The sequence below is a fragment of the Aequoribacter fuscus genome, assembly GCF_009910365.1.
GTDB classification, from domain to species: Bacteria; Pseudomonadota; Gammaproteobacteria; order Pseudomonadales; family Halieaceae; genus Aequoribacter; species Aequoribacter fuscus.
In genome coordinates, this window is sequence record NZ_CP036423.1 from 346,030 (window position 1) to 402,170 (window position 56,141).

Sequence of the window (56,141 nt, forward strand, 5' to 3'; positions counted from 1 at the left end):
CTTATCCACTCGGCGCGAGATAAAGCAATAGCCGATGGTTTAGTGGGCGAGCGCGAAAAGTTCACCGCACTATTTTCCACTGAAGATCAGCGCGAGGGCGTTAACGCCTTTTTAGAAAAGCGCGAGCCCGTATGGAAGAACGCGTGATGGCAGTGATCGTTGCGGAACATGAATGTGCACAAGGGCTATTGGGGCACTTAACGCTCGACGTGCCGAAGACGCTGAACTCGTTAACGCTTGATATGGTCGATGCACTGCAAGCCGCGTTGGATGACTGGCGCGACCGAGATGACATCGCGGCCATTCTGATTGATGGCGCTGGCGAAAAAGCGTTTTGTGCGGGTGGAGATGTTCAAGCTTTGCGCGAGTCTTCTATGGGCACCCCCGGTGGCCCCTGTGAGTACGCAGAGACTTTTTTTACGCGTGAATATCGCATGAACTATACCCTGCATACCTACCCTAAACCCATTATTTGCTGGGGTAGTGGTATCGTGATGGGCGGCGGCTTGGGCATTCTTGCCGGCTGTAGCTTGCGTATTGTGACCGAAACAACCCGCATTGCTATGCCAGAAGTCACCATTGCCTTGTTCCCCGATGTTGGCGGTAGTTGGTTCTTAAATCATATGCCGGGGCGTACGGGCTTATTCTTGGGTATCACTGGTGCATCCATTAATGCGGGCGATGCCTTGTACACAGGGCTGGCCAATCGTTTTATGAGTAGTGGTCAATACCAAACCTTAATTGGAGACCTGACGGCCGTTAAGTGGTCTACGGATGCCCAACAAAACGGTGATTATGCGCGTTCGGTCGTTGCTGCATTAGCGGGTTGCGCGGATGCTGAACCACCAGAATCAGCAGTGGCAACGCACCGAGCCCTGATCGATGATTTGTGCGACGCCGATCAGATCCTAACGGTATTCGACCGCATTAAAGCGCATGTTGATTCCGATGATCGCTGGTTAGCAAAAGCGGCTCAAGGCTTGGCGCACGGTTCGCCCTTAGCAGCTTTGTGGATTGCGCGCCAGCTGCACGAAACGCGTCACGCGTCTCTGGCTGAAGTGTTCCAAGCCGAAATTCAGCTGGGTACCAATATTATGCGCCACCCCGAATTTGCGGAGGGTGTCAGAGCTTTATTGGTCGATAAGGATCGTCAGCCCAAGTGGCAATTTAAAACGCCCGAAGAGGTCCCCGCGGCCTTGCTGGACTCATTTTTTCAAGCGCCATGGGAGCAAAACCCCTTGGCTGATTTAGCGTAGTAGGAAACAAGTATGGCGAGTGTTGCGTTTATTGGTCTGGGTAATATGGGCGGTCCTATGGCTGCCAACCTGATTAAAGCCGGACATCAGGTGTGTGTTTTTGATTTGTCAGATGCTGCGTGCCAGGCCTTAGAGGCCCAAGGAGCGGCGCGAGCGAACTCAGCCTTAGACGCAGCGAAAGGGGTGGATTATGTGATTAGCATGTTGCCTGCGGGCAAGCATGTTGCAGCGGTCTACTTGGGCGAGGGCGGCTTGCTCGCCAATATCGACCCATCTACCGTAGCGTTAGATTGTTCCACCATTGATGCCGTCACGGCGCGTCAGGTGGGTGAGGCCGCTGCCGAGCTGGGTATCGGCTTTATGGATACCCCAGTGTCGGGTGGTGTGGCTGCGGCGGCAGCTGGAACTTTAGCCTTTATGTGTGGCGGCCCAGAGGCGGTATTCCCCAAAGCCAAGGCCATTCTTGAGGGCATGGGTAGTAAAATTTTCCATGCCGGTCCTGCCGGTGCAGGCCAAGTGGCTAAAGGCTGCAATAACATGCTGTTGGCGGTGCATATGATTGGTACTTGCGAGGCTCTAGAGATGGGGGCCCGAAATGGTCTAGACCCCAAAGTACTGTCTGAAATCATGTTGGCGAGTTCGGGCCGAAACTGGTCTCTTGAAGTCTACAACCCGTATCCTGATGTCATGCCGACTGCGCCTGCAAGTAATGGCTACAAGCCCGGTTTTATGGTGGACTTGATGGTTAAAGATTTGGGCCTTGCGGCTCAAATTGCCGAACAATCGGGTGTCGATAACCTCATGGGTAAGCTGGCGCAGTCTTTATACGAGCAGCATCAAGCTCAGGGTAATGGCACTCGCGACTTTTCCAGTATTCTCGAACGCTTACATCAAGATTAACGCCCTCGCTACCAGTGCCGTGGTATGTTAACTCGCCGCGGCGCTCATATCTTCACGTTACGGCATTTTAGCGCTAAGACACATCATTTTGTCGCTTGGTGTTTACCGTTGGTCGTGCGCAAGCTAGGTTATGGTTTGTGCTGGCGCTATGCTTGCGCTTAACAACTTACAGGAGAGCGTTGTGCGTAATTTATTGGCTGTGGCGATGGTGCTAAGTTTAACCGCGTGTTTTGACGTCGAGCAACGTTTGGTCGTGGCGGGAGATACGGCGACTTATGACGCTTTGGTGGTGGTCAAGTCGGACACTTTAGAAACCCTTGAGGATTGGAGCGAAGACGATCATTGCGATATTCAAGTCGATGAGTTGGATAACGAGTTACCCGACGGAGTGGAAAAGCGCGTAACGCAGCGTGTCGATGAAGCAGGGTTACATTGCGGTGTTACCTACGAAGGGCCAATAAGCGCTATGCGTCAACTGACCTTAACTAAGACCGGTGAAGGTAAGAGTCAATTATTTGCGATGCGCGAATTGAGTCCCGATTATTTTCGGATTGAGTCTCGTTATGATGACCAAGTTGAGGTTGATGATGGCGCCATGGCTCGAGTCGCACGAAATCTGCTGGCGCGCATGTTCAACGATACTCACTTATCTTGGTACCTCGAGGCCCCCGCGATTATTGCCAGCAATGGCGAAATTGCCGAGGATGGTAAAAGCGTGCGCTGGAAAACATCTCTAAGCGACATCATTAAAGGCGATGCCGAACGCGTGTTTTACGTCGAGTTTTCAACGCACCCGACGGGCGCAATCGAAATTTAACCGACAAGCATCCTATGATTCCTCATTCCGACGCGGCCGAGCGCAATAAACACGCCATTTTAGACGTACTAAAGGGTTATCTTACGCCCGGCGCACAAGTCCTGGAGATCGGCTGCGGCACGGGGCAGCATGCCGAGTATTTTGCGCGTAGCTTGCCAGATGTTACTTGGATACCCTCCGATAGACCTGAGTCGTTACCCTTGTCGGAAGAGCGTTTGCAGCAGGCTCAATTGCCCAACCTTGTGTTGCCTGTTAGAGCCATTGATGTGTCGCGTTTGCAGTGGCCTGTGGGTCCTGTAAGCGCCGTTTTTACCGCCAACACTTTGCATATTATGTCGTGGGATGAAGTCGAGTCCTTATTTTTTCGGGTGTCGCGAGTCTTGCTCAGGGGCGGCATGTTCTTGACCTACGGCCCATTTAATGAGGCGGGTGCCTTTACAAGCGCCAGTAACGAAGCCTTTGACCAGAGCCTGCGTGCGCGCAAACCAAGTATGGGTATTCGCGATGTCGATGACCTGCAGGCGCTGGCACAGTCCTGCGGCCTAGTACTTCAGGCAAAGCACAACATGCCTGCGAATAACCAAATCCTGGTGTGGGTGCACGCCGACTAGCGCCTTATGCATCCCACAGCAGTTTGGCTATCATCGCGATTAGCGTTAAATTCAGCGTCCAATAAATAAAGCGCTCGCCGCGAGCGACCGAGATTTTGACCCCAAAGTACGCACCGACCATATTTCCAATGGCCAAAGCGCCGCCCAGTAGCCAAACGATTTGACCTTGCGAGGCAAAGACCCATAGCGCCACGATCGAGAAAAAAGCGACGATAAAGACCTTGTGCATATTGGTCTCGACCAAGGATAAGCCCATAACGCGCGACAGGATGGGCATGATCAAAAAGCCAACGCCAATTTGAATAAAGCCTCCCCAAACACCTGTCAGGGCCATGAGTAGGTGCCCGGCAATTAAGCGAGGTTTGGAAATGTCGCCGCGTTCTTGTACTTGCTCGTTGGTTTTCCAAGAGCTTTGAAACTGCATGATGATCATGACGCCAATCATGACCCCAGCTAAGACTTGATTAAACAGTTCGCCTTCAAGTTTTACGCCGGCATAGGCACCTGCAAGCGCTCCGGGAAGCGTCGCCAGCGATAGCGTAAAGCTGAGTTTGAATGCGCTAAAACCGCGGTTGCGAAACGCCCATATTGCGGTCAGGTTTTGCAGCAAAATACCAATCCGATTGGTGCCATTTGCGACGGGGCCAGGCAGTCCTAAAAAAACCAATGCAGGCACTGTGAGAAGCGAACCGCCCCCTGCGATCACGTTTAAAAAGCCCGAGGCTGCGCCCAAAAAGGCGAGTAGGGCCAGAGCTTCAGGGCTGGATGTCATAGCAGGATCTCTTCGCTGAGTGTTCGCATAGTGACGAACTCTTCTGCGGCTGTTGGATGGATGCCAATTGTGGCATCAAATTGAGCCTTGGTAGCGCCCATGTTGATGGCTATTCCTAAACCTTGCATGATTTCGCCTGCGTCAGGTCCCACCATGTGCGCACCCAGCACTCGGTCGGTGTCGCCGTCGACAATCAATTTCATAAAACTGCGCTGCTCACGCCCGCTAATGGTATGTTTCATGGGTTTGAAGTCACTGCGGTAGATCTTTAAGTGGGCGTATTGTTCGCAGGCCTGTTCTTGCGTCAGTCCGCAGGTGCCCACTTGGGGTTGGCTAAATACCGCAGTTGCGACGTTTTGATAATCAGGCGCATTACCACCTTGGCCGAACTGTTGGTGCGCAAAAGCCATGCCTTCCGCTAGTGCTACTGGCGTAAGCTCCGGCCCACCAATAATATCGCCCAAAGCATAGATGGTGGGGACAGCTGTTTGGAAGTTCTCGTTAACGGCAATGGTGCCATCTTCGTTTAGGGTAACGCCCGCTTCTAAAGCGCCCAAGCCGTCTAGATTGGGCCGCCGGCCAATGGCGTACAAAACCGCGTCAAAATGTGCCTCGGTGCCATCGTTAAAGTGCGCCAAGATGCCATCGCCCGCTTGCTCTAGCTGAGTGACATCCGTATTCATGCGCAGATCAACGCCAGTCATTCTGACTTCATTCAGTAAGTGGCGCCGAATGTCGAGGTCAAAGCCGCGCATGAACAGTTCGCCGCGATATACCTGCGTTACCCTAGATCCTAGGCCGTTAAATACCCCTGAAAACTCAGTCGCTATATAGCCGCCACCAATGGTCAATAAGCGTTTGGGGAAACTCGGGAGGTCGAAGATTTCGTTCGAGGTAATCGCGAGCTCGGCGCCGGGGATGTCGGCGACAACGGGCCAGCCGCCTGTCGCGATAAGAATTCGGTCGGAAGTGAGCACTTGCTCACCGACTTCTACCGTGGTGGCCGAGGTGATTTTACCGCGCCCATCGATGACGGTAGCGCCCGAGTTATTGAGCATCTTGCGATAGATGCCATTGAGACGCCCAATTTCTTTGACCTTTGCTTGGGTAAGCGTTGGCCAGTCGAACTCAGGTGCATCTTTAAAGCGCCAACCAAAACCCTCGGCATCTTCCACTGCCGCGCCAAACTCCGAGGCGTAAACGTAAAGCTTTTTCGGGACGCAGCCCACGTTGACGCAGGTGCCGCCCATGTAGCGGTCTTCAATGATGGCGACTTTAGCCCCCAGGCTGGCGGCGATACGCGCTGCTCTTACACCCCCTGAGCCTGCTCCAATGACGATGAGGTCGTAGTTTGAACCCATTTTCACACCTTTTTGACGAAAGTGCGTTATTGTAGCAGTGAACGGATTGTGTCCATACTGCTAAGATCGACGCTTACCGAAGAAGGAAGACCTATGAAAAAATCAGTCGTCATAAGCGCACTCGTAGTCGTTTTATTATTGTTGGGTATTAATGCCGCACCTATGATGCTGGGCATCGCAACGGGCTACACCGCAAAACAGTTGTGCTCGACACATTTTGTGTCTGAATTACCCGATCAATTCATTTGGGACACAGACGTCTACCCAAGAATGGAGCTGATGGGCCCTTTGCGCCCCTTTTTATCATACGAGGTAGACGAGCCCGGTCGCGCTGTTAGCTCGTCACTGCTCGGTTTTACCTCGACGGCGCGCTATTTAGGAGCCACGGGTTGCACCTTAAATGCTCCGGAGACGGCCGATTATGTAGTGCCCAGACCCAATGTTGCAGTGCAACCCGATGTAGGTATTCCCGATTATTTAATCGATTTATTTGATGAAGCATTTTCAGAGCCCTCTGGCGAAGGTCGCAACACGCTGGCGGTATTGGTGATGCATAAAGGCGAGTTGATTGCCGAACGCTATGCTGGTCCGGTAACGAACGCGACGCCTATGCAGGCCTGGTCAATGAACAAAAGCCTTGTGGCCACCTGGGTAGGTATGCAAGTAAAACAAGGAGCTTTGGCTACCGACTTGCCCATAAAAGCGACGCTGCGAGCGAGCTATCCAAATCGCCCGGAGCTTTACGAAAACTTGTCTGACGATTTGTTGCTTGAGAACTTTATGGCGATGTCCACAGGCTTAGATTTTAAAGAACATTACACGCCCGGGGATGATGTCACCAAAATGCTGTATCGCGCTGACGTTGCGTGGGAAGTGCCTGTGATGCAGGGGCACATGGACAAGCCTGGGAATTTATTTCGATACTCCAGTGGCGATACCAATGTCGTGTCTTACTTTTGGCAGCAAACGCTCACCGAGCCTTATTGGCAATGGATTGATGCGCGCTTTAGTCAGCCCTTGGGTTTAGACGATCTTACCGCCGAGCCCGATGTATCGGGGGTGCAAATTGGCTCTTCATACCTGTACATGACGCCACGGGACTGGTTAAAAGTAGGTGAGTTTTGGCGCCAATCGCTGGCGGGTAATCAAGCACTCTTGCCCGAAGGTTGGATGAATTATGTGACTACACCTAAGCCATCTAGTGTCCGCAAGGACTACGGTTTAGGCTTCTGGTTAAACAATGACGGCGTTGCTTTCCCAGATGCGCCCGAGAGCTTGTTTTATGCCGGTGGTAACAGCGGTCAGTTCGTGGTTGTGTTGCCCGATCAGGAGCTGGTGGTCGTGCGTTTGGGGTTGAGCCGAGTTCACGAAGGTATGAACGCTCTATTAGCGGGTTTGGTCGAGCGATTAGGTGATTCAGACTAAGCGTCACACTGGGTTATACTGCTGTGACCACGAATAAGGAGTCATAATGAGCGACCAAGTATTGGTAGATATTCAAGATGGCGTGGCCACACTTACCTTGAATCGAGCCTCGGCGTTTAACGCCATTAGTTTGGATTTGGCCAAGGCTCTGAACGACGCCGCGGAGCAAGTCGCAGCAGACAGCGCTGTGCGCGTTGTTGTGTTGACCGGTGCAGGCGATAAAGCCTTTTGCGCCGGTGGCGATGTGCCATCGTTTGCTGTGTCTAAGCAGGCGGATAAAGACCTTGCGGAAATTACCCTCTATTTGCACACCGCAATTTCGCGCTTAGCCCATATGTCCAAGCCGTGGATCGCCAAAGTGAATGGCGTGGCGGCGGGCGCGGGACTTAGCTTAGTGGCAGCGGCTGATCTAGCGATTGCGAAGGATACCTGCAAGTTTACCAGTGCTTATACCGGCATAGGTCTGTCACCGGATGGAAGCTCATCGTGGTTTTTGCCGCGGGTTGTTGGCGTGCGCCGGGCGACCGAATTGTATTTGACTAATCGCACCTTGAATGCCGAAGAAGCTTTAGATTGGGGTTTGTTGACACGTGTCGTGAGCGCCGACAATCTAGATGACGAAGCGAACAAATTGGCAGCGCAGCTTGCATCGGGACCTACGCTCGCTTATGGCAAAGTAAAAAAATTAATGCTTTACACCCAAACCGATTCGCTGGAATCTCAGATGCAGCGTGAGACCCGCTACATTGCAGAATGTGCGATGACGGAAGATGCTCAAGCGGGCTTTCAGGCCTTTGTGAATAAACAAAAACCGGAGTTTCATGGACGATAAACCCAAAGCGCTTCGCGTACCGCGTGTTTTTCGGCAAAAACTGCGTGATCGCGCGGTCGACAAAGTTCGCCAAGACATGATTCATGCGGGGCGCACCGAAGCCGATTACAGCGACGCAGACCTCGAGTTTCTCATAGCCGAAAAAGAGCGGGAAATTTGGTCGAGTATCGGCTGGCGCGGTTTTGGGGTCGTCGCCCTGCTGTTGGGCATTAATATCGGTATTTGATATGTCCCTGTTTAAAGTCGCGAAATACTCGACCTTGTTGTTTTTTATGAAGCGTCATAAAAAACAGCTGCACCGACTTGGGTCGACGGTTTTGCTTTTGTCGGTGTCGTACTTTTTGCTCGGCGACCTGCAGGACTACTTTGCTCAGACCCATCCCGATTTGGCCATTTACATGCTGGTGGCAAAAAGTGCTTTGCTGTACGGTGCGGCGGGCATACTCATTTGGCAATGGCGTCCTAAGTCCGACAGTAGCCCCTCAAGTGGTAGGGCGAAATCTGAGGTGCCCGCAGTGTCTGATCGCCAAAACGTGTCTCAGAGTAAATCACGTTCTCGGCTTGATGCCTTTAAAGATTTAGACCAGCACGAGCAGCTGCAGACGCGCTATCAAGCTGTCATGAAGAGCAAATCTAAAAAATAGACGCTAGTTTGGCTGACGAGTCTGCAAGTAAGCGATGATGTTCAAAAGACCTTCGTCATCGACGAGGTTAGCCATACTCTGCATTTGCGCTCCGAGTTGGTCGGCCTGATGGCTGCCCCGGCGTTTGTCTTGGAACGCTCGCATTTGCGCTAGTAGGTACCAGTCGTCAGCGCCCGCTAACGCCGGTGCATGCAACACATTCTTACCTTCACCATCGCGGCCATGGCAGCCGGCGCACAAGTTCCGGTAGGTGGTCGCGCCTTGCTCGGCGTCGCCACCTAAGGTCCTAGTCTTGGGTGCGATGGGCAGAGAATTGATATAGACGGCTAAATTGCGTTTTTCAGCAATGTTGTCCCAACCCTCAACAGATGCAGCCATGATTGCCGCTGGCGTGCCGGGTTCGCCCGAGCGCACACCCGTCGCGTAATTTTGCAGCTGGCGCACTATGTACACGGGCTGTAAGTGACTCAGCGCTGGCGCATTGAGTGCGGCGTTACCCTCTGCTTGCGATCCATGGCACGCGCTGCACTCTGCATAGCGCGCTTTGCCGGCTTCGATATCGACTTCAGCTTGAGCCAACGTTGCGCTGATGGTCAGCATAAAAACAAGTAGGGCTTTCACGGGCGCCTCGTGTTGAATTTGTGGAGGCGCAAGTATAGTCGATCTTCAGAAAAAAGTGCTGGTCGACAAGTGGTCGAGTTCGTATTAGTCTTAGCTCTTACGTGTTGTGGCGATATGCATGGTATCAATAAAAACAAAATGGATGTACGGCTCGGGCGGGGCGGTGTATGCAGCTAAAGAAGCCGCTTACACCATGTTTGTGCTGCTGTTCTACACGCAAGTACTGGGCTTGTCCGGGACCTTAACCGGTCTTGTTATTTCGGTAAGCCTGCTATTTGACGCCGTTTCAGACCCCTTGGTCGGTGCTTGGTCAGACCGTTGGCGGTCTCGTTTGGGGCGTCGCCGTCCTTTTATGATCGCTAGTATACTGCCTGCTGGTCTGGGTTTTATTGGCCTGTTTACGCCCCCTGAAGTTGTCAGTGACAGTCAGTACCCCCTTGCCGCATGGCTGCTGTTTTGGTCCTTGTGGGTGCGCATAGCGGTTACTTTTTTTGCCATTCCGCATTTGGCCCAATCGACCGACATCACCCAGGATTACCACGAGCGCTCTAAAGTAATTGGCGCGCGTATGGCGGTTATGTTTTTCGTGTCTGTGATTTTGCCAGCAGTCGCTTTGACGACAATTTTTGCGGAACGAGGCGGCGCGGATGGCCGTTTTGTGAGCGATCGATATTTTTATTACGGCGTCATGAGCTGCGTCTTGGTATGGCTTACCGGTTCGGTCTCTAGTTGTTTGAATGCACCGATACCCGCGGTTTCTGCGCATTCGCACTCGATGCTGAAGGCTTTTGCGAAAACATTTTCGAATCGTAATTTTCGCTTTCTATTGGGTTATGACGTCTTTGCAACAGTTTCTTACGGCGTCATCGTCAGCTTGAATATGTTGGCTTGGATTTATTTTTGGGAGTTTTCTGCTTTCGAGATCTCGTTAATTTTGGCAGGTCCCAGTTTGGTCGCCATTGGTGCGGTTATGGCGACCTTAAGCGCATGGTTGCACCGTTTCGAGAAGCCGCAAATTTTGCGTTTTGCGCTGGGCATGATGATGGTAAACGGAGTGTGGCTGTATCCGCCTCGTCTATTGGGCTGGTGGCCTGAAAATGGCGAGCCACTGATCCTATGGATTAATTTATTGTTCATGTTTGTATTTATGTACTTCTTCTTGTTACGCGCGATCATGTCGCAATCGATAGCCGCTGACATTGCCGACGAACACGATTACCGCACGGGGCACAGGCAAGAAGGCAGTTTTTTTGCAGCACTGAACTTCTCGACCAAAATGGCCTCGGTATTGGGACCAGCTTATGGTGGTGCCGTATTGGATTTTATTGGCTTAAGTCGCGAGATGCCGCCAGGTTCGGTCCCAGAGGCTGTGCTCAATGCCTTGGCTGCTTGGTACATGGCTGGCGCAGGAGCACCTCTGGTCGTCGCGTTTTTATTGACCTTTGGCATGCTGCTGACGCGGACCGACATTACCCGCATGCAAGGTGCGGTGGCCCAGCGTTCTACCAGCGATAACCAAAGCGGACCTTGAGGCTTTGGTCAATTTCATCCACCCCTTCTACAGCACCCGAGTCGTACTCAAGGCTGTACTCGGCAGCCGCCTGGATGTTCATCATTAAAGGAATTTTTAAGCCGATGCGGGTGTCCAAAACCACATCCGACAAGCTGTCTAGGTCCCAGATGCCTTTGTGATTGAAGTACAGTTCGGTATCGTCGCCAAAAACATCGCTACCAATATTTACTGTCCAGTTCGCACCGGGGTAGGTTTTATCTTCAGCGTTGATATAGTTTTCTTGAACATAGGTTAAACCCAGTTCGGCCGACAGTTTGAACCGATTGGTATCGTAAAATTGCCGCCCGAAATAGGGGCCCAAGTAAAAACGCATATCGAGGTCAGCAAACAGATCTTGCTTTAACGAGCTGTTGACACCCAAGTAAGAGGTGCCCCCCATAAAACGGTCGTATTTGCTGGTAATTAACCAGTTTTCGGCATTCTTCATGCCTTCTGATTCATCCAGTTCACCTTCAGCAGTAACGCTGAAACGGTCATCATCGCCCGTCCATTTGCCTTCAATTCGGTAGTCCAGCTGGTCGGTGTCTGAGTTTCCGCGCTGTTGCACCAGCGCTAAAGAGGCTCCGCCCTCATGCTTGTAGCCTTCTCCAATTTGCCAAGGCTCTGGGTTAAGCGCAACGATATCGGTCAAGGCGACCTGTGCTTCCGCTGATGTTCCCAAGGTTCGTAAGATAGGCGTTTGATCGCTCAGAGCAATTACGACATTTTCTAACACCGTGCCGTTGCTTAACTTAACAACGACCGGGTTGTAGGTCCGCATTTCGGTAATTTGAGACGAGTCAATCGCGAGTTTACCGGCGAAATTGGTCGCGATGTGAACCTTGCCATCTTTGATGTTGTTGACCGTGCCGTAAATGATCGATCCGTTATTTAAGGTGATAGTATCAACGGGGGGCGTTTCGTCGTTCTGGGCTGCAGCAAAAGTGGTGTAAAAGCCGGCCCAGCAGGCGATAAACAAGATAGCAAATGGCATGGTCTTTCCTGTTAATTTTTGCGAACAAGCGCGCCTGCGCTATACGGTCGCGCAGGGTAGCGTGCTCAGCTCAAAAATCAAGCAAATCAGGTTTTAATTTTTTGTGACCTTAATGATTCGACCATTTTCGCCGTCGGTAACGACGTACAGCGCGCCCTCGGGACTCACGCGGATGTCACGGATGCGATCACGAATCTCAGGGAATGCGGCCTGCTCTGAGTCGATCCTCCCATTCTTGAGCGTAAGGCGCCTTACTTCGCGATTGACCAGAGCTCCTACAAATAAATTGCCTTGCCATTCCGGAAACATATCGCCTCGGTAAATTGCAAAGCCCGAGGGACCGATGCTGGGTGTCCAATGATGAATGGGTTGCTGGGTTCCCGAATATTCGGTGTAGGGCGATACGCGTGCGCCGCTGTAATTGACGCCGTACGTAGCGAGAGGCCAGCCGTAGTTATTCCCGCGTTCGATGCGGTTGATTTCATCGCCACCTTTTGGACCGTGCTCGTGTAGGTACAGGGCGCCGTCGGCGCTATCGATGGCTAAGCCTTGAGGGTTTCGATGGCCGTAAGTCCAGATGCGTTCGCTGAGCTCGCCTCTAAACGGATTATCGTCAGGTAGGGAACCGTCGAGGTTAATGCGGACTACTTTGCCAAGCTCTGAGCGTTTGTCTTGGGCTGACTCGCGATAGTCAAAGCCGTCGCCTGTTGTGATGAACAAGGTCTCGTTCTGGCCGAATACCATACGCCCCCCGTAGTGCTGCGGCGTGTCTTTTAGGGTTTTGGCCCAAAAAATATCGCGGCCATTTTTGAGCTCAGTGCCGACGAGATCAGCCGCATAAACCGCCGTACCGTTGGCCTCTGGTTTGCCTTTTGCGTACGACAAATAAACCCGCGTTCCAGTATTTGTTGTTTGGGTTAAGACATCGAAAAACCCACCTTGCCCCGCGAAGTAGGTTGTGGGTACGCCTGTAATCGTTGTGACAGTGCCATCTTTGGCTACGCGCAGCAATTGGCCCGGGCGCTCGGTGACTAAATGATCGCCGTTGGGTAAGAATGCCACGCTCCAAGGATGGTCCAGACCACTGGCCACCTCGGTCAGCTGGTAGTCTGCGAAGACAGGTGCTGAGAGGAATGCAAGAACGCAGACCATCTGCTTTAGACATCGACGAATAGACATAGCTGACTTCCTATCTTTATTGTTGCGTGTCAGTATAGTGCAAAAAATTAGCGAAGGTGAGAAGCCTATGTGGCGTTATGTTAAGGCGTATTTTGCTGCGGTGATCATGATTTACCTGTTAGGTTCGATTGCGATTACGCAGATGAACTTAGCCAGTCTGCAAGAGTTAGGGGCCAGCGTGCCTTGGGCGGTCCGGCTGAATACCACCTGGTTGGATCTGCAGGGCTTGCTCATGCCCTATCTCGTGCTCGTGAGTATTGCTGCCCTGCTTGCGTTTTTGGTGACCGGTCAGATCTCGCGTTTTTTCCCAGTCTATAGAGTTTGGCTCTACGCCTTGGCCGGTTTTGTGGCACTTCTGGCGATGCACTTAATTTTAAAGTCGGTGCTGGGCTTGTGGGGTGTTGCTGGGGCGCGGCCCATGCTGGGCTTGTTGCTGCAAGGCCTTGCGGGTGCCTTGGGAGGCTGGGCCTACGCCTACTGGAGTCGCAGGCCCTCGACCATTTTTATCGATTAGTTTAAAAGCGCCGCCCACTGTGGCCTGAGTCATTTGGGCTTGCTAGTCACTGCGCAGTAAAATTTTGCCGAAGTGATTTCCCTGCGCCATGGCGTTTTGCGCCTTTTCTGCCTCCGCCAAAGGGTAAATGGAGTCAATAACGGGCAATAAGTTGCCTTGACTTAATGCAGCGCCAAAATGTTCAGAGATTACTCTCGTCATACGTGCCTTAGCGTCAAACGATTGTGGCCGTAAAGTAGAAGCCAATAAACTCAGACGCTTTATTAAAACCAGACCAAAATGGATTTCAGCGACAAAGCCATTTTGGTAGGCAATGTTAACGATTCGCCCCTCAACAGCCGCGCAGTTTATGTGTTTCTGGATGTAATCTCCGCCCACCATGTCAAAAATCACATCGACACCGCCGCCTTCGGTGTAGTCTTTTACGATTACTTCAAAGTCCTGTTCGCGGTAATCGATGACCAAGTCTACGCCCATCTCTTTAAGACGCTGGCACTTGTGGGCACCTCCCGCGGTCGCAATCACCTTTGCGCCCCACAGTTTGGCCATTTGCACCGCCATGCTACCTATGCCGCTTGACCCGCCTTGAACAAGAAGTGTTTCGCCAGGCTTTAACTGGGCTCGCTCGAACACGTTGTGCCAAGCCGTCAATAATGCTTCGGGTAAACCCGCAGCGGCATCGAGTTCGATGTTGTCGGGCACATGCAGGCATTGATCTTCGCGAACGGCACAGTAGTTGGCATAGCCTCCACCGTGAACCAAGGCGCACACTCGGTCTCCTACCTGCCATTGAGTGACGTCAGGTCCGGTTGCGGCCACTACGCCGGCGACTTCGAGTCCCAAAATTGGCGACGCATCGGCAGGTGCTGGGTACAAACCTTGCCGCTGCAAGAGATCGGCACGATTAATACCGGCTGCAGTGACCTTGATTAAAACATCTCGGGCCTCGGGAGATTCTAAGATGGATTCGTCCAAATATAAGGATTTACTGTCTGGATTGACTGAGATGTGCTTAAACTTAGCGGGCAATTGCATGTAAATGTCCTAATATTGAGCCAGTGTAATATGCATAGGGTCCTATGACGACAGTGTGCCATTTAAGCACACCAATTCGTCCATTAGCACTGGAAAAAAAGGTGCCGACAATGAATACTAGATTATGTTTGAGCCGTAAACACACAATATTAACGAGGAGGTTCACATGACACCGAGCGAGCTTGAAGCTCAGGTAATCAGCCCTTTAGCTGCATTTTACCAGCGAGTAGAGCAACAGCCCGATCAAGTCGCCTATATTCAGCCCTATGCGGGCGGTGTTACGAAACAGTGGCGTTGGGCAGAGGTTGCGGATGAAGCCGAGCGAGTGGCGAGTTATCTGCGTGCTCAAGGCTTGCAGCGCGGTGATCGTGTCATTCTTTTCTCGAAAAATTGTGCCCATTGGATCATGGCCGACCTGGCGATATGGATGGCGGGCGGCGTGACGGTGCCGCTGTATCCTAACCTCGCGGCAGAAACCATTCGCCAAATTATTGACCACAGTGGTGCTAACTACGCCTTTGTGGGCAAGCTCGATAACTTTGAGTCCATGGCGCCGGGCCTGCCTGACACTATGCCTGTAGTCCGTTTCCCCGATGCACCGGAAGTGAGTGGTGCAATAAGTTGGGAGACAATTTTGACCAGCTCGGAACCGCTTGCAGAGCGAACCGACCCCGACCTGGATGAACTGGCAACCATTGTCTATACCTCGGGAACAACGGGCATGCCCAAAGGTGTGATGCACAGTTTCAGAACAGTGGGTAACACTGGCATCTTGTCGGGCCTGTTGTACGATGCCAATGCCAACGATCGCTGCTTGTCTTACTTGCCTCTCGCGCACGTGGCCGAGCGAGCGGCACTTGAAACCGCGCAACTGTACAGTGGGTTTACGGTTTACTTTGCGTATTCACTGGATACCTTTGCCGAAGATTTACAGCGCGCGCGGCCGACCCTGTTTTTTGCGGTCCCTCGTATCTGGATGAAGTTTCAGCAGGGTGTGTTGGCTAAAGTGGGCGAGTCCAAGCTTAACTTTCTGAAACGCTTGCCTATCATTGGCAAAATAATTCGACGTAAGTTACTTCAGGGTTTGGGGCTTGATCAAACCCGGGTGGCCCTCAGTGGTGCTTCGCCTTTAAGCATTAGGTTGATTGAATGGTACCGTGACTTGGGGCTTGAAATTCAAGAAGGTTACGGCATGACCGAGAACTTTGCCTACTCGCACAGCACACCGGTGGGTGAATCTTTGCCGGGGGCCGTCGGTAGAGCTAATCCGGCGGTCGAGTGTGTGATTAGTGACATTGGTGAGGTTTTGGTGCGGTCACCCACAACCATGGTGGGCTACTACAAAGCACCCGAAATTACCGCGGAAACGCTGACTGAAGACGGTTTTCTGCGAACCGGAGACCAAGGCCGGATCGATGAGGATGGCCGTTTGCATATTACCGGACGGGTTAAGGAGCTCTTTAAAACCAGTAAAGGCAAGTATGTCGCGCCTGCACCTATCGAGAACCGCTTGCTGGCTAATTCTTTGATCGAGCAGGTTTGTGTGACGGGCGCCAATTTACCCCAGCCCATCGCCGTGCTAAACTTGAATGACGTAGCACAGGCTGAAATCGTCGATGCTGAGTCAGCTAAACACATTGCTGATGAGCTTACGGCGCATTTGGCAGCCGTTAACCAAACACTGGATCCTCACGAACGTATGAGTTGCTTGGTTGCGGTGCCCGAACGCTGGACGCCCGAAAACGGCTTTACTACGCCGACGCTTAAAATCAAACGCAATGTCATTGACGACACCTACGCCGAGCATTACGAGGCGTGGTCGACACAAGGCATTAAAGTCATTTTTAAATAACAATAAGGAATCAAAATGCTGTCTATTCGTTTCAAACACGCTTTATTAATGGGACTCATGAAAAGCCTAGCGGGTTTGGGTCCGGGTATGTCCCACTTAGCATTTACAGGGCCGGGTTCCAGTCGGCAGCTGTGTCGCTATGTGCTGGATCAAGGTTATACCAAGATATTAGTGGCCAGCGACAAAATCCTGCGTGAACTTGGTGTCACCGAGGCTGCGGTTAAAGAGTTGTTAGATGCCGGTGTCGAGGTCGCGTATTTTGATGACATCGAGCCTAATCCAACCTTTGAACAGGTTGATGCTGGTAAGCATGTGCTCAAAGCTGCTGGCAGCCAAGTCATTATCGCGGTGGGCGGAGGCTCGGTCATCGACTGCGCTAAGATTATGTCAGGTGCCGCCACCAGCGACGAAGACCCGAAAAACTGGGTGGGTTTTGGCAAGGTTAAGCACGAGACCATTCCGCTTTACGCCATTCCAACGACGGCGGGTACCGGCTCTGAGGCCACCGCTGGCGCGGTGATTACCAACGTTCAAGATCACGCTAAAGTCGTAATTAGTGGCGCATCCTTGTTACCAAAAGCGGCAGCGGTTGACCCTGCGCTGCAGCAAGGCTTGCCCCCCGCGATTACGGCTGCAACGGGTATGGACGCGCTGACTCACGCGATCGAAGCTTACATTTGCACCTGGGATCGCGGCACCCGCAAAGAGCAAGCACGTGTTGCGATAAAAACGATTTTTCAGGCTTTGCCTAAAATTTACGCAGATGCGTCTGACCATGATGCGCGCGCGGCCATGGCGATGGCGGCTTACCACGCAGGCTTGGCCATTAACCAAGTGAATGTCGGTAACGTGCACGCTATTGCGCACCAGTTTGGAGCCTACTACGGAGTACCGCACGGATTAGCCAATGCCGTGGTGTTACCCTACGTGCTCGAGTTCAGTAAGGGGCCTGCCGAGGCGGCGCTGGCCGAGCTGGCGGATTTAGTCGGGGTGGGCGGCGATGCTCCTACCCAGGGCGCTAAAGCTCAGGCCTTTATCGATGCGGTTAAAGCGCTGAATACCACCCTGGACATCGGTACCACCCTAGATGCCATCAAACGCGAGGACCACGCCGCGATTGCGCAAGCCGCCGTGCTTGAGGCTGTATCGTATCCGGTGCCGCGTTTGATGATGCCAGCCGATGTGTTAGGCATGCTCGATGCGATGACGGTTTAATCTAAATCGTTATGTAATAGTAAAAAAGGGGCGCTTTGAACACGCCCCTTTTTTATTGCACGCGTTAATGGGGTTAGAGCGTAGTAATCCACTCATTGATCAATTCAATTTGGCGCACGGCCTCGGGGTCAGCGCCGGGTGCGGTAGCAAAACCGTGCTCTGAATTCGAAAAATGCTGGTAACTTGTTGTAATACCTGCGCGGATTAAAGCCTCTTTAAAGGCGATGCCTTCGTCGCGTAAAGGATCATTCTCGGCGGTCGACAAAAAGGTTTTTGGCATTGCGCTAAGGTCACTATAGGTCCCGGGCAAAGCGGTTTTGGCCTTCGACTCGGCTGTCGCTAGGTCGGAAAATTTCTCGCCTAAATACGTATTCCAAAAGTAGTGCATCAGCGTTTTGCTGAGTGCATAGCCTTTTCCTTTGTCGATATAACTTTGATAACCCGACAAGTAGTATTCAGTGACGGGGTAAATCAGTACTTGGCCTGCGAGGCTTGCACGCGCGACCTCGGGCAGATTGAGTGACACGGCCGCGGCGAGGTTACCTCCGGCGCTGTCGCCAGCAACAATCAGTTGGGTGCTGGCATCGGTGAGCACATCCAGCTGCTCAGCGGCCCAAATCGTGGCGTCTAGAGCATCTTCAAACGCAGCCGGGAAACGATGCTCGGGTGCCAAGCGATAGTCGATGGCAAGAACCGCACACCCTGTTATTTGGTTGAGCTTGGCGCACAGTGCATCGTGGGTTTCTAGATCACCTATAACCCAGCCGCCGCCGTGAAAGAACACGATAAGCGGTTTGCCTTCATCGCAGGCCGAATAGTGCCTGGCGGGAATTTTACGGTTGTCGTCGCGACTGGGGATGTTGACAGGATGGGTGCGTTGCGTGTGGGCTTCGGGGTTGGCTTTACGATTTACACTGAGGTAATAGCGCCTAAGAATCCAAGCAAGTAGTTTTTGTATCATTATTTTAGTTTCTTGTTGTTAATAGGCCCTAACTATCGGACAGTTTTACGACAGTCGCAAGTGTGTCGGCGCAATTTGCAAGTTTTGTGCTTAGACTGGGCCTTCACTTGAAACGAGAGGATTTTCACTATGCTCCCCAATAAGCCAGTTCAAGAGCTTGACGATGAGCTCGACTTTTCTCTTGCCAAGGGTATTACGGTTGCCTTCGTTTACAGCGAGCACCAGGTTATTTTGAACCTTGCGACATTTTCATCGCGAGAGCAAATCTGGGTGGATGATGAAAAGGTTGTCGACGAGAAGGTGTTTGCACTGCGAAGCGAGCATGTTCTGAATGTGGGCGATGAGCAAATGAACTTGTCTATCTCCATGGAGCGTTTTATGACAAAAATCATGATTCGCGCATTTGTGGCGGGGCATCTTGTTTACGAAACGGACGCGTTGTCGCGCGCGAATAAAAAATCACTCAGCTGGAAAGCTGTAGTGGGTCTTGCCGCTGTGGGCGCAGCAGTGGGCTATGCGACGGCGTCTTGGTTGGTGTAGGGGGCGATATGTTGATTGACAAAGACAGTATTAAAAATGCCCGTCAAACCCGCGGTTGGACCCAACAACAGCTTGCGGACATTTGCGATATCAATATTCGAACGATTCAGCGTCTGGAAAAAACTGGGGTGGCGTCAATGGAAACGACTAAAGCCTTAGCCAGCGTGCTGGAGGCAACCGTGGCGGAATTGTTGGTCGACAATCGAGCCAAAACAACAGCGGCGACTGAATCTGAAAGTTCAGAGATATTGCCCTATGTTGCTGTGACGTTTTTGGTGGCGTTCTCACTGGGTTATTGGCTGGGATGAAGCAAGAGATAACATTCATTTTGGACTACAGCAGATGAATCAGAAAACCTTAAACGTTCTTATTATCACGATATCCTGCATCATGCTCGGCGTCTTTGCGCTCGGTGAGTTGCGTTGGAGTGATCATTGGTGGGTGCTAGCCGCCTGGGTCTTGCCGCTTTTGGGTGGCTGGCCAACAATGGCTAAGCGCAGGCAGTCGCAAAATGCGGAGTAAAACAGTTGCCGCGTATTACTTAGCGCCCCGCTTGGAAAACTCAACGTACTGCGGTTGATCTATAAGGACCTGAGCTTCGACCGTCGCGCGTAAGTGCGCCTGCAGGGCGAGGTTGTCTAGGTCGATAAGCCCTCCACGGATATGCTCGCAAAGTTTAGCGTTGAGGTCTTCTTGCGGTTCACAGTCACCCAAAAGAGCCTGCAGGCGGTTATTGGCTTGGTTCGCCGCGGTGGCATTAAAACGGGCACTGCGGGCTAATATGCCCGCGGCATTGGCCGCGACTTGTACGAGAAACTTGTCTTTGCCATTCAACAGTGGTGCGACGTTGTCTTTGAGGTGAGCTTGCAAGGCCTCAGCAAGCTCGGCATCGGTGGGTAGCAGAGCTTGATTCTGTTCGTCAGGGATGATTTCGAAACCCTGTGGCAGCAACAAGTTCACGCAATCGAGCTGGCCTTCGGAGGCGCGTCGACCAATAATAGGGCGCTCGAGTGAGGTATTGACACCGGTCTTGTAGGTGTTGCCCATGCTTAAGCAGCACACTGACCACCAAAATGAGCCAAATACCATCCAATAGTGAATGTCATCGGCGCTAATGTTGCGGCCGCTGTTGGCGTTGTAGGCTGTCAGTAAATCGTCCAAGTCGCCAAAGCCGCCAACGACGAACTCGTTACAGCCAAAGCGCCAGGAATTGACGCATAGCCAAGCAAGGTCTTTGGCGGGGTCGGCGATAGAGGCGAGCTCCCAATCCAATACGGCGCTGATGCCTATCGTTGGGTCGACCATGAGGTTCCCGCTGCGAAAGTCACCGTGGTTCAGCACGTAATCGTGTTGCTTGGGCGCGTTTTCTAAGAGGTAACGCGCAGTGTAATCCAGCATAGGTTGCTGCACATTTAACGACAAGTACTGGTTGTAGGTCTGCTGAACAAAATCCACGCTCGCCATTTTCTGCAAGCTGCCTGCCTGCAAAAAAGGTTGTGTGTCCATTGAGTGTATCAAGGCTAACTGCTCACCGCATTGGCGAGCGAGCTCAGGGCGAATACTCGCGAACTCTGGAGCTCTGGCGATTTTATGTCCAAGGGTCTCGCCGTCTAACCATTGCATCAAAAACCCTATGCCAAGGTCGTCTTCTGCGCTTATGAGGGCCACTATCTGGGGCGCTTTAACGCCTACACGATGTGCTGCTTGAATCAGCTCGGCCTCGACCATGAGGCCCACGCCGCCGAGATCCAGTGCTTGCTCTGATTCGCTGTCTTTGGCACGGCGTAAACAATAGGCAGTCTGAATGCTATTGTGCTCCACATCGATTCGCCAAGTTTCCTGGCTTGCGCCACCGGTCAGTAACAACGCGTTCTCGACCTTAACCCCTTGGCCGAGATGTTTTTCGATGAAGGATTGCAGCCTCGTCATCACGCTTATTTCACTCCTTTCGGCGCCTTTTGGTTCATAAAGCCAAACAGATAGCCCGCGACGCGGCGCATTTGAATTTCTTCGGCGCCCTCGGTGATGCGGTAGCGGCGGTGATGCCGATAGATGTGTTCGAAAGGCTTGTGGCGTGAGTAGCCCAAACCGCCATGAACCTGCATCGCGCGATCGGCCGCTTCGCAGCACAAGCGATTAGACCAAAAGTTGCACATCGATACCTTGTCCGAGGCGGCAAACGCGCCCTCGGTATCCATGATCCAAGCGGTTTTGTGTATCAGCGCTCGCAACATCTCGATTTGCGTTTGCAGCTCAACCAGCGGGAACTGTATGCCCTGGTTGGTCGCTAGCGGTTTGCCAAAAGGTTTGCGCTCTTTCGCGTACTGCACCGCTTCGGCAACGCAATACTGAGCAGCGCCGAGGCTTGATGCCGCCTGGCGAATACGGTTTTCGTTGAAGAAGTGCTGAATCACTTGGAGGCCTCGGCCTTCACCTCCGAAAATGGCACTCTCAGGAACCACCACCTCAGTAAAACTTACGGTACCGTGGTCTGATGGCATGTTGAAGGTCCACAAAAATTCTTCGATTTTGACGCCAGGTGCTTTCATGGGTACGAGAAAGGCGGTAATGCCCTGCGCATCCCCAGCTTTGCCAGAGGTGCGAGCCATGACCATATCGTACTCAGCCACATGAATGCCGGTGTTCCAAGTTTTTACGCCGTTAATCACGAAGTCATTGCCCCGGCGTATGGCCGTGGTTTCCATATGGGTAGCATCCGACCCGTGGTTGGGTTCAGTAATGCCAAACGCAAATCCTTTATTGCCCGTGGCAAGGCCATCGATCCAATGGGCTTTTTGTTCGGGCGTGCCGTATTCAAGCATCAGCAGCAAGCCGATATTGTTACCCACCACAGAATGCTCATTTTGCAGGTCGTTGTGTAAGCCTAAACCTTTGGCCGCTAAGTGCTCGCGGATAATTGCCATACCAAGATTGTTACCATTACGTCCTCCAAACTCGCTTGGGAAGGGGTAACGGTATACGCCGGCGGCATCGGCGCGGCGGCGAGCCTCTGCTAACAAAGCCTCCCATTCTTCTCGGGGCACACCACCCTCATCCCAATTGGTGCGGGCGTGTTCGCGACGGTGATCAAAAAAGCGGATGTTGTCATCGGCTTGCTCAAGGGGTTTGATCTCGGCTTCGATGAAAGCTTCGACTTCATTTAAAAAGGCTTGTAGTTCTTCCGGTATGCTAAAGTTCATAGGCATTTCCTACTGTCTGTTTCGGGTCTACCGCGCTCTGGTTGGGGCTCACTATCGAGCTCTTGTTGTCCTTAGGGCAGGCGGATTTGGCGACTTTCGGGTAACGCTTGGTACCAATATACGCCGTCTTCGTCCAAAAAGCGTTTGATGCGGCGCCGATCCTTTAAGCAGTTTAAGTGCGCAATGCTTTCGCCCGTCGCCATCATGATCATATCGTCGCCAATGACGCGCTGGAATAAGACCTCAAAGCAGTCAATCGCACGTTTAGGCTCGCTCAAATGTTCGTACAGCGCATCGAGGTCTCGCTCATGACCGTCGATTAATTGGGTTAAGCGTTTGTGCAGACCGTAAAAGGGGTTGCCGTGAGCCGGCAGCACCAGCAGGTCCTCGGGCAAGAGCTCTCTTATCCTGGCGTTAGACAGTAGCCATTCACGCAGTGGGTTGCCCTCGGGTTCGGTCGGGAACACGCTGACGTTGGAGGTAATTCTGGGTAGTACTTGGTCCCCCGATATTAAGCATTTGAGCGCGGGGCAATACAGTGAAATATGCTCAGGTGAATGGCCTTTACCCACAACCATTTGCCAGTAGTTACCATTAATTTCTAGATGGTCGCCATCAACGAGTCGGCGATACGAGTCTGGCAGCGGGTACACGACAGAGCCAAAGCCGCCAAAACGTTCACGGTAACTGCTAATCTGCTCGTCATTGAATCCAGCGCGATGATAAAAACGAATGCCGGCCTCAGGCGCTGCGCGCCCGGTGTCAGATACCAGCATGCGGCACATCGTGTAATCGGTACGCGACATCCACAGTTCGCAATCAAAGCGTTCGGTTAACCAGCCCGCAAGACCGACGTGGTCGGGGTGTAAGTGGGTGGCTATGACTCGGGTAATGGGTTTATTTTGCAATACGGTAGTGAAGAGTTCTTCCCATTGTTGGCGCGCTGATGACATGTTCATACAGGTATCGACAATGGTCCAGCCATCCTTGTCTTCCAGAAGCCATAAGTTAATGTGGTTAAGGGCCATGGGAAGCTCAAAACGCAGCCAGTGAACGCCGGGTGCGACCTCGCGAATCCAGCCATTGGCATCAGGTGCTGTGCGCCCGAACGGATAGCTTAAGCCTTGATAATGAACATTTTCTGTATCACTCATGTGATTTAACCTCTGTTGCACCCGTGACAAACAACGGGTTTATGCTACTGTTAGCATCTTGTTTACTCTAATGTGCTCATTGCCAAGTAACCTGAGCGCTTTATTCCCAACGGCTTCTTGAAGGATCCGCGGTGGCACGATGATAGATCAAGCGACAATTTCAGCCGTAGTCGTCGGCATCATTGTTCTTAGCATTATCGCTATGGCGGGTGCGGCGCATACCATCGGCCTCATTGTGTTTAAACGTAACGAACGCTCGCGGGGATGGCAATTCCTTTTTGCCGCGACGCTTTTGTTCATCGGTGCCTACATCGCGTTTGGCCTTGATCTGTATTGGCGAGGATTCAGTGTACACGACATTCTGTCTTCTCTGATCATGTTGGGCGGAAGTTTTTTTGGTCTGTTGTTGAGTCGACATTCGCTTGAATCAATCGATGGTTTGATTTCGTTCGGTAAGGTGGCCAACTACAATGCCTTGCACGACGACTTAACCGGTCTGCCCAATCGCGTTGCCTTTCGATCAGAGATGAGCCAAATCTTGGCCCATGCTCGAGATGAATCGCATCACTTTGCGGTGTTGGTGGCGGATCTCAATGGGTTCAAGGGGGTCAACGATACCTTGGGCCATTTTGTCGGTGATGGCGTGCTAGAAGAGCTGTCGCGACGGTTCAAGACAGTGTTACGCAGCGATGATTTTGTCGCGCGCTGGGGTGGTGACGAGTTTGCCTTTATATTGCCTTTAACTGATCGTATTGGTGCCGAAGAGGTTGCCGAAAAACTGATTTCAACCACCGACGATTACTTTTGCGTTGAAGAGCACGAGATTAGCATCGGCATTAGCATGGGGCTAGCGATGTTCCCTCTGCACGCCGATGACGGTGGCGAGCTTTTGCGCATGGCAGATACCGCGCTCTACGCGGCCAAAGCCAAGGCAGGGTCGAACGTTGCACTGTATGACCCCGCCAGTGATGACAACGCGACCCAGCGGTTAATGATGAACAAAAATCTACAGCTGGCACTGGCTCGTGATGAGCTCGAGTTGTTCTATCAGCCCATTATCAATATGCAAACCCAGCGCGTTACCAGTGTCGAAGCACTGTTGCGTTGGCACCATCCCGATCTAGGTCTACTGAACCCAGACGAATTTATGCGTTTGGCGGAGATGAGCGGACTCATTCGTCAAGTGACCCGCTGGACCATGGATCAAGCAGCTCGACAATTGCGCTTATGGCGTATGCGTGGACTCAACTTGGATGTCAGCATCAATTTGTCGATTTCGGACATACAAGATTTGAACGTTACGGCGCAACTGCGCAATGTGCTGGACAGACTGAACTTAGAGCCGGGTGCTTTAACCTTAGAAGTCACTGAAACCAGCATGATGACTGACCCCAATAAAGCACTCGAGAGCTTGCAGCGCCTAGATAAGATGGGTGCGATGATAGCGATTGACGACTTTGGTACCGGGTTTGCTTCGCTTTCATATTTGCGTCGAATACCCGCCAGAGCCGTTAAAATCGACAAGGCGTTTATCCAGCGTTTGTCAGATGAGGCCGACGACCGAATTATTGTGGAGTCGACCATTGCAATGGCGCATGCGCTGGATAAGGTAGTGGTCGCTGAGGGCGTTGAGGAGGCTTCAACTCTGCAGACCCTTCAAGAACTCGGCTGCGATTATGCGCAAGGCTTCTATATTGCCACACCGATGTCGATCGGTGATTTCGAGGAGTGGCTAGCTAATCCCGATAAGCCCTGGGGCGTAGGGCTACAAGCTTGAGATAAGTATCCTACCTCCTCGTTTAACTTGCCAGCAAAGACTGCCCCGGTATCGATTGGAGTAGCGTTTTGGTGTACGTCTGTTGGGGGTTGTTAAACAGAGCGTCGCCACTACCTTGCTCTACAATTTTGCCGTGGTATAACACAATAATTCGGTCCGCAATGTGCCTGACCACCGCGAGGTCATGCGATACGAATAGCATTGTGAGCCCATACTGTTGCCCCAATTCCAGCATCAAATCCAGAATTTGCGCTTGGATGGTCACATCCAATGCAGATACTGGCTCGTCTGCCACAATAAAGTCGGGTTTCGTCGCAAGCGCTCGACCAATAGCGATACGCTGCCTTTGGCCGCCAGAGAATTCGTGCGGATATTTGCGTATGAAGGCGCGAGCTAGGCCGACGTCATCCATGAGCTTCAACACGGCTTGCTCTACCGTCTTGCGAGATTCAATGCTGTGCAGAAGCAGCGGCTCGGCCAGCGTATCGTAAACACTCATGCGTGGGTTGAGTGAGGCATACGGATCTTGAAAGATCATCTGCATGCGCCGACGCATACTTTTTAGCCCGTCTTTGTCTAGGGCAGTCACATCGGTTCCTGCAAAATTGACGGTGCCCTCGGTTATAGGCAGTAGCCTGAGTATTGAGCGGCCAATCGTGGATTTACCCGAGCCCGATTCACCCACTAGCCCGAGAATTTCGCCTTTGTTAATTTGAAAGCTGACGTCATCGACCGCCTTAACTGTCTGTGAGGGGGTTTCGAAATACGTTTTTAAATTTTTGATCTCCACCAAAGGCTCAAGCACTTGACTGCTACCTTGCTTGGTACTGCTGGGGATTGCTGCTAACAGTTTCTGTGTATAGGGATGTTGCGCATGCTTGAAGATGGCTTCTCGATCCCCGCGTTCGACCAGGTGGCCCTTCTCCATTACGATAATTTGGTCGGCAATGTCAGCGACCACCGCGAGATCGTGGCTAATAAAAATCACGCCAATATCGCGCTTGGTTTGAAGTTCGGCAATGAGCTTGAGAATCTGCGCTTGAATGGTTACGTCTAAGGCCGTCGTTGGTTCGTCAGCAATGAGTAACTTGGGTTCATTAATTAGCGCCATCGCAATCATTACTCGCTGGCGCATACCGCCCGAAAACTCATGGGGATAATTGTTGATGGTGGTATCGGGGTCGCGAATACCCACCTCGACTAAGAGCTCTTTGGCGCGGTTCAGGGCGTCTTTTTTGCTCAAATCTTTGTGGTAGACCAGAGGCTCGATCAGCTGATCACCAATGGTCATAAAGGGATTGAGGCAGGTCATTGGGTCTTGGAAAATCATAGCGATGTCCCGACCCCGTATGGCTCGGAGTTCGGACTCAGACATTTGCAGTAAATCTTGTCCTTCGAAAAGCGCTTGACCCGATTCAACACTGGCCGGAGGTTGCGGCAAGAGCCCTAGTAAGCTGTAACAGGCCACCGATTTGCCCGAGCCTGATTCGCCAATGATAGCAGTGATTTGGCCTTTTTCGACGGCAAAGCTGATGTCGTTAACGGCGATGGTATGACCATTACGGGTATTAAAATCGACTCGCAGATTAGACACGGATAATAAACTCATGGGTGCTCCTTAATCTGCAGAACGACGCACGTCGAGCGCATCACGCAAGCCGTCGCCCAAAAAATTGAGTGCGAATAGGGTCAGTGTGAGCGCCATGCCTGGAAAGATCAGTAGCCACGGATATTCTTCCATGGTTTCCGCACCGTACGATATCAGCAGGCCCCATGAGGTTTTGGGTGGCTGAATGCCCAAGCCTAAAAAGCTCAAAAAGGCTTCTAACAGCATAACGCTTGGTATCGTCAGGGTGGTGTACACGATGATAGGGCCCAGCGCATTGGGAATTAAATGGCGACGAATAATCGTAGCAGGCGCTAAACCCAAGGAGATTGCCGCCTCCACAAACTCTTGCTTGCGTAAGGTTTGTACCTGACCACGCATGATACGAGCCATGGTCAACCACTCAACGGCGCCAATGGCCAAAAATAGCAGGAGCAAGTTGCGACCGAAGACAACCATCAGTAACACGATGAAAATCATGAAGGGTAGGGCATAAAGGATATCCACAATACGCATCATGACTGCGTCAACGCGGCCACCGACGTAGCCGGCAATAGCGCCCCAAGTCACCCCGATCAACAAGGCTACCGCGGTAGCCACAAACCCAACGGCCAGCGAGATACGGCCGCCGTACATGATCTGGGTCAGTAGATCTCTTCCAAAGATATCGGTACCAAGCCAATGCGCTGCAGAGGGTGGCGTTGCGCCTAAGTCCAAATTCTGTGCATCGTAGGCGTAGGGCGCTATCCAGGGGGTCAACAGCGCAATGAGCACGAAGCTGCTAAGAAGCCCAAGCCCAAACAGTGCCAGCTTATTCTTCTTGAGTCGACGCCATGCGTCTTCCCACAAGGATGTGCCTTTTTCGGCTTGTAGAGTCATGTCGGTCATAAATTATTCGCTTAATTGCGCGCGTAGCCGAGGGTTGAGCCACGCCGCTACCACGTCGGACAGTAAGTTAAACAGAACAATCAGTGTGGATAAAAATACAGTTGTTCCCAAGATCATGGTGTAGTCACGGTTGAAGGCCGCTTGCACGTAGAAGCGGCCGAGCCCTGGAATTTGAAAAATGGTTTCCACCACGAAGGAGCCCGCTAATAAGCCCGCAAATGCGGGGCCCAAAAACGCGACGACAGGCAGCATGCCACCTCGAAGCCCGTGCTTTATGACTACCTGCCACTCGGGTAGCCCTTTTGCTCGCGCGGTGCGGATGTAGTCTTGGCTGAGGACTTCCAGCATACCGGCGCGTGATAGACGAGCCACATAGGCAGCATAGGCGGCGCCTAGAGTAATGCTGGGCATCAGTTTGTCGCCAGGGATGTCGCCCCAGCCCGATACGGGGAGCCAGTCGAGCTCTATGCCGAACAGTAGTACGAGCAAGGGCCCCAATAAGAATGTGGGCATACAGATACCAATCATCGCCAGAGACATCGGGATGTAGTCTTGCAGAGTATTGGGACGCAGTGCCGCCAATATGCCCGAAAGGCCACCGATGATGAGTGCAATTAGCAGAGCGTAAGCACCCAGCTCTGCGGTTACCGGCAGACCTGATTCGATGAGTTCGTTAATGCTGCGTCCGGGGTATTTAAATGAGGGGCCGAGATCACCTTGCATTAAATCACCCAGGTAAGCGAAATACTGCTCGTGTAAGGGAAGATCAAGCCGGTACTGGCGCTCGAGCGCAGCTTTAACTTCTGGGATGACCGCTTTTTCTGCATCAAAAGGCCCACCAGGCGCCGCGCGGACCAAGAAAAAGGTCGCCGTAATGACAACAAAAATAACGGGGACGGCTTGCAGCAATCGACCGAAAATAAAACGCCACATGATTATTCTGCCTTGAGGGTTTCGTTTGGATCGAGCCAAACGTAGCGAATGTTAAGTGAGTCCATTAAGTTAGAGGGCATGCCTTTGACGCTTGGGTGTATTAAATGTTTGCTGGTGTAGGTGTAAATGGGAATGATGGGCATTTCCTCCATCAGCATGGTTTCGGCTTGGCGAAACAGGGCATATCGCTCTTCGCGCGTTGCTGCCTTTGGCGCTTCGCGCAAGATAATTTCGTTGTATTTCGGGTCGCTGTAACCCGTATTGTTATTTCCGCCTTCGGTGATAAATAGATCCAAGAAGTTGTTGGCATCGACGTAGTCGCCAATCCAGCCTCGGCGCGCGACTTGGAAGTTCATTTGGTTGACCGAGTCGAGATAAACCTTCCATTCTTGATTGGCAAGCGATACATCAATATTCAGGACGTCTTTCCACATTTGTTGGATAGCAACAGCGACTTTGCGATGGTTTTCGCTGGTGTTGTAGGTAAGTTCTAACCCCGGCCAGTTTTCGCCATTGGGGTAGCCCGCTTCAGCTAAGAGTTGACGCGCTTGCTCTGGGTCATAGCCAAAGGTCTTGGGCGGGAAGTAGCCCAGCGTATCTGGGGGTGTAATGGAGTATGCGGGGACATAGGCGTTTTGTAGCACCGTGCTGACGAGCGTATCGCGATCTACGGCCATAGAGAGCGCTTTGCGAACGCGCACATCGTTCATGGGTGCCTTTTGGGTGTTCAGCAAGTAGTAGTAAGTGCCCAAATAGGGGGCCTGCACAAAGGGCGAGTTGTCCATGCCCTTGTAAACGGGGATTTTGTCCAAGGGGACTTCGTTGGTGTAGTGCAGTTGACCGGCTCGGAACATACGCTCTTCGCTGGTGAGGTTCTCGGTAGGATAGAACATCACCGCATTGAGTTTAACGTTTTCGGCATTCCAGTAGAGTGGATTCTTCTCGACGCGGATGTAGCGGTTTAATTTCCATTCGGTTAAAACAAAGGGGCCGTTACTCACCATGTTGCCGACCCGCGTCCACGGGGTAAAGCGGTCGGTCGCGCCACCAAATTTGCTGACGGTGTCAGGATGTACCGCAAAGGTCGAGTAGTGGTCCATAAGCTGTATGAAGTAGGGGGTGGGTGCGTTCAGAGTCACCACCAGCGTCTGATCGTCTGCAGCTTGCACGCCCAATTGCTCGGCGTCATCGAGTTTGCCCGTTGCGTAAGCCTCGGCGTTCAGCAGGGGATATAGCATATAGGCATATTGGTTGCCCATGTTGGGATCAAGCGCACGGCGCCACGACCAGACGTAATCATGAGCCGTTACTGGGTCGCCATTCGACCAGCGCGCGTTAGGGTTGATGTGGAAAGTGATTTGTTTGCCGTCATCACTAATATCCCAGCTTTGGGCAACACCGGGCTCTGGCTCGAGGGTGTAAGGGTTTTTGACGGCGAGACCCTCAAACAGCGTTCGAATAATTTTGTTTTCAGGCACGCCCGTAACGACATGTGGATCGAGGCCTTGGGGTTCAGAGCCATTCCCGTAATGAAGCACACCTTCGCGGTTGCCTTGTTCTACTTTGGACTCACCGCCCATACACGCCGTAAGGCTAATTAAGCAAACTGCAACGAGTGCTCGAATCATCGACTGTACCACTGAGGCTTTCCTCTTTTTTGTGTCTTAGACTGCTTGCACGAATCGTACCGTAATGTTGCTCTGGGTGCGAAGCCTAATCTGTCACAAATTGGGATTTGACTGAACGGCTTTGGGTATTTGTTGGTCGACCCACACCAGCTGATTCAGCTGATATCCAAGCGCTTCGGCATCGTCTAGAAAGGCTTGTTTTACTTGGGCGCTCACGTCGGGGGTGCGGGATAATAACCACAAATACTCTTTGGTATTGCCCGTGACGAAGGCGTAGCGATAGTCAGGATCCAGCTTGAACACGACATAAGACGCATAAAAGGGACCAAAAAAGGAAACTTTCAGGTGCGCGGTGTCAGGCGAACCAACAAAATAGGCTTTGCCCTCGGCTTTTTGCCAACGCTGCTCAGCTGCGGAGTAACCTTGGTTGATAACATTTATGCCGCCGTCATCGCGGGCCGTGTAGGTCGCGGTTACGCTGTGCAGCCCCTTTTCAAAGCGATTTTCAATACGGGCAACTTCGTACCACTGGCCGAGGTAACGGCTCTGGTCAAAATTATTAATCGCAATAACACCCTCGGGCACTCCCGTACAGGCGCTAAGCCAGAGGCATAAAATTAACAGGCCAAAGTTTCGCATGCGTTTGATCCTAGTAATTGTGCCCTAAGCTCTGGGCGGCTGGTATTGGGCGATAGCCAGATATTCAAAAAATGCTGACCGAACGTCGGGTCGTCCAACCCTCCTAACGTTTGGCCGTTATAGTAAAACGTATTTGACCCTCCGGGTAAAACGATAAAGGTTAATGAATCCCCTTTTTTGACGTCAGGCAGCAAGGATTCAAGTGGCTTTAAGTAGGGCTCGTAGGTTTCAGGTGAGAGCCCCAGAGACTCCCATTCTCTCACCGTTTGTGTCACTAAAGCGGAACCTTTGATATCGCGAAGGTAATGGATTTCAAGCGCCACCGGTTCTTGGTAGCCTTCGTATTGGCCCGAGGGTGTCTTCAACCGCGAGTCGTATACATCGAAAAAAAGGACGGATAAGCGCGCCCGCCCGACCTCAAGCCAAGTGTTCGGGTCAACTTTTTCAGAGTTTGGAAAAGCAAAAAGCGGTGTACACCATAACAGGCTAAGTGTGAACACTAACGTGAGCGAGATCTTCATTATACAGTTGCCTTGCAAGCGTAAAAAACAAAGGAAGTAAGCAGGCCCAGATCACTGCCAACAGTAGCAGCGTGGGGATCAGTTCATAGCCAAATTCTACCGCACCAAAGCGATGCCCGGCAAAATAGCTGCTAGGGCCCCCGATCGCTCCAAATAAGGCGGCCAACAGCAGATGCCGATTTAAAAATTTGAGGCTGCGTACCAGGGTTGTGCTAAATCCAAGCCATAAAAGCACCAGCCACAGTGGTACAAAAGCATGGTTCGAAAACACAAATATTTCACTGCGCGTTAGAACGATATCAACCAATAGGCCAATGGTGGCGACTCTTGCCGCAAGCAAGCTGGTTTTTCCTAAATCTGGTGTGGCTAGGACAAGAATCACAAGCGCCGCGATGGTGAAGGGCAGCGCAGCGTCCTGACCGATACAGGCGAGGGCCCAAAAACCATTGAACGCTAAGGCGTTACCTACAGTGGTATTGTTCAGTTGAATCAAGCGCGCTCGCCAATAGGGCATCATTAAGTACTCAAATATTTGTGAGCTATACGAGTTGGGCAGCTAAGCGGATGAAATTTATTGGTTATGCCGGACTGTTGATTTCACTGCGCAGCGCCGTGATAACTTGCGCTAGCGATTCAGCTTGGTCGACAATGTGATTTTAATGTTAGTGTTGGAGGCTCCATGAAAGCCCTAAAAATCAGCTTTTTTACACTGCTTATGGTCGCTCTAGGCTTGATTGGTATGAGCGTTATATACGCTCCTCAAGGCTTCCCTGAGGGTTCGACGACCGATCAAAGGGCTGCTTTGACTTACTATTCGGTTGGCAGTGAAGCCATTTCGCTGCGCGACGATTCAAGGGGCACCCAAGTGAATAAAGAGGTGCCGGCGAAAGCGGGGCGCGAATTTTCGGGTTTGGTGTTTTTTCCTGACCTGGAATCCCCGCCAAAACAACAATTTCCCCTGGTGATTTATAGTCACGGATTTTCGTCTTCTCATAAAGGTGGTGAATACTTAGGGCGTTATCTGGCAGGCCTCGGTTTTGTGGTTGCCATGGTGGATTTTCCTTTGACTAACATGTACGCCGAAGGGGGGCCCTTTGTCAGAGATGTTGTGAATCAACCGGCAGACGTCTCGTTCTTGATTGATGTGCTACTGGATCGATCGCAGCGACAGAATGATACGTTGAGCGGACTTATCGATTCTGACCGGATCGGGGTGATGGGGGTATCGCTGGGAGGTTTTACCTCAACCCTATTGGCCTACCACCCTACGATGGGAGACCCAAGAGTCGACGCGGCGATTTCGATCGCAGGCCCCAGTTCGCTGTTTACCGATCGGTTTTTCACCTCGCGGTCGCTACCCTTCATGATGATAGCCGGTACCTTCGATGTGCTAGTGCCCTATCAAACCAATGCGGCGCCTATCCAAACGAAGTCGCCTGATGCCTGGCTAGTGAGTATCGAGGGTGGCGCACATACGGCCTTTTCAGGTCCCACCGCCGCATTTCGATTCTTGAATAACGTTGATGTGATTGGCTGTTGGGCTGTGCTACGCAATACCCAGGGTGATTTAGACGAGCCCTGGTACGATTTGCTGGGTGACGAGAGCATCGGTATCGACCAACAAGACCAACCGGTTTTGTGCGAGGATCCCGTGCCGAATGATGCGATGAACGTGGTTCAGCAGCAGTGGATTACCCAAGTTGCGGTGGGCGCCTTTTTTGAAATGACGCTGTCACGTGACGCTCGGAAACAAGGTGTTGCCAGGGAATTTTTGGCAAATACCTTTGCAAGTGAAATTGCTGAGGTGCAGGTAAGCACCCCAGCAGCTCACACTATTTCTGCCCTAAGTGGTGGAGGGTAAAGGCAAAAATATCAACGTACTGATCAATGATTTTCGATGTTGGCGTTCCTGCCCCGTGGCCGGCATCGGTTTCAATGCGAATCAGTACAGGCGCGTCGCCGGCTTGCTTATCTTGCAGGTGCGCCGCAAATTTGAATGAGTGTGCGGGTACCACTCGATCGTCGTGATCGGCCGTTGTCACGAGTGTCGCTGGGTAGTGCACACCCGCTCTGACATTGTGAACTGGCGAGTAACCGAGAAGGTACTGAAACATCTCGGCAGAGTCGTTTGCGGTACCGTAGTCGTAGGCCCAGCCCGCTCCGGCTGTGAATGTGTGGTAACGCAACATATCCATGACGCCTACAGCGGGAAGTGCAACTGCGGCAAAGTCGGGTTGTTGGGTCATGACTGCGCCGACCAATAAACCGCCGTTTGAACCGCCCCGAATCGCCAATCTGCTGTGGCTTGTATATCCTTGCTCGACCAAATAATTACCCGCGGCGATGAAATCATCAAAGACGTTCTGCTTTTGCATTTTGGTGCCCGCGAGGTGCCACGCCTTGCCATATTCGCCACCCCCACGCATATTCGCCACGGCGTAGATGCCGCCTTCTTCCAGCCAAGCGGCAATGGTGGATGAAAAGCTGGGCGTAAGACTAATATTAAATCCCCCGTAGCCGTAGAGCATGGCCGGGTTTTCCCCATTCAAAGCCAGCCCCGTTTTGTGGGTAATAATCATCGGCACGCGGGTGCCATCTTTTGAGGTGTAAAATACTTGCTTTGACTCGTAGTCGCCGCTAGCAAATTGGGCTTTCGATGCGCGATACACTGCGGTCTCGCCCGAATTGGGATCAAGGCTGTAAAGGGTCGATGGCGTTTTATAGTTGGTGAATGTGTAATACAGCGTATCGGCGCCTACCTTACCCGATAGACCGGAAGCTGTTCCCGGGCCGGGTAGGTCGATCGTGCGTACTTTTTCGCCTGCGGTGTCGTACTGCGTGATATGGGATATCGCATCCACCATGTAGTGCGCGAAGAAATAGCCGCCACCCGTGCTTAGGTCTAATACATTGGCGGTTTCAGGTATTACGTCACTCCAGGCATCAGGCGTTGGACTGCTGAGAGTCGCTCGCGCAAGTTTTGTGTTGGGGGCGTCTAGATTCGTTTGAAAAAACAGCGTATCGCCCTCGGTGTGTACCAGCGAGGTATCCGACCCCTCGTGATCCAATATCGTGATGAGCGCCTGAGTCTCAGCACTGAGGTCTTGAAGGTAAAGCTCGTTACCCGAGGTTGTGTTAGCCGCATAAATGGCTAAGTAGCGATTGTCTTCGCTGACACTGCCTGAAACGTAGCGATATTTTTGATCTGCGTCGGCCCCAAATACCAAGATGTCCTGCGAGGTGGGTGTGCCAATTGCGTGATAGTAGAGTTTGTGGTGGTCAGTTTTAGCCGATAGCTCGCTGCCATCCGGCTGGTCGTAACGGCTAAAGTAAACTCCCTCGTTGCCGCGCCAGCTGATACCACTGAATTTGACGTTGCGAATGACCTCGTCAACGGGTTCCCTGGTTGCGGTATCAATAATATGAATGGTGCGCCAATCGCTACCGCCTTCGGATAGCTGATACGCCGCCATAGAGCCGTCGTCTGAAAAGCGCAGTGAAGACATTGATACCGTGCCGTCGTCGCTGAAGGTATTAGGGTCTAAAAAGATTTCTTCTTCCGTCGATCCGTTCTTGATTCGATATACTACCGATTGGTTTTGTAGTCCGTCATTGCGGTAAAAGTAGGTGTAGTCGCCTTCGATAAAAGGTGCGCTTTCTCGCTCGTAATCCATCAGGCGAGTCAAGCGGTCGCGCAGGCGGTCCCGACCTGGCAGTTGCTGCAAGTAAGCTTGGGTCACTTGGTTCTGAGCTTTGACCCAGGCGCCAGTTTCTTCGCTGCGGTCGTCCTCAAGCCAGCGATAGGGGTCGATAACCTCTGTGCCAAAGTACACATCGCTGACGGGCTTTTTCTGCGTTATCGGGTAGTCCTGCAAGCTGATCGAATTAGCTTGGTTGGTTGTTGCAACGGGATCTGAGCAGGCCGAAATTAAAGCGCTAGTCAAAACGGTTGCGGCGAGTAATTTTGAGGATTTTGTCATTTTACTACGTCCTTTTGATAGACGATGTTCACAGGGTAAATTGGCGCCTTAATTTGCTTTGGATTGAGGCCTGCGACGTCGTTTGCATGATCTCTAAGCGCACTCAGTCGCGTCGTAGGATCGGGGTGCGTACTTAAAAATTCGGGCGGACGTTTGTCGCTAAGATCTCCCATTTTGCGCCACAGGGTAACGGCAGCTTGTGGGTCGTATCCTGCCAGTGTCGCCAGTTCGAGGCCTATCGTATCTGCTTCTGATTCGGCCGTGCGGCTGTTGGGGAGTTGTAGTGCCAGAACGGCCGCCAGCTGTGCCCCTTGGTTAGCCGCGCTATTACCATCGCTCGCTGCGTTGACAGCACTTAAGCCAATCTGCATGGCGACGGCACGAGACATTTGCTCGGCGGTATGGTTGGCGAGTGCGTGGGCAATTTCGTGGCCCATGATTTGAGCGAACTCATCGTCGGTGAGTTTAAGCTGTTCGAATAAGCCGGTATAAACCGCCATTCGGCCACCCGCCATACACCAGGCATTGACCATTTCGGGGTCGTCAATCAAGGCGACGCTCCAGTCCCACGTGCGGCTTGAGGGATAGTGATCGTGTGCGGTACTCACTAGACGCCCTGTAATACGCTGTACTCGATCGGCTAGGCGGTGATCCGACGAAAGCTGCTCCTTGCTCTCGAGTTGCTTCAGAGTATCGGCGTAAGCTTTTTGCGATTGCACAATCGCCGCTTGAGGCGAGATGATCATAAACTGCGAACGACCTGTTGGACTGGTGGAGCAAGCGCCTAAGAGCAGCGCTGAGACAATAACCAAAAAACGCATGGCCACAATTCCTGTACTAACCGGGCTCGGATTCTGCACCCGCGGTAACGCGCAGTAAACCTTTAAATATTCGCGATGGTGAGCTCTCACCCATGATGACGCGGTAGACGTCGGATACGATTGGCATTTCGATATCTTTTTGGGCTGCGATTTCGAGCACCACGGGGGCGCTTTTTAAGCCTTCGGCTACCATGAACATGCTATCGGTGATTTCTTGCACTGTCTTGCCCTTGGCTAATTGCATTCCGACGGTGCGATTACGGCTTTGATCGCTGGTACAGGTCGCAATCATGTCGCCCATACCCGCTAAGCCCGCGAAGGTCTCTGTTTGCCCGCCAAGAGCGACACCGAGACGGGTAATTTCCGCTAGGCCTCGAGTGATCAGAGCGGAACGCGTGTTGTCGCCAGCCCCCAGACCATCGCCCATCCCCACCGCAATCGCGATGACATTTTTCAGTACACCACCCAGCTCGCAACCAATCACGTCAGGGTTGGTATAACATCGGAACAAGCCGCTACTGAAAACGTTTTGAAGCGAACGCATGATGATAGGGTCTTCCATGGCCAGAACGCTGGCGGCCGCCTGTCCGGCCATGATTTCGCGCGCGAGATTCGGGCCGGTTAACACGCCAGCAGGGTGCCCGGGTAAAACTTCATGGATGATTTCCGTCATGCGTTTTTGGGTGCCGTGCTCTAAGCCTTTGGTCAGGCTCACTACGGGTACCCAAGCGCGAATGCAACCGGCCACTTCGTTTAAGACGCTTCTGAAATGCTGCGACGGAACGGCCATAACGACCACGTCGGCGTTTTGCACTACCGCGTGGATATCGCTGTCTGCTGTAAGTTTGGGTGATAAGTTAGCCCCTGGTAAATAGGTGCTATTGGTATGAAAGTGATTAATCTCTGTCACAGTTTGGGGGTTGCGAGCCCAGAGGGTAGCGTGGGTGTTGCGCGACACTAAGTGGGCAACAGTTGTCCCCCAAGATCCACCTCCAAGAACGGCTACATTCAAATCCATACGTTTACTCTTATTGTAGTGTCTGCGTCAGCGCCATTGCTTTAATGGCCTCCAAGCGGCGAAGGATATCACGGATCTGTATCGCTAAGGTGCGCCGTTGCTCGCCAGTTTCTGAGCTTGTATGTTGGTGCAGGCCCTTGTGCTCTAACAGTTGATAGCCATTTTGGAATAATAGCTTCGCAATCGAAGATTCACTGCTGATTCGGCGCTGTAAATAGGCCTGCCTGCCTAGCTTCAGCGCCTGTTCGGTAAAGGCTTTGCTGTCGAGGTCTTGTTCATTGAGTTGGCATGCCAAGTCGGCGACAACGCTGTAAGCTTCGGTAAAGATCAACAGCGTTTGATGTGCGACCAAAGGTTTGATGGCGCGCAGTATGTCATCGCCTTGGATGTGGGCACGCTCTAGTTGATTGAGAGCATCTGGAAAATGGCGATTTAATTCGTCTTCGATTTCGGCGCGGAACAGCTCGGTCGGAGAATAAAAGAATTCAAACTTGAAGGTGTCGCGTAACGATTCGACTTCGTGCCAAAAAGCGGTCACCGCATCGGTACCGCTCAGTTCGCGAATTTTCATGATCGCCAGTTCGATAATGGCTTGATGCACAAAAAAGTGAATGATGCTGTTGCGGTAGTAGCTGGCGATAGGGTGTTGATTTTGCTCGATACCGTACACGGTTTCTGGTCCCGCGTCGTAGCGCGTGATAATTCGCTCTGAAATCATTAGTCCCAGCACACCCTCTAGATTAGAGCTGATGTCTTTTTGTAGATCGTCTGACATAAAGATCTGGCGCTGGTGAGCCCAAGTCACAAGCGTTTCGAGTTCTTTCACAACCTCGGCTTCTGTGAGGGCCCGTGGGGCGACACCCAAAAGGCATAGAGAAATCAAGGCGGGGAAGGTTATGGGGGTAACCTTGTTCGCCTCTACGGCAACTTCAAATGCGATTTTGGCGAGTGCCAGTTTGTCGTCCGGATCTGGCGCACTTTCTAGGACGACGGGTTTGCCGACGTTCATATACACTCGACCCATGGGCCTAGCGAGGCTTTTCACATAGCCGATAAACCACATCAGGGACTCCGCTTTTTTTACGCGGCCTGCTTGCTCAGTCGCGTACTCTTCCACGTCGCGTATTAGATCGTAGCTGATTGATACAGGTGTGATGTGAATATTTTTGGCATCGGTCGCGTGACACGCTTCAAGAACGTACTTTAAAAGACCATAGCGCGGCGGCATGAGTTTACCAACGCGTGAGCGAGTCCCCTCGAAAGACCAGTTCATGGGGAAGCGTTTTTCCATCAAGTAACCGATGTACTGGCGCAACACCATTTTGTAAACCGGGTTATCTTGGAAGCTGCGACGAATAAAAATCCCACCGGCACGGCGTAACAAGAAGCCCAGGCCAGCAAAGCTTAAGTTTGCACCTCCAAACATATGTGGCATTGGGAAATCGTTTTCGTACAGCACCTTTGGCACCACCATACCATCTAAGTAGGTTTTATGAGTCCACAGCAAAATAGAGGGGTGGTCGCGTACTTGGGCGCGTAAGGTTTCGATTTCGGTTTGGCTCACAACGACATCATCTTCGTAGGCGAGACCCAAACAGTACTGATTAAATTTGGCGTAAAAATCTAACCAGAAGGTTGAAGGGTTGGAAATCATCTCCTTCATATAGGTTTCGGCTTCCCGGGCCGTACTGCTGATAGAGCGCCCCGTTTCGGCGGCGACTTCGCGCAAGGATTGTTTAAAACGACGGCGATTGCGCAGATTGGCGGCGATAAAACGGGGTACCTTATAGCGTCCACCTTGCTGCTTTCGTTCAGCAATATCTAAAACTAGGGCGGCTTGCCGTGCAACGAATTCAGCGAATGCTGCCTGCGCGTCGGGGTCGTGGTCGGCAAGTTTAATAAAGCGTTCGCGCAAGTTGGCGACTGTATCGGGCTGCCCAGTTAAAAACGTCGCACGTTGTGGTTTGTTGCGCAGGATGCGCTTACCTCTGGCGGCTCTTGGGCGTCGCGGGTCGCCAAATACCAGGTCGCGCAATCTGGGACCCGAGGCAATGGCTTTAGCCGAAGGCCGCCATGCGATTCGAATGGGCACGACAAGCGTATCGTCGGATTGTGCTTGTATACTGTCGGCGATCTCTGTTTTTACAACCAGTTGTTTATCCATCAAGACCAGTGCGCAATATTCTGGCGTTCGGCCTTGTGTGTTGTGATAACTAAGCCACTCTAACAGTTGCCTGCGCTCGAAGCGGTTGCGTGCATCCATGATAAAAAAGACTGGGCCATTGTGTGCACTGGGCCATGGATTCGTTTCTGCCGCTTGTTGGGTCAATGCCATAGTATGCCGCTAGTGATTGGACTCGTTACGTGTTTTTACACCTCTTGCGCTGGATTTGGCAAGTGAGTTTCGCGTTTTGGTGGCACGCGGTTTGCGCGCTTTGCTCTGTGTGGCGGGCGTATTGTTCTTGGCCGCTGAAGGCTCGGCTTGACCCAGTGCTTCCAGATACAATTGACGCACATCGTTCACGTGCTGGTCTATGTCTTCGAGGCGCCAATGTTTTGTCTCAATGGGCTCGAGCACTTCTACTCTGACTTTGCCAGGTCTGAACACAAAATCGCCTTTGGGGGCGATATCACTCGCGTTGTGGATCACAATGGGTACGATCGGAACACCCGCTTGCATGGCTAAGTGAAACGCGCCTTTTTTGAAGGCACCCAATTTGCGAGTCGTCGAGCGCGTGCCCTCTGGTGCCAAAACCACCGATTTGCCCTCATTTTGCATCACATCCACCAAGGGTTTCATGGCAGCAATAGCCGACTCGGCATTTTTGCGGTCGATCATAACCACGCCCCCCCACTCCATCACTTTGCCGATGATGGGGAGCTTTTTAATCTCTTGCTTGCCCACCCCGGCCATGTCTTGCCGCACCAGTTTGGCCGCGATAATCACGTCGGTCTTGCTTTGGTGGTTAAAAATAAATACCGCGGGCCGCTGCTTCCAGATGTTTGCCTCGCCTTTAACATCAAGCTCTAGACCAACCAGGGCGCTCGCTGTTTCCGCGAACAGCGCGTACGAGAAATTTCGGCTCTGGCGCATAGAGCCTGTCAAAGCAAATACGGGAATGCCGGCGGCAAAGGCAGACACGACGCTGGTTGTGGCCGCCAGTGAACGAATAAATTGGCTGAGCGTTGGGGTGCCTCTGCTGTCAAATGATGCTTGAGCCCAATGATTCTCGCGCGCCATTTCGCGCAGAGCTCTGGAGGGGTTCAGTGCCACCGGGTGTCCACTGGCAATTAATAGTTCACTGTCGTCGGTGCTGTCTGAGTAAAAAAATGTGTTGGCTAAACGGCCTTTGGTTTGCTTTAACAGTTTTTTGGCCGCGTCAACTTTGCCTGTGCCGAAGCAGGGGGGGCCATCAATGTCGCCGGTGAAAGTATCATTGTTTACGGCGAGCTCAGTGCAGTAAATGTGATCGATGCCGAGATCTCGTGCAGCGGGCTCAACTTGAAAACGGGTCGCTGACGAGACAAGAGCAATGGTGTGCCCGGCCGCCTTGTGGGCATCGATAAGTTGGCGTGCTTCAGGGTACACCAAACGACCAATGTGTTTGTCGTACACGGTTTGGGCGAAGGTGTCGTAGTCTGTTTTGGAGTAGCCGGCCATGAACTGAGCGGTCAGAGCGATGAGGCTGGCGAAGTCAATATTACCGAAACCAAACTGGGTCATCGCCTGCAGGGTGCTCATCAGATCTTTGATGTCTAAATCGCCTTTCATCACCTGAGCGCGAAGAAAATGAAAAGCGGAATACCCATAGATAATCGTGCCGTCAAAATCAAATAAGGCCGCAGTTTTTGGTCCTTTTGGAGCGGCCTCAATGGCGCCGATAAGTTCATTGATCTTCGACATGTCGCAATCCTCGTGCTGAGATGCTAAGACTAGAGCGAATTGTGCCAATTGTCACATGAGCATTTAGCAAGTTTTACCGTTCCCAAGCCTTAGGCGAAGAGCTCGTCAAAGTGATGTATGGCTTGGTGCAGTGTATCCGTTTTGATGGTGTGTCTCGAATCGGGCTGCTTTAAGGTAATGAGGTATTCGATTCCAAACTGCTTGGCCGCGCTCAAGACGGTTTCGTTATCATCGATGAGTACTGTCCGTTTAGGATTAATAGGATGGGCACTTGCGAAACTGTGCCAGAACGCTTGCGATTCTTTTGGTGCTTGAAACTGATGTGAGGTCACTAGGTGATCGAAATAGGGCCTGAGATCAATGTTCGAAAGTTTGGAATCGAGCACGACTTGATGTGCATTCGTCACCAGAAAAATCTGTTTATCTTGCGCCTTTAAGAAGTCTAAAAACTCGAAAACCTGAGGCCTTGCACTCGATTGGTGAGCTGTGTTGCGCACATGCTCATGCACATCAAAGCCTAGGGTCTTACTCCAGTGGTCAATGCAGTACCACTGGAGCGTCCCTTCGGTTGCGCTCATTTTGGTATGCAGTTGGCTCTTTGCTTCATCGAGCCCGAGACCTTGTATCTTAGCGAAGACCTCAGGTATGTGCTCTAGCCAAAAGTGATTATCGTAAGCGAGGTCGAGTAGAGTTCCGTCCATGTCGAGTAGGACCGTATCCACTGCTGTCCAATCCAGCATATTAAAAGCGCTCTATTATCAAGTTGTTGGGGTGTACCATGATACACTACGGGCATGACAAAAGATCTTGCCGAAACCCGACCCTCGAATAGCGAGGTAAGCCAAATACTCGAGCTTCTGAATACGGCCAGCCTCGCGATACTGAAGCATTACCGTTCTGACGCTGCCGCTGAGTATCAAAACAAGAAGGACTCTACGCCGCTGACTGAAGCCGATTTGATGGCTCACAGGCTTATTTGCCAAGGACTGCACCAAATCTCTCCTGGCATTCCCGTCTTGTCTGAGGAGTCGGACACCGACGTGAAACAAATACGGCGACAATGGCGCGATTATTGGTTAGTCGACCCCTTAGATGGCACGCGAGAATTTCTGAACAGAACCGGTGAGTTCACGATAAATATTGCTTTGATCTGTGAGCATAAGCCGGTGCTTGGATTTGTTGCGGCCCCTTGTCTTGATACGGTCTGGTTTGGGGGTGAACATTACGGTGCGTATAAGCTCACGCTTGGTGCCGATCTTGCAAGCAAACAGAGCATTCGCTGTCGCGCGCTGCAGTCCAACGCCCAGATTACGGTGTTGTCGGCGATACGGCATCGCAATAAATATTTGCAAGCCACCTTGTCGTACTTGCGCAGTGCCACGCCTGAGTTGCAGCGTTTAGACAGTGGCAGTGCCTTAAAATTTTGCCAGTTAGCCGAGGGTCGCGGCGATATTTACCCGCGTTTTTCGCCTTGCTGTGAGTGGGATACGGGCGCCGGCCAAGCTCTAGTCGAAGGCGCTGGAGGGCAAGTCTGGGCGCTCAATGGTCGGCCTTTAGTGTACAACAGTCGCGATACGTTGATGAGTCCGCATTTTGTGGCCCTAGCTGACCCCAGTGCGACCTTGTGGACTGGGTTGTTGCACGAGTTAAAGACTAGTCTGGATGTTTAGGGTGCAGAGACTCTAACCGATACTGGTCTAGGAAGCGTCGTAAAAACTCCTCAAAGGAGATTTCATCGGCCGCTTCGATCGCCGCTTGTTCCTTCAGGCTCTGCGCGGCTTCCGCTTCAAACCTCTGCCGTATCGATTCTTCCAAAGGTTGAGTTAAAAACTCGGTCTTGATGTTGCGCGCTTGATTGAGCGCCGCACTAAAAAAGCTGCCTTGCTGCACGCGCTGACTGACTTGCGCCGAGGGTGTGAGTTCGGGATCGAGCAGTTTCTGACGTTGTATCCTTAGGGCCTCGCTGTAGCCGGGCTCGATTAAGCTGTCCAGCGTTGCGGCAAAGTCCTCAAGTTCGGTCATGATGTTGAGGCCCCAATCTTTAAGCGATACTCGCTCAGAGGGCGTGCTCAACTCTAGGTCGGGTTCGCGTCCCCGAGTAACTACTCGGCTAAAGTTGTCCGCCAATCGAGCTTGCTCTTCGAAGGTGCATTGCGGGCTATCTTTCAGTAAGCAATACAATAAAAACAAGTCTAGAAAGCGAATTTGCGGCGCATCGATACCGGTCGGTAAAAATGGGTTGAGGTCGATGCAGCGCACCTCAATATACTCGATACCGCCCAGAGCCAGTGCGTGGAGCGAGGGTTCTCCGCTGCGAGAGACGCGTTTAGGGCGAATGGGGCTGTAAAATTCGTTTTCGATTTGCAGTAAGCAATCGCTGAGCTGTTGGTACTCGCCGTCGAGTATCTTCGGTATATCGCTGTAGGCTGGATGCGGTTCAACGATGGCCGCTCTAAGTGTATCGACGTAGGTGTCTAACTGGTTGTAGCAGACCTGTAGTGATTTTTGTGTGTCGCTGTTATAACCCAGACCGCCCATTCTCAGCGACGTCGCGTAAGGTAGATGATAGCTGTTGTGCTCTGCGTCGGTGGGTTCTAAGCCGTGGTCTTTTCGACCTTTTAAAAAAGTCGAACACACCGCTGGAGAGGCGCCGAATAAATAGACCAATAGCCATGACCAGCGTTGGAAGTTACGAATTAACCCAAGATAGCGCTCGGTTCTAAAGTCGTTTACATCTTGGGTATTCTGGGTGTAGGACTGCAGCCACGGCCAAAAGCTCTCGGGCAACGAGAAGTTGTAGTGTATACCCGCAATGGTTTGCATGCGGCGTCCATACCGATGCCCCAAGCCATAGCGGTACACGGTCTTAAGGCGAGCTGAGTTGGAGCTGCCATACTGAGCGACGGGGATGTCGCTGTCTGCCGTCAGTGCGCAGGGCATGCTCGCTGTCCATAGGAGCTCGTCACCAAGTTGGTCATACACATAGCGATGTATGTTGTGAAGTTGCTGCAGAGTCTGCTCGGTCGAATCAGATACTGGTGTTATGAATTCCAGCAAAGCCTCACTGTAGTCGGTTGTGATCGAGGCATGAGTGAGCGGTGAACCTAGGGTCTTGGGGTGGGCCGTTTGCGCGAGCAGGCCGTTTGGATCGATGCGAAGCGCTTCTTTTTCAATGCCGCGCTGGAAGCGCAATAGCGTGCGCGCCTTGGGGTCTTGCGCCAGGGCGTCCAATAAGGCAGCAATGCGTTTTTTCATGCGTGTATCTCCGCCCTTTGGTGTAAACTGATCCGATGGTTGAGTTCGAAAGGCCGCCGCGCAGTGTAAAGGCTAGAGGATGTGAAGTACATGTTCGCGTGAGGTCCTTTTTTGCTTTTGCGACTTTGGGGTATGGGCTGTGTTTGCTGCAAGTTGATCTGCAGAGGGTCTTGCGACGTACCCTCGCGGGTACTGCTCGGTGTTAGGAGATAGGTATGTTGAAGTGGTTTCCGGTGCTTGCCGGTGTCCTGGGTTTGGTTTGGTTTTGGGCGGGGCCAGAACCCGCTGACGAGGGACGCCAATTTGGCGCTCGTGCAACACCCGTGACCATCACCACAGTGCAGCGTTTAGACTTTGCCGATTCGGTCGTTGCTGTTGGTACGCTGGAAGCGTGGGAGTCGGTTGATATTCGACCTTCGGTGGCACAAATTGTGACTGAATTGTTGTTTGAAGATGGCGACTCCGTTGAGGCTGGGCAAGTGCTAGCCGTGCAAAAGCAAGACGCTGAAAAAGCCCGCTTCTCTGAATTATCCGCGTCGTTAATCGACGCCAAACGCGAAGTTGAGCGATTGGCAAACCTGGCAACCAAGAATCAGGTGGCCCAAACAGATTTAGATAGAGCAACGACCCGCGTGCAGGTTCTGGAATTCCAATTAGAGGAAGTCCAGGCTAGGATTCAAGATCGCACAATTCGTGCGCCGTTTGCGGGGCAGCTCGGGTTACGAGACGTTAGCCCCGGTGCGTTGATTACGTCGAATACGCGCATAACAACTCTCGACGATTTATCACGAATGCGTCTGACGTTTTCAGTGCCGGCCATACAGCTGGGGGTTTTGTCTGTAGGTCAGAAAGTGATTGCGCGTTCAGCTGCGTATGCCGAGCATTTTGAGGGTCGAATTTCGGCTATCGATAGCCGCGTCGACCCAGTGACGAGGTCTATTCAGGTTCGAGCGGAGGTGCCAAATCCCGACGGGCGGCTGCGGCCCGGTTTGCTAATGAATACGAGCGTTGAGGCGAATCCGCGTATGGCCATCGTGGTTCCTGAAGAGGCGATCGAATCGCGCGCTAAAGAGCATTATGTTTGGTTGCTCGAGCGCGACGATACGGCGAAGAAAACGCAGGTGAGTATCGGCGGTCGGTCGGCGGGTGTGGTGGAAATAACCGCTGGGTTGGACGAGGGGCAACAAATCGTTGTCGATGGCGTGGGTCTGTTGCGAATGAGCCCAGCGAGGGTAAAGCCCAAGGAGTAGGCCATGTTACTGTCAGATGTTTCCGTTAAGCGCCCCGTTTTTGCCCTCGTGCTCAGCGCCTTATTAGTCGCTTTTGGGGTCTTGTCGTTTGATCGATTGCCACTGCGTGAGTACCCAGATATCGAATCCCCAATTGTCAGTGTCTCGACGAACTACCCCGGTGCGTCGGCAGCGGTTGTGGAAAACCGTATTACCGAGGTCATTGAAGACCGCTTGGCGGGTTTGCAGGGCATTAAAGTCATGGAATCCTCAAGCTTCGATGGGCGTTCGTCGATTCGTTTAGAGTTTCAGTTAAGCCGAGATATCGACAACGCTGCCAACGATGTCAGAGACCGCATTTCGAGCGTATTGAACAATATTCCACAAGAAGCCGAACCACCTGAAGTGCGAAAAGAAGAGAGTGGCGAGGACGTGGTGTTTTGGGTGCATCTTGTAGGCCCTGAAATGACGCAATTGGAGCTTACCGATTACGCGCGTCGCTATTTAGAGGACCGCTTCTCGGTCTTAGACGGTGTGGCACGCGTGCGCATATCGGGCGGTAAAATTTACGCGATGCGAATCTGGTTAGATCCCCAGGAATTGGTCGCCCGCCAGCTGACCGTCAGCGATGTCGAAAATGCGCTCAGGACACAAAATATCGAGTTGCCTGCCGGTACTCTCAATTCGCTGTCTAAAGATTTTATTCTCCGCATCGAACGGAGTTACTTAACGGAAGACGATTTTCGAGCTCTGGTTATTCGTCGCTCCGACGATGGATATCTCGTGCGCTTAGGAGATGTTGCTCGCGTTGAGCTAGGTAGTGCCGAGGATCGTCGTTTTTTCCGCGGTAATGGCGAGCCTATGGTGGGTCTGGGAATCGTTAAACAAAGTACCGCGAATGCCTTGTCTATTTCTCGGTTAGTGCAGGCTGAAATTGAACGCGTTAATCAAGATTTACCCCAAGGTTTAACACTGATTGCCAGCTATGACGACAGCGTCTTCGTGGAAGAAGCCATTTCAGAGGTGTATTTCACCCTGTTGGTTGCTGCTGCCTTGGTTGTGTTTGTTATCTTCATTTTTTTGGGCGACTGGCGCAGTTTATTAATACCCGCGCTGACCGTTCCTATTTCGTTAATAGCGTCTTTTTCGGCCTTGTTGGTCTTGGGTTATAGCATCAATTTGTTGACGCTTTTGGCCTTGGTATTGGCTATCGGACTCGTTGTTGATGACAGTATTGTGGTGCTTGAAAACATCCATCGGCGCTTGACCTCGGGTGAGTCGCCTTTGGTCGCCAGTTTTTTGGGCGCACGCCAAGTGGGCTTTGCGGTAGTGGCCACTACCCTGGTCTTGGTTGCCGTGTTTGTACCCATCACCTTCCTGGAGGGTGATATCGGGCGCCTGTTTAGCGAGTTTGCCGTGACTATGGCGATTGCCGTGGGCTTTTCTAGTTTTGTGGCGCTGACCTTAGCGCCAGTGATCGGCAGCAAAGTGTTACAAACGGCCGAGGCTGAGTCGCCCTTGGTCAAGTGGGTCGATCGCATTTCGGGCCGCTTGGAGTCGGGCTATCGGAACTCGCTACAGTCCTTACTGCACCAGCCTCTGTGGGCGTTGGCTATTATTGTTGTATCGTTTTTTGGGGTCGCGGCCCTGTATCAAAGTGTTGAGCAAGAGTTTGCGCCCAATCAAGATCGGGGTATGTTGTTCATGCGCGTGAACGCTGCTGAAGGCGCCTCGTTCGAATACACCAAAGACGTGCTAGAGCAAATCGAGCAACGCCTCATGCCTTTGGTTGATCAAGGTGACATTAAACGACTGCTCGTGCGCGCGCCAGGGTGGGGTGCCGGTGAGTCCTTTAACAATGGCTTTGCCCTGATGGTGTTGGCGCCTTTTGACTCTGGCCGTCGTGATACCGATGAAATATTGGCGGATGCGCGTGCGCGTGTAGCTGATGTGGCGGGGGCGAGTGTCTGGATCAGTGGTCCGCGTTCACTCGGGGGTGGCAGTGGATCACCGGTCGATATTGCGATAGGTGGTAATTCTTACGAAGAGCTGGCTGACTGGCAGGATGCCTTGCTCGCTAAGTTGGCTGAGAATCCGCGTCTAATAAACGTAAATACCAACCTCAAACCTACCAAGCCGCAACTTAAGTTGAGTATCGATCGCGATCGGGCGGGCGATTTAGGCGTTAATATTCGCGATATTGGGCGTACTTTGGAAACTATGATGGGAGGGCGTCGCGCGACGACCTTTCTGATGGGTGGACGAGAGTATGATGTATTGCTTGAGGCTGAACGCTTTAATCGTCAAACCTTGGCTGACCTTGACGCCTTATATGTCCGTTCTACGAGTACGGGCGAGCTGGTGCCCTTGTCGAATATTGTATCAATTACCGAGCAGGCTGATGCGGGCAGCTTAAATCGACACAATCGCGTTCGAGCTTTTACGCTCACCGCTGATTTAGCCGAGGGTTATACCTTGGGTGAGGCCTTAGAGGATATTCGCGTCGCGGTGCGTACCGAACTGCCCGACCATGCCAGCATAGCCTACAAAGGTGAATCTTTGGATTATCAGACCGCGGGTTACGACGTAATTTTTACCTTCTCCTTGGCTTTGCTGATTGTGTATCTCGTTATGGCCGCCCAGTTTGAATCGTTTTTGCACCCTGCGGTGATTTTGTTAACGGTGCCGCTGGCGCTGATTGGTGGTTTGGGTGGGTTGGTCTTGTTTGACCAAACCCTGAATATCTATTCGCAAGTGGGTATGGTGATGCTGGTGGGCTTAGCCACCAAGAACGGAATTTTGTTGGTAGAGTTCATCAACCAACTACGCGACGAAGGTCTTGCCTTTGAAGAGGCCGTTCTCGGCGGAGCATCGCGTCGGTTACGACCGATTATTATGACGGCGCTTACCACCGTGATTGGAGCCATCCCCTTAATTTTGTCGAATGGGCCGGGGCACGAGTCCCGTACAGTGATCGGTGTGGTCATTATGTGCGGCGTTTCCGTCGCGACAGTTATCACCCTGTACGTTATCCCGATGGTATATGCTAAAGTGTGTCAGAATACTGGTTCTCCTAATGCCGTAGCGAGACAATTAGAGGCCGAATTGAACAAGCGAGACGAGGCGGGCGTATGAGTCGCATACAGGAATGGTTGAAAACGTTAGCTCGAGATAAAGGGTCAGATCTGTACTTAAGTACAGGCGCGCCGCCTTGCGCCAAGTTTCAGGGCAAGTTAAAGCCTATTGCCAACGAAGTCCTAAAGCCCGGCGAGATTCGAGCAATTGCCTACGAGTTGATGGACGATACCCAAATAGCGGACTTTGAGCGAGAGCTCGAAATGAACTTAGCGACCTCGATTGCGGGCTATGGCCGTTTTCGCGTGAACATTTTCATTCAGCGCTCGGAAGTGAGTATCGTCGCTCGTAACATTGTCGCCGAAATTCCCAACTGGCAAGATCTGCGACTCCCGGAAATTATGCTCGACGTGATAATGCGCAAGCGGGGCCTCGTGCTGTTCGTGGGTGGCACTGGCTCGGGCAAATCAACGTCCCTTGCTGCCTTGATTGATTACCGCAACAGCAATTCCAACGGCCACATCGTGACTGTGGAAGACCCTGTTGAATATGTACACCGCCACAAGAAGTGCATCGTTAATCAGCGCGAAGTGGGGGTCGATACTCGAAGCTGGCATAACGCACTAAAAAATACATTGCGACAGGCGCCTGATGTGATTTTGATTGGTGAGATCCGCGATCGTGAAACCATGGAACACGCCTTGGCTTTCGCGGAGACTGGACATTTGTGTTTATCGACCTTGCACGCGAACAACGCCAACCAAGCCTTAGACCGTATTGTTAACTTCTTTCCAGAAGAGCGGCGTCCTCAGTTAATGATGGATTTATCCCAGAATCTTCAGGCGTTTGTGTCTCAGCGTTTAATACCCACCGTCGACAACAAACGTGTCGCGGCTATCGAGGTCCTGTTGGGTACGCCATTGGTGTCGGATATTATTTTGCGCGGCCAGTTTGACGGTTTGAAAGAGGTGATGGAAAAGTCTGAAAATCTGGGCATGAAAACTTTCGACCAGGCCTGCTTTGAGCTCTATCAAGAGGGACTTATTAGCGAAGAAGAGGCTTTACGTAATGCTGACTCGGCCAACAACGTTCGTTTGAAAATCAAGTTCGCTGGCAGTACGGTCGGTGGTGATTTTGAAGACGAAGACGATTTGGGTCTGTCGCTCGACGGTGAAGACTTTTAAACGAGAGCTATCATTAGCATGCTGGACCGCTAGAGAACACCTTAGCGTACTAGGGTAATCAGGTTGTCGACAATCGTTTCTAACTGCCCCAGCGTATTGCACTCGTGCGCCAAGTGGCAGACTCGCTGGTAGCGCAGCATTTCGGAGTCTCCGCTACCCCATTGGTTTTTGCCTTCAGGGTTTAGCCAAATAATGCGGCGACAACGCTCGCTAATTTCCAGCAAACGCTCGAATCGATGGTCCCCATAATTGTTGCGGGCGTCCCCTAGAATGATGACTGTGGTTTGTTTGGTGATATCCTGGCCGGCGATGTCCCAGAATTTATCCAAGCTCGATCCGTAGTCGGTGGCGCCGCCGTAGCGCCAGTTGGCAATTTCAATGGCTTTTTCAACAGGATGTTGCTGGAACAGTGACGTGATTTCGCCCAGGTCGTGCGCAAACGCGAACGAGCGAGTACGGGGCAACACGTCCTGCAGGTAGTACAACAGCATGAGTAAGAATTTGGCGTAGGCAGAGACCGAACCGCTGACATCACACACGGCCATGATTTGTGGTTTGCGCCTTTCGGTGCGGCGCCAGAAAGTGTCAAACATGACCCCATCATTGGCGATGCCGCGCCGCAGCGTTTTGATCATGTGCAGTTGTCCGCGTCGGGTTTTTTTTGGACGTTTGCGATGCTTTTGGGTGAGCTTGCGCGCGAGCTTTTGAATCAGCCCTTGCAGCCGCTCAGCGTGGCGGCGCTCGACCGCGCTTAACTTAGTTTTACGCAACAGTTCTGCCATGAGCTGGTCGTGCTGTCCGGCTGCGTTTAGTTCAAAGGCGCGCTCGATGGCCTGTTTAGCTTGGGCCTGCATGGCTTCTTGCACATCTTTTAAGGCGTGTTTTGCAGGGTTGTCCTCGGCCAGTTCCGCCAGTGTTTGACGAATGGGGGCTTCGCCCAAGGCATCAAGCAGACGTCGGGTAAACAAGCCCTTTTGCGTAAAAAACGATAGTTGTTTCAAAGGGAGTGTGCCCAAGGCTTCTGCCATTTGTGCGTCAACTTCGGCTTGGTCTTGTTGCAACAGGGCCTGGATAAAATCGCTTTGGTCTACGAGCTCTTGTGTTTTTTCGTCGCTTGCGAGTACTTCGGCAAGCTGCTGTTGATCATCAAGCGTCGTTTTATCCTCAGATGAAGACGCGTTGTGTTCCGTTTGACCATCGCTAGTTTGTTGCAGAAAAAACTGATCAAAGCAGGCTTTGCAGATGGCCTCTTCTTCGATGGTCTTTGCCAGCGTCATGGCCATAGACTCACGCAATAAGTTGGGTGAATCGAGACCTACGGCTTGTGCCGCCTGCAAGGCGTCCATGCTCTCTGCGGGCGATATCCGCACGCCTTGCTGGCGTGCGAGATGCATGAACTGTAATAACTCCGCCTGCATCAGTTCACGGCTCGAGAGGTACTGCTCACACTGGGTTTTAGCAAGTCTCCCAATTTCTCGGTGGCGGCTTCGATGTCGTGTTCGAATTTGAGCAGCACATTCAGTGTGTCACGCACAAGCTGGCGATCTAATTGATTCGCTTTGAGTAAAACTAGGCTGCGTGCCCAGTCAATGGTCTCGGAAATCGCCGGTGCTTTTTTAAGGTCTAAGGATCGCAGGCCGTGCACAAAGCCGACTAGCTGACGATTTAAGTCTGGATCAATCTCGGGTAAACGAGAGGCAATAATTTTTTGCTCTAAGCGCTCATCGGGATAGGGGATGTACAAATGCAAGCAGCGGCGTTTTAGAGCATCCGATAAATCGCGAGTATTGTTACTGGTCAGAAACACGCGCGGGGCTACCTCTGCTTTGATGGTACCTAATTCTGGTATCGAGGTCTGGTAGTGCCCTAATACCTCGAGCAATAAAGATTCGAACTCCTGATCAGCCTTGTCGATTTCATCGATCAGTAATACCGCGCCATCGGAGGCGGTTAAAGCCTTGAGCAGGGGGCGAGGCTCGATGAAACGCTCAGAATAAAATACATCGCTAAAGCTGTGCAGTCGGTCCATAGCGCCATCGAGGCCTTGGGTGCCCTCAAGCAATTCGCCGAGTTTCTCTTTCAGAATTTGGGTGTAAAGCAGCTGCTTGCCGTATTTCCATTCATACAGGGCCTTTGCTTCATCTAAGCCTTCGTAGCACTGAAGGCGAATGAGTTCTTGTTCTGTGATCAGGGCCATTGTGTTGGCAAGTTCCGTTTTTCCAACGCCTGGCGGCCCCTCGATGAGAATGGGCTTCTCGAGGGCATTGGCCAAAAACACCGCTGTTGCGATTTTTTCGCTGCAAATGTATCCGTGCTCGGCGAAAGCGCTGATGATTGAGTCGATACTGCTCAAGGTACTGCTCATTATTTATCCTTATCATGCTCTTTAGGTCGATTAGCCGCCTGTGGCATTCATAAACCTGAGGATTTGTGGGTGCTCTGGATCGTAAAAGTGATGACGCTCGGGTTTAAAGGCCAGCGCGTCAACAATGGCGTGCTTTAGTGTTTCTCGGGTGTAATCCTTTGCTCTGAGTATAGCTCTTAAATCCAATGAGTGCTCGTTACCCAAACAGAGTAGCAGGCGACCTTCGACTGTGACGCGAATACGATTACAGGTCGAGCAAAAATTGTGGCTGTGTGGCGAGATAAACCCAATGCGAGTGTTCGTGCCTGAGATGTGCTGATAGCGTGCGGGGCCTGAGTCGGACTTTGATGTGCTAGCGTCTTGTAAGTCATACCGTGACCGTAGCTCTTGTACTAAGGTCTCGTTGGATAACCAACGCTCTGCTCGATTGGCTTCAGGCATCTCGCCGAGCGGCATCTCTTCAATAAAAGCGATGTCGATTCGCTTGTCTATGGCAAAGTCGATAAGCGCCGCAACGTCGTCGAGATTGTAGGTTTGTAAGATGACTGAGTTGAGGCGAATATTCTTAATGCCTGCTGCTTGTGCCGCTTCAATACCCGCCAAGACTTTGGTCAAGTCTCCGGTACGAGTAATGGTTTTGAACTTGGCAGCATCTAAGCTATCTAAACTCACGTTAAGCGACGTGACGCCAGCCGCCGCGAGCTTATCGGCACAGGATGACAACTGTGAGCCGTTGGTTGTAATGGCGAGCTGCTCAAGTCCCGCAAGAGCGCCCAAGGATTCAACGAGTTTGATAAAGTCTTTGCGGATCAGCGGTTCGCCGCCGGTTAAGCGAATTTTTTTACCACCCAGTTCGACGAATGCTGCGCCTATCTCGCTCAGTTCTTCCAGGCTTAGAATCTCTTTGCGAGGCAAAAACGTCATATCTTCAGCCATGCAATACACGCAGCGGAAGTCGCAGCGATCGGTCACCGACAAGCGCAGGTAAGAAATAGTGCGTTGGAATTGATCAGTCAGCATGAACCCATGTAGGCACGTTTTTAAACGCACAGTCCTTTACATATTAAATGGCTTTGGACAGGATAGACCAAGCGAAACATGATGGAAACGACAATGATAAAAATACTCCTAGCAACTTGTTTGGGGCTGCTCAGTCTTACTTTACGCGCCGCCGATGACTGTGGACAAGGATCTGCCTTGACCTCCGTCTGTGGATTGACAGCGCCTGAAGATATTGAGCTTGCCGGCGATAGTCAATCGCTTCTGGTCGGCGAAATGATTCTCGGCGGCCGCCTTATGGCCTTAAAAATTGATAGCGTGACTGAAGAGCCGAGAGAATTGTACCCAGCGCTGTCAGTCGAGGGCGCAGCGGATTGGGGCAGTGATGACTGCACTGTGTATCCCGATCAGATGACCTTTCACGGCATAGATTTGTCTGAGCGCGAGAATGGCCAGTGGCAGCTATTAGTTGTGAACCATGGTTTGCGTGAATCAGTAGAATTTTTTCAGGTCGTGACCGATGAGCTCGGAACTCCCGAGTCACTGGTATGGAGAGGCTGTGTTTTGGCGCCTGACGGCGAGAGTCTGAACGACGTGGCGGCACTACCGGGAGGCGGGTTTTTAAGCACGACCCCCTTTGTTGGCAGTGAGCTGTGGTCTATTGCCAAGGCCTTGGTGGGGTTTAACACAGGTTACGTCCGCCAGTGGGAGCAAAACTCCGGCTGGAGGCGGGTGCCTAACACCGAAGGGCGGTATCCCAATGGCGTTATCGCTGCGTCAGATGGCAGCCAGTTTCATGTCAATATGTATATCGACGGGCTGGTCAAAACCTTTGCACTTGACGGCACTGAGCTGGGCTCGGCGACAGTATTGAACGGCGACAATCTGAGTTGGGGGCAAGACGGTAAAATTCGTATTGCCTCGCATCGAGCCGGTAAGCTGGAAATGGTGCAAGCACTGGAGGCCTCGCCTGAAACCAATTTGCAGATTCCGTTCGCGATTTTGGAATACGAGCCAGGGAATGGCGAGGTAAAGGAGATCTTTGTTCATGACGGCAGCGAATTCGGTGCGGCAACGGTAGCCCAGCAAGTCGGTAGCAAGCTTGTTATGGGGTCATTTAAAGGCACCCGAATTGCGATTGTTGAGGTTGATGAATGAAGTTCGGCAGTAGTCTGTGGTGGGGGCCGGCGATGAGCGTCGCCATATTTGCGCTTGTGTCTGCAAGCGTAGATAACAGTGATATGGCAGTGGTTGCCGCCTTGGCTTGTCTGTGTGTCGTTTGGTGGGTGTCTGAAGCGGTGCCCATTCCCGTAACGTCGCTGCTGCCTTTAGCGGTGCTGCCTTTGTTTGATGTGCTCACTCCCGCACAGGTGGGACAGGCTTATGGCTCGCCACTGATTTTGCTATTGCTGGGTGGTTTTTTATTGTCTAAATCTCTGGAGCACAGTGGTGCGCATCGTCGGATGGCTCTGTGGATGATCCGTGTAGTTGGAACGCACAGCGGTCCGAGGTTGGTGTTCGGGTTTATGTTGGCTGCGGCACTTTTAAGCATGTGGATATCGAATACCGCGACAACCTTAATGCTTCTACCGGTAGCTCTGGCCGTGATCGATGCGGCGAGGCAGCCCGAGAAACTTGCCATACCCTTATTACTGGGCTTGGCCTATGGTGCAAGCGTTGGTGGCTTGGGCACTCCGATCGGCACCCCACCTAATCTAGTGTTCATGCAAGTGTACGAAAACACAGTGGGCGAGAGCGTTTCTTTTAGTCGCTGGATGTCCTGGGGTGTACCCGTTGTCGTGATTTTAGTTCCCTTGATGGCTTGGGTATTATCTCGCCGTTTTACCGATGCGGTTGATATCGAGTTGCCACGCGTTGGCGCATGGGAGGTCGCAGAAAAGCGAGTGCTGTGGGTTTTTGGCTTGACGGCCTTGGCATGGATTACACGCGGTGAGCCCTTTGGTGGGTGGAGTCAGTGGCTTGCACTGCCCAATGCCAATGACGCGTCGGTTGCGTTGCTGGCTGTGGTGGTTATGGCGATGATTAGTGATGGCAAGGGCGGACGTTTGCTGTCTTGGGAACGCGCGGTAACCATACCTTGGGGTGTTTTGTTATTGTTTGCCGGCGGTATATGCCTCGCCAAGGGCTTTGTCAGCTCGGGCTTAAGTGACGCGATTGGTCAGTCCTTAGTCGAATTAACAGCCATGCCTACCTTTTTTCTGATACTGGCAATTTGTTTAATTGTCACGTTCACAACAGAAACAACCTCGAACACGGCAAGCACGACGTTGCTGATGCCAATTTTAGCGGCTACGGCTCTGTCAGCTGGGATTGCTCCAGAGTTGATCATGGTTCCCGCTGCCATGAGTGCGAGCTGCGCATTCATGTTGCCTGTGGCGACGGCGCCGAATTCGGTCGTCTTCGGTAGTGGTCGCTTAACGATTCGGGACATGGCGGCCGAGGGTTTTAAGATCAACCTGTTGGCAGCATTGGTGATCAGTGTGGTGTGTTTTGTTGCTTTGGCGTAAAAAAAGAGCGATGCATCGCATCGCTCTGTGGTCACTTATAGGGACTGCATAATCGTCTCTGCTGAGCTCACATCGACGCCTGGGCCTGGCTCAACATTGAGTTGAGTGACTTTGCCGTCTTCAACGATCATGGCGAAGCGCTGGCTACGAGTGCCTAAACCAAAACCGGAACCATCCAGTTCAAGGCCCAATGCTTTGGTGAGTTCGCCATTACCATCGGCCAGCATTAAAATTTCGTCAGCGTTTTGTGCTTTGCCCCATGCACCCATTACGAATGCATCGTTAACGGCCATACAAACGATGGTGTCAACACCTGCCGCCTTGATTTTGTCGGCATTGACGACATAGCCTGGAAG

52 protein-coding genes (2 of these 52 only partly in view) are annotated in these 56,141 nt (G+C 52.1%); 24 read left to right on the top strand and 28 right to left on the bottom strand.

The window, feature by feature from the left end; translation table 11 throughout:
- From EYZ66_RS01500 to EYZ66_RS01520, 5 genes are all read left to right on the top strand, one after another.
- Positions 1-147 carry the final stretch of an enoyl-CoA hydratase gene (locus EYZ66_RS01500; RefSeq protein WP_009576933.1) on the top strand. It extends 642 nt beyond the left edge of the window, so 147 of the gene's 789 nt are visible here — the last part of the coding sequence; its start codon lies off the left edge, out of view; its stop codon occupies positions 145-147.
- Complete coding sequence (locus tag EYZ66_RS01505; protein ID WP_040817471.1) at positions 132-1,256, top strand: enoyl-CoA hydratase/isomerase family protein; 1,125 nt, start codon at positions 132-134, stop codon at positions 1,254-1,256. The genes EYZ66_RS01500 and EYZ66_RS01505 overlap by 16 nt, the downstream gene beginning before the upstream one ends.
- 12 nt (positions 1,257-1,268) lie before the next feature.
- Positions 1,269-2,156: a 3-hydroxyisobutyrate dehydrogenase gene (gene mmsB, locus EYZ66_RS01510; RefSeq protein ID WP_009576931.1), complete on the top strand. Its 888-nt coding sequence runs from the start codon at positions 1,269-1,271 to the stop codon at positions 2,154-2,156.
- Between the two features lie 181 nt (positions 2,157-2,337).
- Complete coding sequence (locus tag EYZ66_RS01515) at positions 2,338-2,973, top strand: hypothetical protein (RefSeq protein WP_009576930.1); 636 nt, start codon at positions 2,338-2,340, stop codon at positions 2,971-2,973.
- A 14-nt stretch (positions 2,974-2,987) separates the two neighbouring features.
- Positions 2,988-3,584: a DUF938 domain-containing protein gene (locus EYZ66_RS01520; protein WP_009576929.1), complete on the top strand. Its 597-nt coding sequence runs from the start codon at positions 2,988-2,990 to the stop codon at positions 3,582-3,584.
- A 4-nt stretch (positions 3,585-3,588) separates the two neighbouring features.
- Here the strand turns inward: EYZ66_RS01520 and EYZ66_RS01525 are convergent, their stop codons facing one another.
- Both EYZ66_RS01525 and gorA read right to left on the bottom strand, forming a co-directional pair.
- Complete coding sequence (locus EYZ66_RS01525; RefSeq protein WP_009576928.1) at positions 3,589-4,356, bottom strand: sulfite exporter TauE/SafE family protein; 768 nt, start codon at positions 4,354-4,356, stop codon at positions 3,589-3,591.
- Positions 4,353-5,717, bottom strand: a complete 1,365-nt coding sequence (gorA, locus tag EYZ66_RS01530; protein ID WP_009576927.1) for a glutathione-disulfide reductase — start codon at positions 5,715-5,717, stop codon at positions 4,353-4,355. Before gorA ends, EYZ66_RS01525 begins: the two co-directional genes overlap by 4 nt.
- 93 nt (positions 5,718-5,810) lie before the next feature.
- Between gorA and EYZ66_RS01535 the strand changes: the two genes are divergently transcribed.
- From EYZ66_RS01535 to EYZ66_RS01550, 4 genes are read left to right on the top strand one after another with little or no spacing between them, the layout of a single operon-like run.
- Positions 5,811-7,142, top strand: coding sequence for a serine hydrolase domain-containing protein (locus EYZ66_RS01535; RefSeq protein ID WP_009576926.1), 1,332 nt, complete (start codon positions 5,811-5,813; stop codon positions 7,140-7,142).
- A 46-nt stretch (positions 7,143-7,188) separates the two neighbouring features.
- A complete protein-coding gene (locus EYZ66_RS01540; RefSeq protein ID WP_009576925.1) occupies positions 7,189-7,974 on the top strand; it encodes an enoyl-CoA hydratase/isomerase family protein in 786 nt (261 codons plus the stop codon).
- A complete protein-coding gene (locus EYZ66_RS01545) occupies positions 7,964-8,200 on the top strand; it encodes a hypothetical protein (protein WP_009576924.1) in 237 nt (78 codons plus the stop codon). Before EYZ66_RS01540 ends, EYZ66_RS01545 begins: the two co-directional genes overlap by 11 nt.
- A gap of 1 nt (position 8,201) precedes the next feature.
- Complete coding sequence (locus tag EYZ66_RS01550) at positions 8,202-8,618, top strand: hypothetical protein (protein WP_009576923.1); 417 nt, start codon at positions 8,202-8,204, stop codon at positions 8,616-8,618.
- 3 nt (positions 8,619-8,621) lie between these two features.
- Here the strand turns inward: EYZ66_RS01550 and EYZ66_RS01555 are convergent, their stop codons facing one another.
- Positions 8,622-9,239 (bottom strand): c-type cytochrome, encoded by a 618-nt coding sequence (locus tag EYZ66_RS01555; protein WP_009576922.1) that lies wholly within the window; start codon positions 9,237-9,239, stop codon positions 8,622-8,624.
- Between the two features lie 118 nt (positions 9,240-9,357).
- Between EYZ66_RS01555 and EYZ66_RS01560 the strand changes: the two genes are divergently transcribed.
- Positions 9,358-10,770, top strand: coding sequence for an MFS transporter (locus tag EYZ66_RS01560; RefSeq protein WP_009576921.1), 1,413 nt, complete (start codon positions 9,358-9,360; stop codon positions 10,768-10,770).
- Here EYZ66_RS01560 and EYZ66_RS01565 read toward each other — a convergent pair.
- A complete protein-coding gene (locus EYZ66_RS01565; protein ID WP_009576920.1) occupies positions 10,742-11,785 on the bottom strand; it encodes a DUF481 domain-containing protein in 1,044 nt (347 codons plus the stop codon). The two genes, EYZ66_RS01560 and EYZ66_RS01565, sit on opposite strands and share 29 nt — an antisense overlap.
- A gap of 93 nt (positions 11,786-11,878) precedes the next feature.
- Positions 11,879-12,964 carry a PQQ-dependent sugar dehydrogenase gene (locus EYZ66_RS01570; RefSeq protein ID WP_009576919.1) on the bottom strand — a complete coding sequence of 362 codons (1,086 nt, stop codon included), beginning with the start codon at positions 12,962-12,964 and terminating at the stop codon, positions 11,879-11,881.
- A gap of 67 nt (positions 12,965-13,031) precedes the next feature.
- Between EYZ66_RS01570 and EYZ66_RS01575 the strand changes: the two genes are divergently transcribed.
- On the top strand, positions 13,032-13,478 hold the full coding sequence (locus EYZ66_RS01575) for a hypothetical protein (protein ID WP_009576918.1): 447 nt from the start codon (positions 13,032-13,034) through the stop codon (positions 13,476-13,478).
- Between the two features lie 42 nt (positions 13,479-13,520).
- Here EYZ66_RS01575 and EYZ66_RS01580 read toward each other — a convergent pair whose 3' ends face one another.
- A complete protein-coding gene (locus EYZ66_RS01580; RefSeq protein ID WP_009576917.1) occupies positions 13,521-14,513 on the bottom strand; it encodes an NAD(P)H-quinone oxidoreductase in 993 nt (330 codons plus the stop codon).
- Between the two features lie 166 nt (positions 14,514-14,679).
- Here EYZ66_RS01580 and EYZ66_RS01585 point away from each other — a divergent pair, with 166 nt between their 5' ends.
- Together EYZ66_RS01585 and EYZ66_RS01590 are read left to right on the top strand one after the other, a co-directional pair.
- Complete coding sequence (locus EYZ66_RS01585) at positions 14,680-16,365, top strand: AMP-binding protein (RefSeq protein ID WP_009576916.1); 1,686 nt, start codon at positions 14,680-14,682, stop codon at positions 16,363-16,365.
- A 15-nt stretch (positions 16,366-16,380) separates the two neighbouring features.
- The gene (locus EYZ66_RS01590; RefSeq protein WP_009576915.1) at positions 16,381-17,580 is read left to right on the top strand and encodes an iron-containing alcohol dehydrogenase; all 1,200 of its coding nucleotides are present in this window, start codon (positions 16,381-16,383) and stop codon (positions 17,578-17,580) included.
- 73 nt (positions 17,581-17,653) lie between these two features.
- On the opposite strand, the gene EYZ66_RS01595 is transcribed toward EYZ66_RS01590, so the two are convergent.
- Positions 17,654-18,541, bottom strand: a complete 888-nt coding sequence (locus EYZ66_RS01595) for an alpha/beta hydrolase (protein WP_009576914.1) — start codon at positions 18,539-18,541, stop codon at positions 17,654-17,656.
- A 129-nt stretch (positions 18,542-18,670) separates the two neighbouring features.
- Between EYZ66_RS01595 and EYZ66_RS01600 the strand changes: the two genes are divergently transcribed.
- Genes EYZ66_RS01600 through EYZ66_RS01610 form a run of 3 tightly spaced genes read left to right on the top strand, consistent with a single transcriptional unit; the run spans position 18,671 to position 19,603 of the window.
- Entirely contained in the window at positions 18,671-19,081 is a 411-nt protein-coding gene (locus EYZ66_RS01600) for a hypothetical protein (protein WP_009576913.1), read from the top strand.
- 8 nt (positions 19,082-19,089) lie between these two features.
- A complete protein-coding gene (locus tag EYZ66_RS01605) occupies positions 19,090-19,389 on the top strand; it encodes a helix-turn-helix domain-containing protein (RefSeq protein ID WP_009576912.1) in 300 nt (99 codons plus the stop codon).
- Between the two features lie 34 nt (positions 19,390-19,423).
- Positions 19,424-19,603, top strand: coding sequence for a hypothetical protein (locus tag EYZ66_RS01610; protein ID WP_040817462.1), 180 nt, complete (start codon positions 19,424-19,426; stop codon positions 19,601-19,603).
- 15 nt (positions 19,604-19,618) lie between these two features.
- Here the strand turns inward: EYZ66_RS01610 and EYZ66_RS01615 are convergent, their stop codons facing one another.
- The 3 genes from EYZ66_RS01615 to EYZ66_RS01625 form a co-directional block, all read right to left on the bottom strand.
- Positions 19,619-21,010 carry a phosphotransferase family protein gene (locus tag EYZ66_RS01615; RefSeq protein ID WP_139042626.1) on the bottom strand — a complete coding sequence of 464 codons (1,392 nt, stop codon included), beginning with the start codon at positions 21,008-21,010 and terminating at the stop codon, positions 19,619-19,621.
- Between the two features lie 5 nt (positions 21,011-21,015).
- Positions 21,016-22,281, bottom strand: coding sequence for an acyl-CoA dehydrogenase family protein (locus EYZ66_RS01620; protein ID WP_009576909.1), 1,266 nt, complete (start codon positions 22,279-22,281; stop codon positions 21,016-21,018).
- A gap of 71 nt (positions 22,282-22,352) precedes the next feature.
- Positions 22,353-23,435, bottom strand: coding sequence for an MBL fold metallo-hydrolase (locus tag EYZ66_RS01625; protein WP_009576908.1), 1,083 nt, complete (start codon positions 23,433-23,435; stop codon positions 22,353-22,355).
- Between the two features lie 139 nt (positions 23,436-23,574).
- On the opposite strand from EYZ66_RS01625, the gene EYZ66_RS01630 reads away from it, so the two are divergent.
- Entirely contained in the window at positions 23,575-25,212 is a 1,638-nt protein-coding gene (locus EYZ66_RS01630; protein WP_160195566.1) for a putative bifunctional diguanylate cyclase/phosphodiesterase, read from the top strand.
- 22 nt (positions 25,213-25,234) lie between these two features.
- Here the strand turns inward: EYZ66_RS01630 and EYZ66_RS01635 are convergent, their stop codons facing one another.
- From EYZ66_RS01635 to EYZ66_RS01665, 7 genes are all read right to left on the bottom strand, one after another.
- The gene (locus tag EYZ66_RS01635) at positions 25,235-26,821 is read right to left on the bottom strand and encodes an ABC transporter ATP-binding protein (RefSeq protein ID WP_009576964.1); all 1,587 of its coding nucleotides are present in this window, start codon (positions 26,819-26,821) and stop codon (positions 25,235-25,237) included.
- Positions 26,822-26,830: 9 nt separating this feature from the next.
- Complete coding sequence (locus EYZ66_RS01640) at positions 26,831-27,706, bottom strand: ABC transporter permease (protein ID WP_009576965.1); 876 nt, start codon at positions 27,704-27,706, stop codon at positions 26,831-26,833.
- A gap of 3 nt (positions 27,707-27,709) precedes the next feature.
- Positions 27,710-28,639, bottom strand: a complete 930-nt coding sequence (locus EYZ66_RS01645) for an ABC transporter permease (protein ID WP_009576966.1) — start codon at positions 28,637-28,639, stop codon at positions 27,710-27,712.
- 2 nt (positions 28,640-28,641) lie between these two features.
- The gene (locus tag EYZ66_RS01650) at positions 28,642-30,267 is read right to left on the bottom strand and encodes a peptide ABC transporter substrate-binding protein (RefSeq protein ID WP_040817541.1); all 1,626 of its coding nucleotides are present in this window, start codon (positions 30,265-30,267) and stop codon (positions 28,642-28,644) included.
- 93 nt (positions 30,268-30,360) lie between these two features.
- Entirely contained in the window at positions 30,361-30,906 is a 546-nt protein-coding gene (locus tag EYZ66_RS01655; RefSeq protein WP_009576968.1) for a lipocalin family protein, read from the bottom strand.
- The gene (locus EYZ66_RS01660) at positions 30,885-31,271 is read right to left on the bottom strand and encodes a chalcone isomerase family protein (RefSeq protein ID WP_158027018.1); all 387 of its coding nucleotides are present in this window, start codon (positions 31,269-31,271) and stop codon (positions 30,885-30,887) included. The genes EYZ66_RS01655 and EYZ66_RS01660 overlap by 22 nt, the downstream gene beginning before the upstream one ends.
- Positions 31,272-31,392: 121 nt before the next feature.
- Positions 31,393-31,944, bottom strand: coding sequence for a DUF2878 domain-containing protein (locus EYZ66_RS01665; protein ID WP_009576970.1), 552 nt, complete (start codon positions 31,942-31,944; stop codon positions 31,393-31,395).
- A 162-nt stretch (positions 31,945-32,106) separates the two neighbouring features.
- Here EYZ66_RS01665 and EYZ66_RS01670 point away from each other — a divergent pair, with 162 nt between their 5' ends.
- The gene (locus EYZ66_RS01670; protein ID WP_009576971.1) at positions 32,107-33,288 is read left to right on the top strand and encodes an alpha/beta hydrolase family protein; all 1,182 of its coding nucleotides are present in this window, start codon (positions 32,107-32,109) and stop codon (positions 33,286-33,288) included.
- Here EYZ66_RS01670 and EYZ66_RS01675 read toward each other — a convergent pair.
- The 6 genes from EYZ66_RS01675 to yrfG form a co-directional block, all read right to left on the bottom strand.
- On the bottom strand, positions 33,260-35,407 hold the full coding sequence (locus tag EYZ66_RS01675; protein WP_160195567.1) for a prolyl oligopeptidase family serine peptidase: 2,148 nt from the start codon (positions 35,405-35,407) through the stop codon (positions 33,260-33,262). The genes EYZ66_RS01670 and EYZ66_RS01675 overlap by 29 nt on opposite strands.
- Positions 35,404-36,228 carry a M48 family metallopeptidase gene (locus tag EYZ66_RS01680; RefSeq protein WP_009576973.1) on the bottom strand — a complete coding sequence of 275 codons (825 nt, stop codon included), beginning with the start codon at positions 36,226-36,228 and terminating at the stop codon, positions 35,404-35,406. The genes EYZ66_RS01675 and EYZ66_RS01680 overlap by 4 nt, the downstream gene beginning before the upstream one ends.
- A 16-nt stretch (positions 36,229-36,244) precedes the next feature.
- The gene (locus EYZ66_RS01685; protein WP_009576974.1) at positions 36,245-37,246 is read right to left on the bottom strand and encodes an NAD(P)H-dependent glycerol-3-phosphate dehydrogenase; all 1,002 of its coding nucleotides are present in this window, start codon (positions 37,244-37,246) and stop codon (positions 36,245-36,247) included.
- 10 nt (positions 37,247-37,256) lie between these two features.
- Positions 37,257-39,581, bottom strand: coding sequence for a glycerol-3-phosphate 1-O-acyltransferase (locus EYZ66_RS01690; protein WP_009576975.1), 2,325 nt, complete (start codon positions 39,579-39,581; stop codon positions 37,257-37,259).
- A 9-nt stretch (positions 39,582-39,590) separates the two neighbouring features.
- Positions 39,591-41,150, bottom strand: coding sequence for an HAD-IB family hydrolase (locus tag EYZ66_RS01695; protein WP_009576976.1), 1,560 nt, complete (start codon positions 41,148-41,150; stop codon positions 39,591-39,593).
- Positions 41,151-41,239: 89 nt separating this feature from the next.
- Positions 41,240-41,890 (bottom strand): GMP/IMP nucleotidase, encoded by a 651-nt coding sequence (gene yrfG / locus EYZ66_RS01700; protein ID WP_009576977.1) that lies wholly within the window; start codon positions 41,888-41,890, stop codon positions 41,240-41,242.
- Positions 41,891-41,944: 54 nt separating this feature from the next.
- Between yrfG and cysQ the strand changes: the two genes are divergently transcribed.
- Positions 41,945-42,820 (top strand): 3'(2'),5'-bisphosphate nucleotidase CysQ, encoded by an 876-nt coding sequence (gene cysQ, locus EYZ66_RS01705; protein WP_009576978.1) that lies wholly within the window; start codon positions 41,945-41,947, stop codon positions 42,818-42,820.
- Here cysQ and gshA read toward each other — a convergent pair.
- The gene (gshA, locus tag EYZ66_RS01710) at positions 42,804-44,405 is read right to left on the bottom strand and encodes a glutamate--cysteine ligase (RefSeq protein ID WP_009576979.1); all 1,602 of its coding nucleotides are present in this window, start codon (positions 44,403-44,405) and stop codon (positions 42,804-42,806) included. The genes cysQ and gshA overlap by 17 nt on opposite strands.
- Positions 44,406-44,620: 215 nt before the next feature.
- Between gshA and EYZ66_RS01715 the strand changes: the two genes are divergently transcribed.
- Genes EYZ66_RS01715 through EYZ66_RS01725 form a run of 3 tightly spaced genes read left to right on the top strand, consistent with a single transcriptional unit; the run spans position 44,621 to position 49,893 of the window.
- Positions 44,621-45,655: an efflux RND transporter periplasmic adaptor subunit gene (locus EYZ66_RS01715; RefSeq protein ID WP_160195568.1), complete on the top strand. Its 1,035-nt coding sequence runs from the start codon at positions 44,621-44,623 to the stop codon at positions 45,653-45,655.
- 3 nt (positions 45,656-45,658) lie between these two features.
- Entirely contained in the window at positions 45,659-48,769 is a 3,111-nt protein-coding gene (locus EYZ66_RS01720; protein ID WP_160195569.1) for an efflux RND transporter permease subunit, read from the top strand.
- On the top strand, positions 48,766-49,893 hold the full coding sequence (locus EYZ66_RS01725; protein WP_009576863.1) for a PilT/PilU family type 4a pilus ATPase: 1,128 nt from the start codon (positions 48,766-48,768) through the stop codon (positions 49,891-49,893). Before EYZ66_RS01720 ends, EYZ66_RS01725 begins: the two co-directional genes overlap by 4 nt.
- A gap of 41 nt (positions 49,894-49,934) precedes the next feature.
- Here EYZ66_RS01725 and EYZ66_RS01730 read toward each other — a convergent pair whose 3' ends face one another.
- From EYZ66_RS01730 to moaA, 3 genes are read right to left on the bottom strand one after another with little or no spacing between them, the layout of a single operon-like run.
- Positions 49,935-51,287, bottom strand: a complete 1,353-nt coding sequence (locus EYZ66_RS01730) for a VWA domain-containing protein (RefSeq protein ID WP_158027015.1) — start codon at positions 51,285-51,287, stop codon at positions 49,935-49,937.
- Between the two features lie 23 nt (positions 51,288-51,310).
- On the bottom strand, positions 51,311-52,258 hold the full coding sequence (locus EYZ66_RS01735; RefSeq protein ID WP_009576865.1) for an AAA family ATPase: 948 nt from the start codon (positions 52,256-52,258) through the stop codon (positions 51,311-51,313).
- A gap of 30 nt (positions 52,259-52,288) precedes the next feature.
- On the bottom strand, positions 52,289-53,278 hold the full coding sequence (moaA, locus tag EYZ66_RS01740) for a GTP 3',8-cyclase MoaA (RefSeq protein ID WP_009576866.1): 990 nt from the start codon (positions 53,276-53,278) through the stop codon (positions 52,289-52,291).
- A 93-nt stretch (positions 53,279-53,371) separates the two neighbouring features.
- On the opposite strand from moaA, the gene EYZ66_RS01745 reads away from it, so the two are divergent.
- Both EYZ66_RS01745 and EYZ66_RS01750 read left to right on the top strand, forming a co-directional pair.
- On the top strand, positions 53,372-54,415 hold the full coding sequence (locus EYZ66_RS01745) for a hypothetical protein (protein WP_040817345.1): 1,044 nt from the start codon (positions 53,372-53,374) through the stop codon (positions 54,413-54,415).
- Positions 54,412-55,785: an SLC13 family permease gene (locus tag EYZ66_RS01750; RefSeq protein ID WP_040817347.1), complete on the top strand. Its 1,374-nt coding sequence runs from the start codon at positions 54,412-54,414 to the stop codon at positions 55,783-55,785. The genes EYZ66_RS01745 and EYZ66_RS01750 overlap by 4 nt, the downstream gene beginning before the upstream one ends.
- 35 nt (positions 55,786-55,820) lie before the next feature.
- On the opposite strand, the gene EYZ66_RS01755 is transcribed toward EYZ66_RS01750, so the two are convergent.
- Positions 55,821-56,141, bottom strand: the 3' portion of a protein-coding gene (locus EYZ66_RS01755; protein WP_009576869.1) for a peroxiredoxin. The gene runs 159 nt beyond the window's last position; the window shows 321 of its 480 coding nt (coding positions 160-480); its start codon lies beyond the right edge, outside the window; its stop codon occupies positions 55,821-55,823.

What these genes read in the sequence shown, in the direction of transcription:
- EYZ66_RS01675 (WP_160195567.1), bottom strand. Translation starts at nt 35,407, where the DNA reads ATGACAAAATCCTCAAAATTACTCGCCGCAACCGTTTTGACTAGCGCT.
- EYZ66_RS01735 (WP_009576865.1), bottom strand. Translation starts at nt 52,258, where the DNA reads ATGAGCAGTACCTTGAGCAGTATCGACTCAATCATCAGCGCTTTCGCC.
- mmsB (WP_009576931.1), top strand. Translation starts at nt 1,269, where the DNA reads ATGGCGAGTGTTGCGTTTATTGGTCTGGGTAATATGGGCGGTCCTATG.
- cysQ (WP_009576978.1), top strand. Translation starts at nt 41,945, where the DNA reads ATGACAAAAGATCTTGCCGAAACCCGACCCTCGAATAGCGAGGTAAGC.
- EYZ66_RS01560 (WP_009576921.1), top strand. Translation starts at nt 9,358, where the DNA reads ATGGTATCAATAAAAACAAAATGGATGTACGGCTCGGGCGGGGCGGTG.
- moaA (WP_009576866.1), bottom strand. Translation starts at nt 53,278, where the DNA reads ATGCTGACTGATCAATTCCAACGCACTATTTCTTACCTGCGCTTGTCG.
- EYZ66_RS01575 (WP_009576918.1), top strand. Translation starts at nt 13,032, where the DNA reads ATGTGGCGTTATGTTAAGGCGTATTTTGCTGCGGTGATCATGATTTAC.
- EYZ66_RS01640 (WP_009576965.1), bottom strand. Translation starts at nt 27,706, where the DNA reads ATGACCGACATGACTCTACAAGCCGAAAAAGGCACATCCTTGTGGGAA.
- EYZ66_RS01680 (WP_009576973.1), bottom strand. Translation starts at nt 36,228, where the DNA reads ATGCGTTTTTTGGTTATTGTCTCAGCGCTGCTCTTAGGCGCTTGCTCC.
- EYZ66_RS01585 (WP_009576916.1), top strand. Translation starts at nt 14,680, where the DNA reads ATGACACCGAGCGAGCTTGAAGCTCAGGTAATCAGCCCTTTAGCTGCA.
- EYZ66_RS01695 (WP_009576976.1), bottom strand. Translation starts at nt 41,150, where the DNA reads ATGTCGAAGATCAATGAACTTATCGGCGCCATTGAGGCCGCTCCAAAA.
- EYZ66_RS01525 (WP_009576928.1), bottom strand. Translation starts at nt 4,356, where the DNA reads ATGACATCCAGCCCTGAAGCTCTGGCCCTACTCGCCTTTTTGGGCGCA.
- EYZ66_RS01615 (WP_139042626.1), bottom strand. Translation starts at nt 21,010, where the DNA reads ATGACGAGGCTGCAATCCTTCATCGAAAAACATCTCGGCCAAGGGGTT.
- EYZ66_RS01535 (WP_009576926.1), top strand. Translation starts at nt 5,811, where the DNA reads ATGAAAAAATCAGTCGTCATAAGCGCACTCGTAGTCGTTTTATTATTG.
- EYZ66_RS01600 (WP_009576913.1), top strand. Translation starts at nt 18,671, where the DNA reads ATGCTCCCCAATAAGCCAGTTCAAGAGCTTGACGATGAGCTCGACTTT.
- yrfG (WP_009576977.1), bottom strand. Translation starts at nt 41,890, where the DNA reads ATGCTGGATTGGACAGCAGTGGATACGGTCCTACTCGACATGGACGGA.
- EYZ66_RS01620 (WP_009576909.1), bottom strand. Translation starts at nt 22,281, where the DNA reads ATGAACTTTAGCATACCGGAAGAACTACAAGCCTTTTTAAATGAAGTC.
- EYZ66_RS01750 (WP_040817347.1), top strand. Translation starts at nt 54,412, where the DNA reads ATGAAGTTCGGCAGTAGTCTGTGGTGGGGGCCGGCGATGAGCGTCGCC.
- EYZ66_RS01635 (WP_009576964.1), bottom strand. Translation starts at nt 26,821, where the DNA reads ATGAGTTTATTATCCGTGTCTAATCTGCGAGTCGATTTTAATACCCGT.
- gorA (WP_009576927.1), bottom strand. Translation starts at nt 5,717, where the DNA reads ATGGGTTCAAACTACGACCTCATCGTCATTGGAGCAGGCTCAGGGGGT.
- EYZ66_RS01670 (WP_009576971.1), top strand. Translation starts at nt 32,107, where the DNA reads ATGAAAGCCCTAAAAATCAGCTTTTTTACACTGCTTATGGTCGCTCTA.
- EYZ66_RS01690 (WP_009576975.1), bottom strand. Translation starts at nt 39,581, where the DNA reads ATGGCATTGACCCAACAAGCGGCAGAAACGAATCCATGGCCCAGTGCA.
- EYZ66_RS01580 (WP_009576917.1), bottom strand. Translation starts at nt 14,513, where the DNA reads ATGCAATTGCCCGCTAAGTTTAAGCACATCTCAGTCAATCCAGACAGT.
- EYZ66_RS01550 (WP_009576923.1), top strand. Translation starts at nt 8,202, where the DNA reads ATGTCCCTGTTTAAAGTCGCGAAATACTCGACCTTGTTGTTTTTTATG.
- EYZ66_RS01540 (WP_009576925.1), top strand. Translation starts at nt 7,189, where the DNA reads ATGAGCGACCAAGTATTGGTAGATATTCAAGATGGCGTGGCCACACTT.
- EYZ66_RS01745 (WP_040817345.1), top strand. Translation starts at nt 53,372, where the DNA reads ATGATAAAAATACTCCTAGCAACTTGTTTGGGGCTGCTCAGTCTTACT.
- EYZ66_RS01565 (WP_009576920.1), bottom strand. Translation starts at nt 11,785, where the DNA reads ATGCCATTTGCTATCTTGTTTATCGCCTGCTGGGCCGGCTTTTACACC.
- EYZ66_RS01590 (WP_009576915.1), top strand. Translation starts at nt 16,381, where the DNA reads ATGCTGTCTATTCGTTTCAAACACGCTTTATTAATGGGACTCATGAAA.
- EYZ66_RS01610 (WP_040817462.1), top strand. Translation starts at nt 19,424, where the DNA reads ATGAATCAGAAAACCTTAAACGTTCTTATTATCACGATATCCTGCATC.
- EYZ66_RS01520 (WP_009576929.1), top strand. Translation starts at nt 2,988, where the DNA reads ATGATTCCTCATTCCGACGCGGCCGAGCGCAATAAACACGCCATTTTA.
- EYZ66_RS01730 (WP_158027015.1), bottom strand. Translation starts at nt 51,287, where the DNA reads ATGCATCTCGCACGCCAGCAAGGCGTGCGGATATCGCCCGCAGAGAGC.
- gshA (WP_009576979.1), bottom strand. Translation starts at nt 44,405, where the DNA reads ATGAAAAAACGCATTGCTGCCTTATTGGACGCCCTGGCGCAAGACCCC.
- EYZ66_RS01595 (WP_009576914.1), bottom strand. Translation starts at nt 18,541, where the DNA reads ATGATACAAAAACTACTTGCTTGGATTCTTAGGCGCTATTACCTCAGT.
- EYZ66_RS01665 (WP_009576970.1), bottom strand. Translation starts at nt 31,944, where the DNA reads ATGATGCCCTATTGGCGAGCGCGCTTGATTCAACTGAACAATACCACT.
- EYZ66_RS01645 (WP_009576966.1), bottom strand. Translation starts at nt 28,639, where the DNA reads ATGTGGCGTTTTATTTTCGGTCGATTGCTGCAAGCCGTCCCCGTTATT.
- EYZ66_RS01505 (WP_040817471.1), top strand. Translation starts at nt 132, where the DNA reads ATGGAAGAACGCGTGATGGCAGTGATCGTTGCGGAACATGAATGTGCA.
- EYZ66_RS01570 (WP_009576919.1), bottom strand. Translation starts at nt 12,964, where the DNA reads ATGTCTATTCGTCGATGTCTAAAGCAGATGGTCTGCGTTCTTGCATTC.
- EYZ66_RS01725 (WP_009576863.1), top strand. Translation starts at nt 48,766, where the DNA reads ATGAGTCGCATACAGGAATGGTTGAAAACGTTAGCTCGAGATAAAGGG.
- EYZ66_RS01715 (WP_160195568.1), top strand. Translation starts at nt 44,621, where the DNA reads ATGTTGAAGTGGTTTCCGGTGCTTGCCGGTGTCCTGGGTTTGGTTTGG.
- EYZ66_RS01630 (WP_160195566.1), top strand. Translation starts at nt 23,575, where the DNA reads ATGATAGATCAAGCGACAATTTCAGCCGTAGTCGTCGGCATCATTGTT.
- EYZ66_RS01650 (WP_040817541.1), bottom strand. Translation starts at nt 30,267, where the DNA reads ATGATTCGAGCACTCGTTGCAGTTTGCTTAATTAGCCTTACGGCGTGT.
- EYZ66_RS01625 (WP_009576908.1), bottom strand. Translation starts at nt 23,435, where the DNA reads ATGAGTGATACAGAAAATGTTCATTATCAAGGCTTAAGCTATCCGTTC.
- EYZ66_RS01605 (WP_009576912.1), top strand. Translation starts at nt 19,090, where the DNA reads ATGTTGATTGACAAAGACAGTATTAAAAATGCCCGTCAAACCCGCGGT.
- EYZ66_RS01545 (WP_009576924.1), top strand. Translation starts at nt 7,964, where the DNA reads ATGGACGATAAACCCAAAGCGCTTCGCGTACCGCGTGTTTTTCGGCAA.
- EYZ66_RS01720 (WP_160195569.1), top strand. Translation starts at nt 45,659, where the DNA reads ATGTTACTGTCAGATGTTTCCGTTAAGCGCCCCGTTTTTGCCCTCGTG.
- EYZ66_RS01685 (WP_009576974.1), bottom strand. Translation starts at nt 37,246, where the DNA reads ATGGATTTGAATGTAGCCGTTCTTGGAGGTGGATCTTGGGGGACAACT.
- EYZ66_RS01655 (WP_009576968.1), bottom strand. Translation starts at nt 30,906, where the DNA reads ATGCGAAACTTTGGCCTGTTAATTTTATGCCTCTGGCTTAGCGCCTGT.